Source organism: Peribacillus cavernae, from assembly GCF_003989135.1.
GTDB classification, from domain to species: domain Bacteria; phylum Bacillota; class Bacilli; order Bacillales; family DSM-1321; genus Peribacillus; species Peribacillus cavernae.
Genome location: NZ_RYZZ01000007.1, coordinates 343618 through 401288 on the forward strand (window position 1 = coordinate 343618; position 57671 = coordinate 401288).

58 protein-coding genes and 1 pseudogene (2 of these 59 only partly in view) are annotated in these 57671 nt (G+C 42.0%); 43 read left to right on the plus strand and 16 right to left on the minus strand.

The window, feature by feature from the left end:
• From ELQ35_RS07770 to ELQ35_RS22550, 10 genes and pseudogenes are all read left to right on the plus strand, one after another.
• Positions 1–1069: the 3' portion of a long-chain-fatty-acid--CoA ligase gene (locus ELQ35_RS07770; RefSeq protein WP_126864251.1), read on the plus strand. 542 nt of this gene lie to the left of the window's left edge; the window shows 1069 of its 1611 coding nt (coding positions 543–1611); its start codon lies off the left edge, out of view; it ends in the stop codon at positions 1067–1069.
• Between the two features lie 91 nt (positions 1070–1160).
• The gene (locus ELQ35_RS07775) at positions 1161–1727 is read left to right on the plus strand and encodes a TetR/AcrR family transcriptional regulator (RefSeq protein ID WP_126864252.1); all 567 of its coding nucleotides are present in this window, start codon (positions 1161–1163) and stop codon (positions 1725–1727) included.
• Positions 1728–1849: 122 nt separating this feature from the next.
• The gene (locus ELQ35_RS07780; RefSeq protein WP_126864253.1) at positions 1850–2734 is read left to right on the plus strand and encodes a 3-hydroxyacyl-CoA dehydrogenase family protein; all 885 of its coding nucleotides are present in this window, start codon (positions 1850–1852) and stop codon (positions 2732–2734) included.
• A gap of 35 nt (positions 2735–2769) precedes the next feature.
• The gene (locus tag ELQ35_RS07785; RefSeq protein ID WP_370873368.1) at positions 2770–3174 is read left to right on the plus strand and encodes an acyl-CoA thioesterase; all 405 of its coding nucleotides are present in this window, start codon (positions 2770–2772) and stop codon (positions 3172–3174) included.
• A gap of 36 nt (positions 3175–3210) precedes the next feature.
• Positions 3211–4287: a phosphotransferase family protein gene (locus tag ELQ35_RS07790; protein ID WP_126864254.1), complete on the plus strand. Its 1077-nt coding sequence runs from the start codon at positions 3211–3213 to the stop codon at positions 4285–4287.
• A complete protein-coding gene (locus ELQ35_RS07795; RefSeq protein ID WP_126864255.1) occupies positions 4284–5030 on the plus strand; it encodes a 2-phosphosulfolactate phosphatase in 747 nt (248 codons plus the stop codon). The genes ELQ35_RS07790 and ELQ35_RS07795 overlap by 4 nt, the downstream gene beginning before the upstream one ends.
• A gap of 8 nt (positions 5031–5038) precedes the next feature.
• Positions 5039–5233: pseudogene (locus tag ELQ35_RS07800) on the plus strand (SDR family oxidoreductase); the annotation flags it as partial.
• A 21-nt stretch (positions 5234–5254) separates the two neighbouring features.
• Positions 5255–6034 (plus strand): enoyl-CoA hydratase/isomerase family protein, encoded by a 780-nt coding sequence (locus tag ELQ35_RS07805; protein ID WP_126864256.1) that lies wholly within the window; start codon positions 5255–5257, stop codon positions 6032–6034.
• A gap of 282 nt (positions 6035–6316) precedes the next feature.
• Positions 6317–6475, plus strand: a complete 159-nt coding sequence (locus ELQ35_RS07810) for a hypothetical protein (RefSeq protein WP_370873390.1) — start codon at positions 6317–6319, stop codon at positions 6473–6475.
• A complete protein-coding gene (locus ELQ35_RS22550) occupies positions 6475–6621 on the plus strand; it encodes a hypothetical protein (RefSeq protein ID WP_185861698.1) in 147 nt (48 codons plus the stop codon). Before ELQ35_RS07810 ends, ELQ35_RS22550 begins: the two co-directional genes overlap by 1 nt.
• A gap of 47 nt (positions 6622–6668) precedes the next feature.
• Here ELQ35_RS22550 and ELQ35_RS07815 read toward each other — a convergent pair whose 3' ends face one another.
• Entirely contained in the window at positions 6669–8411 is a 1743-nt protein-coding gene (locus ELQ35_RS07815) for a B12-binding domain-containing radical SAM protein (protein WP_126864258.1), read from the minus strand.
• Between the two features lie 255 nt (positions 8412–8666).
• Here ELQ35_RS07815 and ELQ35_RS07820 point away from each other — a divergent pair, with 255 nt between their 5' ends.
• From ELQ35_RS07820 to ELQ35_RS07835, 4 genes are all read left to right on the plus strand, one after another.
• Positions 8667–9404: a FadR/GntR family transcriptional regulator gene (locus ELQ35_RS07820; RefSeq protein ID WP_126864637.1), complete on the plus strand. Its 738-nt coding sequence runs from the start codon at positions 8667–8669 to the stop codon at positions 9402–9404.
• A 184-nt stretch (positions 9405–9588) separates the two neighbouring features.
• Complete coding sequence (locus tag ELQ35_RS07825) at positions 9589–10305, plus strand: (Fe-S)-binding protein (protein ID WP_126864259.1); 717 nt, start codon at positions 9589–9591, stop codon at positions 10303–10305.
• 137 nt (positions 10306–10442) lie between these two features.
• Complete coding sequence (locus ELQ35_RS07830) at positions 10443–11870, plus strand: LutB/LldF family L-lactate oxidation iron-sulfur protein (RefSeq protein WP_126864260.1); 1428 nt, start codon at positions 10443–10445, stop codon at positions 11868–11870.
• A complete protein-coding gene (locus tag ELQ35_RS07835; RefSeq protein WP_126864261.1) occupies positions 11867–12586 on the plus strand; it encodes a LutC/YkgG family protein in 720 nt (239 codons plus the stop codon). The genes ELQ35_RS07830 and ELQ35_RS07835 overlap by 4 nt, the downstream gene beginning before the upstream one ends.
• A 252-nt stretch (positions 12587–12838) precedes the next feature.
• On the opposite strand, the gene ELQ35_RS07840 is transcribed toward ELQ35_RS07835, so the two are convergent.
• Positions 12839–13894: an acyltransferase family protein gene (locus tag ELQ35_RS07840; RefSeq protein WP_126864262.1), complete on the minus strand. Its 1056-nt coding sequence runs from the start codon at positions 13892–13894 to the stop codon at positions 12839–12841.
• 282 nt (positions 13895–14176) lie between these two features.
• Between ELQ35_RS07840 and ELQ35_RS07845 the strand changes: the two genes are divergently transcribed.
• Positions 14177–16360, plus strand: coding sequence for a PAS domain-containing sensor histidine kinase (locus tag ELQ35_RS07845; protein WP_126864263.1), 2184 nt, complete (start codon positions 14177–14179; stop codon positions 16358–16360).
• Positions 16361–16564: 204 nt separating this feature from the next.
• Here ELQ35_RS07845 and ELQ35_RS07850 read toward each other — a convergent pair whose 3' ends face one another.
• The 3 genes from ELQ35_RS07850 to ELQ35_RS07860 form a co-directional block, all read right to left on the minus strand.
• A complete protein-coding gene (locus ELQ35_RS07850) occupies positions 16565–16996 on the minus strand; it encodes a YkvA family protein (RefSeq protein ID WP_126864264.1) in 432 nt (143 codons plus the stop codon).
• Between the two features lie 94 nt (positions 16997–17090).
• On the minus strand, positions 17091–17819 hold the full coding sequence (locus ELQ35_RS07855) for a ZIP family metal transporter (protein ID WP_126864265.1): 729 nt from the start codon (positions 17817–17819) through the stop codon (positions 17091–17093).
• 171 nt (positions 17820–17990) lie between these two features.
• On the minus strand, positions 17991–19223 hold the full coding sequence (locus ELQ35_RS07860) for an MFS transporter (protein ID WP_126864266.1): 1233 nt from the start codon (positions 19221–19223) through the stop codon (positions 17991–17993).
• 196 nt (positions 19224–19419) lie between these two features.
• Here ELQ35_RS07860 and ELQ35_RS07865 point away from each other — a divergent pair, with 196 nt between their 5' ends.
• From ELQ35_RS07865 to ELQ35_RS07875, 3 genes are all read left to right on the plus strand, one after another.
• A complete protein-coding gene (locus ELQ35_RS07865; RefSeq protein WP_126864267.1) occupies positions 19420–19860 on the plus strand; it encodes a MarR family winged helix-turn-helix transcriptional regulator in 441 nt (146 codons plus the stop codon).
• 261 nt (positions 19861–20121) lie between these two features.
• The gene (locus ELQ35_RS07870; protein WP_126864268.1) at positions 20122–21816 is read left to right on the plus strand and encodes a M3 family oligoendopeptidase; all 1695 of its coding nucleotides are present in this window, start codon (positions 20122–20124) and stop codon (positions 21814–21816) included.
• 210 nt (positions 21817–22026) lie between these two features.
• Complete coding sequence (locus ELQ35_RS07875) at positions 22027–23058, plus strand: YkvI family membrane protein (protein ID WP_126864269.1); 1032 nt, start codon at positions 22027–22029, stop codon at positions 23056–23058.
• Positions 23059–23136: 78 nt separating this feature from the next.
• On the opposite strand, the gene ELQ35_RS07880 is transcribed toward ELQ35_RS07875, so the two are convergent.
• Together ELQ35_RS07880 and ELQ35_RS07885 are read right to left on the minus strand one after the other, a co-directional pair.
• Complete coding sequence (locus ELQ35_RS07880; protein ID WP_126864270.1) at positions 23137–23829, minus strand: hypothetical protein; 693 nt, start codon at positions 23827–23829, stop codon at positions 23137–23139.
• A 204-nt stretch (positions 23830–24033) separates the two neighbouring features.
• Positions 24034–24222, minus strand: coding sequence for a YkvS family protein (locus tag ELQ35_RS07885; RefSeq protein ID WP_126864271.1), 189 nt, complete (start codon positions 24220–24222; stop codon positions 24034–24036).
• A 330-nt stretch (positions 24223–24552) separates the two neighbouring features.
• On the opposite strand from ELQ35_RS07885, the gene ELQ35_RS07890 reads away from it, so the two are divergent.
• A complete protein-coding gene (locus tag ELQ35_RS07890; RefSeq protein ID WP_126864272.1) occupies positions 24553–24747 on the plus strand; it encodes a hypothetical protein in 195 nt (64 codons plus the stop codon).
• 171 nt (positions 24748–24918) lie between these two features.
• Entirely contained in the window at positions 24919–25659 is a 741-nt protein-coding gene (locus tag ELQ35_RS07895; protein ID WP_126864273.1) for an SDR family NAD(P)-dependent oxidoreductase, read from the plus strand.
• Between the two features lie 212 nt (positions 25660–25871).
• Here ELQ35_RS07895 and ELQ35_RS07900 read toward each other — a convergent pair whose 3' ends face one another.
• The gene (locus tag ELQ35_RS07900; RefSeq protein ID WP_185861699.1) at positions 25872–26744 is read right to left on the minus strand and encodes a thermonuclease family protein; all 873 of its coding nucleotides are present in this window, start codon (positions 26742–26744) and stop codon (positions 25872–25874) included.
• Between the two features lie 433 nt (positions 26745–27177).
• Here ELQ35_RS07900 and ELQ35_RS07905 point away from each other — a divergent pair, with 433 nt between their 5' ends.
• The 5 genes from ELQ35_RS07905 (at position 27178) to ELQ35_RS07925 (ending at position 31729) form a co-directional block, all read left to right on the plus strand.
• The gene (locus tag ELQ35_RS07905) at positions 27178–27444 is read left to right on the plus strand and encodes a phosphocarrier protein HPr (RefSeq protein ID WP_126864275.1); all 267 of its coding nucleotides are present in this window, start codon (positions 27178–27180) and stop codon (positions 27442–27444) included.
• On the plus strand, positions 27444–29159 hold the full coding sequence (gene ptsP, locus ELQ35_RS07910) for a phosphoenolpyruvate--protein phosphotransferase (RefSeq protein WP_126864276.1): 1716 nt from the start codon (positions 27444–27446) through the stop codon (positions 29157–29159). Before ELQ35_RS07905 ends, ptsP begins: the two co-directional genes overlap by 1 nt.
• Before the next feature lie 385 nt (positions 29160–29544).
• Positions 29545–30330, plus strand: a complete 786-nt coding sequence (locus ELQ35_RS07915) for an SDR family oxidoreductase (RefSeq protein ID WP_126864277.1) — start codon at positions 29545–29547, stop codon at positions 30328–30330.
• A gap of 81 nt (positions 30331–30411) precedes the next feature.
• On the plus strand, positions 30412–31290 hold the full coding sequence (locus ELQ35_RS07920) for an NAD(P)-dependent oxidoreductase (RefSeq protein WP_126864278.1): 879 nt from the start codon (positions 30412–30414) through the stop codon (positions 31288–31290).
• A 73-nt stretch (positions 31291–31363) separates the two neighbouring features.
• A complete protein-coding gene (locus ELQ35_RS07925; RefSeq protein WP_126864279.1) occupies positions 31364–31729 on the plus strand; it encodes a hypothetical protein in 366 nt (121 codons plus the stop codon).
• 158 nt (positions 31730–31887) lie between these two features.
• On the opposite strand, the gene ELQ35_RS07930 is transcribed toward ELQ35_RS07925, so the two are convergent.
• Positions 31888–33030, minus strand: a complete 1143-nt coding sequence (locus ELQ35_RS07930; RefSeq protein WP_126864280.1) for an aminotransferase A — start codon at positions 33028–33030, stop codon at positions 31888–31890.
• A gap of 182 nt (positions 33031–33212) precedes the next feature.
• On the opposite strand from ELQ35_RS07930, the gene corA reads away from it, so the two are divergent.
• The 3 genes from corA to ELQ35_RS07945 all read left to right on the plus strand — a co-directional run bounded on the left by corA (position 33213) and on the right by ELQ35_RS07945 (position 36757).
• On the plus strand, positions 33213–34193 hold the full coding sequence (corA, locus tag ELQ35_RS07935) for a magnesium/cobalt transporter CorA (protein WP_126864281.1): 981 nt from the start codon (positions 33213–33215) through the stop codon (positions 34191–34193).
• Positions 34194–34404: 211 nt separating this feature from the next.
• Complete coding sequence (locus ELQ35_RS07940) at positions 34405–35712, plus strand: ATP-binding protein (protein WP_126864282.1); 1308 nt, start codon at positions 34405–34407, stop codon at positions 35710–35712.
• Positions 35713–35851: 139 nt separating this feature from the next.
• Positions 35852–36757 carry a chemotaxis protein gene (locus tag ELQ35_RS07945; RefSeq protein ID WP_126864283.1) on the plus strand — a complete coding sequence of 302 codons (906 nt, stop codon included), beginning with the start codon at positions 35852–35854 and terminating at the stop codon, positions 36755–36757.
• Between the two features lie 91 nt (positions 36758–36848).
• Here ELQ35_RS07945 and ELQ35_RS07950 read toward each other — a convergent pair whose 3' ends face one another.
• Positions 36849–37358, minus strand: coding sequence for a YkyB family protein (locus ELQ35_RS07950; protein WP_126864284.1), 510 nt, complete (start codon positions 37356–37358; stop codon positions 36849–36851).
• Positions 37359–37588: 230 nt separating this feature from the next.
• Positions 37589–38449 (minus strand): metallophosphoesterase, encoded by an 861-nt coding sequence (locus ELQ35_RS07955; protein WP_126864285.1) that lies wholly within the window; start codon positions 38447–38449, stop codon positions 37589–37591.
• A gap of 164 nt (positions 38450–38613) precedes the next feature.
• Here ELQ35_RS07955 and ELQ35_RS07960 point away from each other — a divergent pair, with 164 nt between their 5' ends.
• Positions 38614–40470, plus strand: coding sequence for an SLC13 family permease (locus ELQ35_RS07960; RefSeq protein WP_126864286.1), 1857 nt, complete (start codon positions 38614–38616; stop codon positions 40468–40470).
• A gap of 560 nt (positions 40471–41030) precedes the next feature.
• Here ELQ35_RS07960 and ELQ35_RS07970 read toward each other — a convergent pair.
• Positions 41031–41270, minus strand: coding sequence for a glutaredoxin family protein (locus ELQ35_RS07970; RefSeq protein ID WP_126864287.1), 240 nt, complete (start codon positions 41268–41270; stop codon positions 41031–41033).
• An 83-nt stretch (positions 41271–41353) separates the two neighbouring features.
• Positions 41354–42310 carry an MBL fold metallo-hydrolase gene (locus tag ELQ35_RS07975; RefSeq protein WP_126864288.1) on the minus strand — a complete coding sequence of 319 codons (957 nt, stop codon included), beginning with the start codon at positions 42308–42310 and terminating at the stop codon, positions 41354–41356.
• A gap of 186 nt (positions 42311–42496) precedes the next feature.
• On the opposite strand from ELQ35_RS07975, the gene ELQ35_RS07980 reads away from it, so the two are divergent.
• The 10 genes from ELQ35_RS07980 to ELQ35_RS08020 all read left to right on the plus strand — a co-directional run bounded on the left by ELQ35_RS07980 (position 42497) and on the right by ELQ35_RS08020 (position 51040).
• Complete coding sequence (locus ELQ35_RS07980) at positions 42497–42736, plus strand: DUF1797 family protein (protein WP_126864289.1); 240 nt, start codon at positions 42497–42499, stop codon at positions 42734–42736.
• A gap of 542 nt (positions 42737–43278) precedes the next feature.
• Complete coding sequence (locus ELQ35_RS22555) at positions 43279–43431, plus strand: hypothetical protein (RefSeq protein WP_185861716.1); 153 nt, start codon at positions 43279–43281, stop codon at positions 43429–43431.
• Positions 43432–43574: 143 nt separating this feature from the next.
• The gene (gene cbpB, locus ELQ35_RS07985; RefSeq protein WP_126864290.1) at positions 43575–44015 is read left to right on the plus strand and encodes a cyclic-di-AMP-binding protein CbpB; all 441 of its coding nucleotides are present in this window, start codon (positions 43575–43577) and stop codon (positions 44013–44015) included.
• An 87-nt stretch (positions 44016–44102) separates the two neighbouring features.
• Positions 44103–45611, plus strand: a complete 1509-nt coding sequence (locus ELQ35_RS07990) for an MDR family MFS transporter (RefSeq protein WP_126864291.1) — start codon at positions 44103–44105, stop codon at positions 45609–45611.
• A 187-nt stretch (positions 45612–45798) separates the two neighbouring features.
• A complete protein-coding gene (locus ELQ35_RS07995) occupies positions 45799–46677 on the plus strand; it encodes a transcriptional regulator CcpC (protein WP_126864292.1) in 879 nt (292 codons plus the stop codon).
• Positions 46678–46785: 108 nt separating this feature from the next.
• Positions 46786–47496: a 2,3,4,5-tetrahydropyridine-2,6-dicarboxylate N-acetyltransferase gene (dapD, locus tag ELQ35_RS08000; protein ID WP_126864293.1), complete on the plus strand. Its 711-nt coding sequence runs from the start codon at positions 46786–46788 to the stop codon at positions 47494–47496.
• A 194-nt stretch (positions 47497–47690) separates the two neighbouring features.
• A complete protein-coding gene (locus ELQ35_RS08005; protein WP_126864294.1) occupies positions 47691–48836 on the plus strand; it encodes an N-acetyldiaminopimelate deacetylase in 1146 nt (381 codons plus the stop codon).
• Between the two features lie 300 nt (positions 48837–49136).
• On the plus strand, positions 49137–49679 hold the full coding sequence (locus ELQ35_RS08010) for a peroxiredoxin (protein ID WP_126864295.1): 543 nt from the start codon (positions 49137–49139) through the stop codon (positions 49677–49679).
• Between the two features lie 112 nt (positions 49680–49791).
• Positions 49792–50247: a TlpA family protein disulfide reductase gene (locus ELQ35_RS08015; protein ID WP_126864296.1), complete on the plus strand. Its 456-nt coding sequence runs from the start codon at positions 49792–49794 to the stop codon at positions 50245–50247.
• Positions 50248–50377: 130 nt separating this feature from the next.
• Positions 50378–51040: a potassium channel family protein gene (locus ELQ35_RS08020; protein WP_281278116.1), complete on the plus strand. Its 663-nt coding sequence runs from the start codon at positions 50378–50380 to the stop codon at positions 51038–51040.
• 124 nt (positions 51041–51164) lie between these two features.
• On the opposite strand, the gene rnjA is transcribed toward ELQ35_RS08020, so the two are convergent.
• Together rnjA and ELQ35_RS08030 are read right to left on the minus strand one after the other, a co-directional pair.
• Positions 51165–52832, minus strand: a complete 1668-nt coding sequence (gene rnjA, locus ELQ35_RS08025; RefSeq protein WP_126864298.1) for a ribonuclease J1 — start codon at positions 52830–52832, stop codon at positions 51165–51167.
• A 3-nt stretch (positions 52833–52835) separates the two neighbouring features.
• Positions 52836–53048 carry a DNA-dependent RNA polymerase subunit epsilon gene (locus ELQ35_RS08030; protein ID WP_126864299.1) on the minus strand — a complete coding sequence of 71 codons (213 nt, stop codon included), beginning with the start codon at positions 53046–53048 and terminating at the stop codon, positions 52836–52838.
• A 621-nt stretch (positions 53049–53669) separates the two neighbouring features.
• Between ELQ35_RS08030 and ELQ35_RS08035 the strand changes: the two genes are divergently transcribed.
• Entirely contained in the window at positions 53670–54440 is a 771-nt protein-coding gene (locus ELQ35_RS08035) for a Cof-type HAD-IIB family hydrolase (RefSeq protein ID WP_126864300.1), read from the plus strand.
• 42 nt (positions 54441–54482) lie between these two features.
• On the opposite strand, the gene def is transcribed toward ELQ35_RS08035, so the two are convergent.
• Positions 54483–55037 (minus strand): peptide deformylase, encoded by a 555-nt coding sequence (gene def / locus ELQ35_RS08040; protein ID WP_126864301.1) that lies wholly within the window; start codon positions 55035–55037, stop codon positions 54483–54485.
• A gap of 162 nt (positions 55038–55199) precedes the next feature.
• Between def and ELQ35_RS08045 the strand changes: the two genes are divergently transcribed.
• The 3 genes from ELQ35_RS08045 to ELQ35_RS08055 all read left to right on the plus strand — a co-directional run.
• Complete coding sequence (locus ELQ35_RS08045; protein ID WP_185861700.1) at positions 55200–55868, plus strand: YkyA family protein; 669 nt, start codon at positions 55200–55202, stop codon at positions 55866–55868.
• A gap of 547 nt (positions 55869–56415) precedes the next feature.
• A complete protein-coding gene (gene pdhA / locus ELQ35_RS08050; protein ID WP_126864303.1) occupies positions 56416–57531 on the plus strand; it encodes a pyruvate dehydrogenase (acetyl-transferring) E1 component subunit alpha in 1116 nt (371 codons plus the stop codon).
• Between the two features lie 3 nt (positions 57532–57534).
• On the plus strand, positions 57535–57671 hold the 5' portion of the coding sequence (locus ELQ35_RS08055) for an alpha-ketoacid dehydrogenase subunit beta (protein ID WP_126864304.1). 841 nt of this gene lie beyond the right edge of the window; the window shows 137 of its 978 coding nt (coding positions 1–137); its start codon is at positions 57535–57537; its stop codon lies beyond the right edge, outside the window.

Sequence of the window (57671 nt, forward strand, 5' to 3'; positions counted from 1 at the left end):
AACAGAACATGATATTGCTGTTCTGCAGTATACCGGGGGAACGACAGGGCGGTCCAAGGGAGCGATGCTGACACACAAAAACATCCTTGCAAATGTGGTCCAGACTTATGAATTCTTCAAAGATGACGTCGAGTTTGGAAAAGAGCGCTTTTTGACAATCATTCCTTTATTCCATGTTTTCGGGATGACATCGGCAATGAACTATGCCATTTATACCGCTTCCGAATCAATTATGCTTCCGCGTTTTGAAATTGAAGAGGTGCTAAATACCATTAAAAATGAGCGGCCGACCATTTTCCCTGGTGTGCCAACCATGTATGTGGCGATCACGAATCACCCTCATGCTGAAGATTATGGGATTGATTCAATCCGTTCCTGTAACAGCGGAAGCGCCCCAATGCCGCTTGAGCTGCTTCGCGAGTTCGAAAGTAAAACAGGATCACAGATTCTCGAGGGATATGGATTGTCAGAAGCATCGCCGACAACCCATTGTAACCCCCCGTTTGCTGAAAGAAAAGCTGGAAGCGTGGGAATCGGATTTCCTTCGACTGATTATAAAGTAGTTGATTTGGCTACCGGAACCGAGAAAGTACCCTTCGGCGAGCTTGGCGAGTTGGTCATCAAGGGTCCGCAAGTGATGAAGGGATACTGGAACATGCCGGAAGAAACCGCTGTTACCTTAAAGGACGGCTGGCTTTATACAGGCGATATCGCGAGGATGGACGAAGATGGCTATCTTTATATCGTAGACCGCAAGAAGGATATGATCATTGCAAGCGGCTACAATATCTATCCGCGTGATGTCGAGGAAGTGATTTATGAACATCCGTCCGTACAGGAAGCGGTTGTCATCGGGATTCCGGATGCATATCGCGGCGAGACGGTTAAAGCGATCATTGTTTTAAAAGCAGGGAAAACAGTGACTGCTGATGAAATCATTGAATTTTGCAGAAAGAATCTGGCCGCCTATAAAGTCCCGGGTACAGTAGAATTTCGTGAACAGCTTCCTAAAACGAACGTTGGCAAAATTTTGCGCCGTGCATTGAGAGAGGAAGCCGCTGCAAAGTAATCTTAGAAAAGCAGAATCCTTATAATAAGAAAAGGCGTTGGGTATGTTATAATTTCACTGACATTTTTCAACAGATTGTGAGGATACTTGGGTGAAAGCGAAAATTACAGAGCATAGCGTACGGCTATTCGAAAAAAAAGGATTCAGTGAGACATCGATCCAGGACATTGTCGATTCCATTGGCGTAACAAAAGGAACCTTTTATTATTATTTTTCCAGCAAAGAAGAATTGCTGATGGATATCCATTTTCGTTATATTGATGAACTGCTTAAACATCAGGAAAAGATTTTCCGGGATGAAACAAAAAGCTATAAACAAAAATTGTATGACATCATACTCATGCTGTTAAGCAATATCAAGAGCCAGGGAGCCAGTGCAAAGGTGTTTTTCCGTGAGATGCAAAATTTGAGCGAAGAGAGATTATCTCAAATCATCCCAAAACGTGATCAATTCCGGTTTAATATCCAGGCTATCCTTGAAGAGGGCATCAAAAAAGGGGAATTTCGGCAGGACCTGAATGCAGAGATTGTAACGTTCGGCATCCTTGGCATAGCGAACTGGAGCTACGAATGGTTCAATCCCGAAGGCAGCATGTCTGAAAAAGAAGTAACAGATATCTTCGTGGAAATGTTTTTAAAAGGAATCGAAAGAGACTGACAGGGGACGGGAGATGCAGGAGATGGCTTGCCAGATTTTCATCTTCCTTCCTTGTTCTTTCTTGATGTTTATTACATACTAACCAGTCAGTCCAGAACCAACGAATTGAAGGGGGAATATCTATGACAACCGAAAAAGTCCAATCTATCTCTGTGGTTGGGGCAGGGCAAATGGGCCATCAGATTGCCATGCTATCTGCACTGGGCGGATATGAAACCATTCTGCAGGATATGCAGGAGTCAGCATTGAAACAGGCGGAGGAAAAGCTCCATGCGATTCTGGACAAATGGGTGCAAAAAGGGAAATTAACCGAGGATGCCAAGCTTGCTGCGTTCGGACGCCTGCAATTCACCGCTGACCTGGAGGAGGCTGCATCGAAAGCCGACCTTGTCATCGAAGCAGTCGTCGAAAAACTGGATGTGAAAAGGGAGGTATTTTCCGAGCTTGAAAAATTCGCCCCTTCCCATACGATTTATGCAACAAACAGTTCGACTATCGTCAGCAGCCTGCTTGCAGACGTCACCAACCGTCCTGAAAAGGTCGTCAATATGCACTTTTTCTTTCCGCCGCTAGTAATGGATTGCGTGGAGGTAGTAATGAGTGAAGCGACCTCTGAAGAAACAGCCCAGATTGTCCTGGAAGTGTGCGAAACAATCAACAGGACAGCCGTATTATTACGAAAAGAAATTTCAGGTTTTGTTGCAAACCGTATCCTGGGAGCGATTCAACGAGAAGCGGTTTATTTATATGAAAACGGTATCGCCGATTTCAAGGATATCGATAAGATCTGCCGCAAAGCCCTGAGCCATCCGATCGGCCCCTTCGAACTGATGGATCTATCAGGAATTGATGTTGGTTATTTCGTCATGCAGCAGCGCTTCAATGAAACGGGTAATCCGGAAGATAAGCCATTTGCCTGCATTGAGGAAAAAGTAAAGCAGGGCCATCTTGGCAGAAAAACAGGAAAAGGCTGGTATGAATATCAAAAGATAAGCGTCAGGAATTGAGACCCGAATCAGCAAAGGTCAAGGGAGAGGAAAAGATGATCCTGGAAACAGAAGTAACGGTCCGTTTCTGTGAAACAGATGCCCTCGGACATATCAATAATACGAGTTATTTTATCTACCTGGAAGAATCGCGGATTAAATTTTTTGAAGCGCTTGGATACAGCATGGACACCAACGAGTGGAATTTCATCATAGCTTCGACAAAATGTGACTTTGTCAACCAGGGGTACTTTAACCAGATCTTAATGATTAAAACGTTTGTAACGAAAATTGGTACGAAAAGCTTTGAAATCAATCATGATATTGTTTGTTCCCAGACAGGCCAGCTGATTGCAAAGGGAAATGCGATCATTGTCTTTTTTGACTTTGTCGAACAAAAGAGTAAGCCAATTCCTGATTTGCTGTATGAAGGATTAAAAAGTTACATGGTGCACAGTTAAATGAACCTAAAATTCCTTAGGCGAGGAGGCAAAACCATGTCGTATAAAATCGGCGAAGATACAATATTTGTCCGGAAAGGGGAGGAACTGGATCTTTCAATATTGGAACGCTTTTTACGCCGGAAGATTGAAGACCTTCCGGAAGCTCCGCTTGAGATTTTACAATTTTCCGCAGGCCATTCCAATTTAACCTATCAATTGAAAATCGGAGGCTGGGAAGCAGTCCTGAGAAGACCGCCGCTGGGGCCTGTCGCTCCTAAAGCCCATGATATGAAAAGAGAGCACTTAGTCATTTCTGAGCTCCATCCTTACTTTGAGCCGGCACCGAGGCCCATCTTGTTCTCAGAAGACAAGACGATTGTCGGAACACCATTTTTCATTATGGAAAGAAAACATGGGCTTGTCTTTGATACGTCTTTTCCGGAGGGCTTTCAGGCAACGCCGGAAAAGTGCCGCAGGCTGTCGGAAATTATGGTCGATAAGCTTGTCGAGCTGCACTCGATTCCGTATCAGAAAACGGGGCTTTCGGAGATCAGCAAACCAGACGGCTTTATGGAACGGCAGGTTCATGGCTGGATTTCCAGATACCTCCGTGCCAAAACCGACGATATTCCCGAAGTGGAACCACTGCTTGATTGGCTGGCAAAGCATATCCCATCCAACGGAGAAGCGACGATCATTCATTATGACTATAAACTGAACAACGCAATGATTAATGAAGAGATAACCGACATGGTCGGCCTGTTTGACTGGGAAATGACGACAGTAGGAGACCCATTAGCCGATTTAGGGGTAGCGATGGGATATTGGACCGAGAATAGTGATCCGGCCCAGTTAAAATCAGGGCTTGGAAAAACTTCTGTCACAGTTCTGGAGGGATTCATGACAAGAAAACAATTTATTGAAGCCTATGCAAACAAAAGCGGCAGAGATATTTCTAATATCGATTTTTATCTTACTTTTGCCTATTTCAAGCTTGCTGTCATCATTCAGCAGATCTATTATCGCTATAAAAAAGGGCAGACCAATGACCCGCGTTTTTCGCATTTCAATACGTTTGTAAAAAGTTTGATTTTGCATGCCGGAAGCATTGCAGTCAAGGAAGCAAAATGAAAAAAATTCATCTGCTCACTAGAAAAGAAGAAATTAATGAACAAAAAATGGCCGAGGGAGAAAAAGTAGCCGTCGTGCTTGATGTCCTGCTTGCAACAACGACGATTGTTTCTGCCTTACAGGATGGCGCCACTGAAGTTATTCCTGTTCTAAACTGCGAGGAAGCACTCACTTATGAAAAACAATATGGGATCAACACCTATATTCTCGCTGGTGAACTTGATGCCAAACCGGTAGCCGGTTTTGTCTACCCGAGTCCCGCTGTCCTTGGCGAAAAAGTGAACGGCAAAGCTCTGGTCCTCTCTACGACAAACGGCACAGTTGCTTTAAGAAAATCGATAGGAGCAAAGGAAATTTATATTGCCTCTTTATTGAATAATCCGTTCATCGCTAAAGAAATCACAAACGATTGGCATGAGGAGACTGTCATGGTAATATGCTCCGGTAATTCAGGAGAAATGAGTTTAGAAGATTTCTATGGAGCAGGCCATTTTATTGATTGTCTGGTAAGTGAACAGGAGGAAGAGGTTGAAATGACGGATGCAGCTCTAGCAGCCCTTTCCTTTTACAAAGGAAACAGAGAAGGCGCACTAGAAATCTTGAAATCCTCTTTAGTCGGGCGAATGTTTGACAGACATCAATTTGATTCGGAGCTGAGATTCGCCGCCCAAAAAGGTGTTATTAACCTTGCCCCAAAATTAGAGAATGGAAGAATTGTCATCCAGGCTTCTATTAAACAATGAAACTGACATTTGTAGAAACCCCTCTAACAGAGGAAGGTCTACAGAATGAAAAGTTTCAAAAGGCAATCGAGCGCAATACTGCCCTAAGAAGAGTAGGAAAAGCAAATGAGATTGCTAATGTGATAGCGTTCGCCGCGTCACCGGAAGCTTCCTATATGACCGGAAGTGACCTGCTTGTCGATGGCGGCTGGCTGATCATGTGAATTAGAAAAGGAGGAATTCAAATGGCAAAAGAAGATTTATTAGTTGACATAAAAGACTCGATCATGAACCTTACCTTAAATCGCCCCGACAGCCTGAATGCGTTCAGCCCAGATATGATTGTGGGCCTTCAAAGTGCAATCAAAGAAGCCGAGACAAATCCTGAGGTGCGAGTGATCGTCCTCTCCGGGGCAGGAAGATCATTTACTGCTGGCGGAGATGTGAAAACAATGGGCCGGTCATCAGCGACGGCAACGTATGATCATATCGGCCGGTTGAATCAGCTTATTTTAGCGATGAAGGAAACAGAGATCCCAATCATTGCCGCCATACACGGTTTCGCGGCGGGTGCGGGCTTTAATCTGGCACTTGCCTGTGATTTAATCATTGCCGCTGAGGACAGCAAATTCGCGCTTAGCTTTTCTCAGGTAGGGCTAATTTCCGACGGCGGCGGTTCATACTTTGTCCCAAGGCTGCTTGGCCCTCATCTTGCGAAACAATTTTTCTTTAGCGCAGAACCTGTCCCTGCCCAGAGGCTGTATGAGCTGGGAGTCATCAATCACGTAGTACCTCTGGAAAAACTGGAGGAGGAAACGATTTCCCTTGCTACCAGGCTTGCACAGGGGCCGACCAAGGCATATGGGATGATGAAGAAATTGATCAGCCACTCTTTTACAGCGAGCCTCGAGGAAATATTGGAGCAGGAACGAATTACGCAGACGATGATGGTAACGACGGAGGACCATCAGGAAGGGATTGCGGCATTTAAAGAGAAAAGAAAACCGGTTTTCAAAGGAAAGTGAGGAGAACGATGAAAGCAATCCATCTAAAAGAATACGGTGGACCGGATGTTTTAGATAAGATTGAAATTGATAAACCTGTACCCAAAGGAAATTGGTTTTGGAAGTGAGACGTTAATCAGGGGCTCTTTCTTTATTATTTTCCTCCGATGATTTTAGGTGTATTTTGGCCCAATGGATATTGAAATATGCTGTATAATTGTGCGAATTTTTACCCCACTATATAAAGAGGCTTCTTTTAGAGGCCGTCCGATCTTCTAAGACATGTTGGGGAAGGTGAAGGAATTGAAAAGAAAAGCAAATGTGGATGGTGCAATAAAAGCCAGTAAAACGCCTAAACGCAATCAAGGCGTTGATGAATTTTCGAATGAATTCGCTAGCGATGAAAATGCGATGAAGGGTGCCAATCGAAATTCGAAGCATGGCAGAAAAGGTAGAGGCTAATGAAAAATAATAAAAAGCAATTGCAGGAAGAAAAACCTAATTCCAATGTACGCGAAGAATTTGGCAACGAATTTACCGGGGACATGAATGCTGCGAAAATATACGATGTTCTTCTATCTGACAAGAAAGACAAGAAGCGTAAATAACATGAAAAAAATGGCCATGAGCAATACTCATGGCCATTACTGGATTATTATTTGACGTATGAAAAGGTTTGTGAACCAGTTCCAGCAGGTTCAAAATAGGTAAGCATTATGGTAGATTTAGGATCGATCAATCCTGTTTCCAGGAAAGTCTTTAAGTTGAAAGGAAGTTCTTCGAGCATCGAATGCTTGAATAATTCTTTTTCTGTCAAATGCAGTGATTCATAGTCAGACCCAAGAGTGGAAGGATCCTCAAGAATGCTTTCATAAATCCCTGATCGGCCTGCTTTATCAAATGTTTGATTCCACCAAGGTTTACGGGGCTTGTATTTTTGGTTGTGAAAATAATCGTATTTCATTAATCCCACAGCAATATCGAGCACCGCGGGATTAACTTCTTGTAAAAATTGTTGAAGCCTTCTGAATAAATCTTCAAGCTGGTGGCCGATTCTAGACCATCCCTGTTCATCCCAATAGGTTCCAAAATCCTGGAAAAAGTCAAACGGCGATGAAAAAGCCGTAGTGACGAGGAATTCCACAGTCCGATCCATTCGGTGGTCGTTCCAGTACTTTTCCAATACATCCTCAACCTGTTTAATCTTGACGATATCATCAAACGATAACACATTGTTCCCGAGAATTTCATAGGGGGATTGGTCACTGAAAATATAGGCATGGTCTTTCGCACGGATTCTTAACCCTGTTCCACGGAGCATTTTTAAAAAACCGAGCTGGAGCTCTTCAGGGCGGAGCTCAAACACTTCATTGAACGTTTTTCGGAAAGATGGGTAATCCTCCTCAGGAAGCCCGGCAATTAAGTCAAGGTGCTGGTCAATTTTTCCTCCTTCCTTTACCATCGTCACGGTCCGTGTCAACTTTTCGAAGTTTTGTTTTCGCATTACGAGTTCATTCGTATAGTCATTCGTGGACTGTACACCGATTTCAAAACGGAATAGACCTGCAGGTGCATGGTCATTTAAAAATTGAATAACTTCCGGCCGCATGATATCTGCCGTGATTTCAAATTGAAAGACTGTACCCGGTACATGCTCGTCGATTAAAAATTGAAACATTTCCATCGCATAGCTGCGGCTGATATTGAAAGTCCGGTCGACAAATTTAATCGTCCTCGCTCCGTTTTCCATGAGATAGCGAATGTCTTCCTTCACTTTTTCACGGTCAAAATACCTGACTCCTACTTCAATGGAGGACAGGCAAAATTGACAATTAAACGGACAGCCTCTGCTTGTTTCAATATAAGTGACCCGTTTGGAAAGCTGGGAGATGTCTTCTTCAAAACGGAAAGGCGAGGAAAGCTCCTTTAAATTAAGCTTTTCTCCCTGGGGCTGAATGACATTTTTGCCTTCTTTCCGATAGGCAATGCCGCTGATTCCTGAATAATCTTTGCGGTCGTGCAACTGGGTTAAAAGCTTCTTAAAGGTTGTTTCACCTTCGCCGATAACGATAAAATCAGCTTCCGGTACTTTTTTCAGCCATTCTGTGACATCATACGTTACCTCAGGCCCCCCTAAAATAATCACGAGCTCTTGATTTATTTTTCTTAGCATTTGAATTACTTTTATCGTTTCTTCAATGTTCCAAATATAGCAGCTAAAACCGATTATATCCGGTTTTTTCGAATAAAGGTCGCCGACGATGTTCATGATCGGATCTTTAATGGTGTATTCGGCAAGCTGCACGTCAAAATCGGGGGCAGCATAAGCTTTCAAATAACGAATGGACAAACTGGTGTGAATGTATTTGGCGTTTAATGTAGCGATAACAGTTTTCATATGTATGAGCGTTTACACGCATTGCTCCTTTCAGGATAAGTATCTCGATTCCAAAAATCATATAAGTACTAACAGTATATTCTATCACAGTATGGCCATTTGAAAAGAGAAATTATCCTTCGAATGAACGGGACTTAAATGAACTACATTCTGTGCAAATATTTTAGCAGGGGATAAATTGGTTTGACGTCGAATTTGCTTTATAATACTAGCATAGAGTACTCATTGGGCAGACTGGCGGTGGAGAGTGAACGAATGGACTATAAGCGGATAAAACCTAAGAAAATATATGAAATAGTAGCTGAACAGCTCCATGAATCAATTAAAAGTGGAGAATTAAAGCCAGGGGCGAGGCTTGACTCAATTGAAAAGCTTGCCGAGAATTTCGATGTTGGCCGATCGGCGATAAGAGAAGCGCTTAGTGCGCTGCGGACGATGGGCCTCGTTGAGATGAGACAAGGAGAGGGCACTTATGTAAAACAATTCGATCCGAGTTTGATGGTGATTCCTTTGTCTAATGCCATCTTAATGAATAAGGAGGATATCGGGCATTTATTGGAGGTCCGAAAAATTCTTGAGGCCGGAGCGGTAACTGCTGCGGCGAATAATAGGACTGAAAAAGATATTGAGGATATGGAAATTGCGCTCATAGAAATGAAAAGTGCATCAGGTGATCACGAGCTTGGAGAAAAAGCCGATCTATCCTTTCATATGGCAATTGCTGTGGCTTCGAAAAATCCGTTGTTGGTTACCCTCATGAACCAAGTTTCCGATATGATGGTCGAGACAATGAGGGAAACGAGAAGAATTTTATTGTATTCCAAGGAAAAAACGATGGACACCCTTTATCAGGAGCATGTGAAAATCCTCGAGGCGATAAAAGCGAAAGATGGAGACAGCGCCCGTGAAGCAATGCGCCATCATTTAGACAATGTGGAAGAAATCCTGACAGACTTTTTTCTTGATAAAGGAAATTTTATGAAGCAGGAGTAATCCTGCTTTAAAGAATTTAGTATAATTTGAATTTTAAAAATGTTATAGTTTAATTGAGCTATATAATTTTATTGATCTAAAATATGGTAGGTGAAAAAATACTATAGAAGTTTCTTTGTTTTGGTCATCAGATGACCTGTCGATTTGAAAGTTCCAATAGTTATTTAGAATAGGAGGATGTAAGGTGAAAGTGACCCTTTTTGCTACGTGTCTGGTTGATATGTTTCAATCCAGTGTTGGTAAAGCAACCGTTGAAGTATTGGAAAGATTGGGCTGTGACATTGATTTTCCCGATTCTCAGGTTTGCTGCGGACAGCCCGCTTATAACAGCGGCTATGTAAAGGAATCAAAGGAAGCAATGAAAAAAATGATCAAGACGTTTGAAAATGCCGAATACATTGTTACTCCTTCAGGTTCCTGTGCTGCGATGTTCAAGGAATATCCCCATCTTTTCAAAGATGACGGGGTATGGGGAAATAGAGCGCAAAAACTAGCTGACAAAACGTATGAGTTAACTCAGTTCATTGTAGATGTCTTAAAGGTTGAGGAAGTAGGAGCCCGCCTTGAGGCAAAAGCAACCTATCATACATCATGTCATATGACCCGCCTCCTTGGAGTGAAGGAAGCCCCGTTTAAGCTGTTGGGTAATGTAAAAGGTCTGGACTTCACCCCGTTGCCGGGTTCTCACAATTGCTGCGGTTTTGGCGGAACGTTTTCTGTTAAAATGGGACAAATCTCCGAGCAGATGGTGGATGAAAAGGTACAGCATATCGAAGAAACGGAAGCTGAGGTAATAATCGGCGGAGACGCAGGCTGCCTGATGAACATCGGCGGGAGGATCGACCGCAAGGGAAAACCGATTAAAGTCATGCACATCGCAGAGGTTTTAAACAGCCGTTAGAAATACAAGCGCTGTGGCTATGACCCCTGACTGCCACCTTGGTTGAATTCATGCTCAATTTGGTTGAATTCGCTGTCAGTTTAGTTGAATTAATCTCAAGAATGGTTGAATTGAAACATAAAAAGGAGCTGTAACAAATGCCAATGAAATTTGGTTCTGCTGATTTTAAAGAACGTGTGGATGCACAATTGGAAAATAAATTTATGCGTTCTGCTGTTTCGAGTGCACAAGAGCGGTTGCACGGGCGTCGCCTTGATGCGATTGAAGAGCTGGGCAACTGGGAGGAATGGCGTTCCCACGGGGAAGAAATCAGACAGCATGTTCTCGAAAATCTTGATTATTATCTCCATCAGCTTACCGAAAATGTATCAAAGCAAGGTGGACACGTTTTCTTTGCCCAAACAGCAGAAGAGGCAAGCAACTATGTAAAAGAGGTCATCCAAAAGAAAAATGGAAAAAAGGTTGTTAAATCAAAATCGATGGTAACCGAAGAAATCAACCTTAACGCTGTTTTGGAAGAGGCTGGCTGTGAAGTGCTCGAAACCGATCTAGGGGAATATATCCTTCAAATCGATGATCACGACCCGCCATCTCATATTGTTGCACCGGCGCTTCATAAGAATAAAGAACAGATCCGCGATGTATTTAAGGATAAGCTGGACTATCAAAACACAGAGAATCCGAAAGAACTAACGGCGCATGTCCGGAAGATCCTCAGAAAAGGGTTTTTAACGGCGGATATCGGGATTACAGGGTGCAACTTTGCCATCGCTGACAGTGGATCCGTTGGGCTTGTAACAAATGAAGGAAACGCCAGGATGGTTACGACCGTGCCAAAAACGCAAATCACAGTAATGGGAATGGAACGGATTGTCCCATCGCATGCGGAGTTCGAGGTTCTGGTCAGCATGCTTACGAGAAGTGCTGTTGGTCAAAGGCTGACCAGCTATATCACCGCATTGACCGGTCCTAAAGCTGCAGGCGATGTCGATGGACCCGAAGAATTCCACCTCGTGATCGTCGATAATGGACGTTCAAAAATACTGGGAACCGAATTTCAATCTGTGCTTCAATGTATCCGTTGTGCTGCGTGTGTGAATGTTTGTCCGGTTTACCGCCATGTGGGCGGACATTCCTATGGTTCGATTTATTCGGGTCCCATTGGAGCTGTACTGTCACCGTTGCTGGGCGGATATGATGATTTCAAGGAATTGCCTTATGCCTCAACGTTATGCGCGGCATGTACGGATGCTTGTCCAGTTAAGATTCCGCTTCATGAGCTCCTTCATAAACATCGCCAGGTCATTGTCGAGCGCGAAGGACGGGCACCGATATCAGAAAAATTGACGATGAAAGCATTTGGATTAGGGGCAGCTTCCCCGATGCTTTACAAATTAGGTTCCAAAATAGCGCCTTCTGCAATGGGGCCATTCACAACCGGAGACAAGATTTCCAACGGGCCGGGTCCACTTAAGGCATGGACTGAAATTCGCGATTTCCCGGCGCCAAATAAAGAAAGATTCCGCGATTGGTTTAAAAACCGTGAAAAAGGAGGCAGTGAATGATGGCAGGCACTATACAAAATCGTGCATCCTTCCTGGATAATATAGCAAAGCAGCTTGGAAGGGAGCGTGTGACAGAAATCAAGCGTCCGGAATGGAAATTCCAGCCACAGCATGAAGTGCTTAAGGATGCTTCTAAGGAAGAATTGATCCTCGTTTTAAAGGATCACTGCACAAGAATCCATACCGACTTCTACCAGACAAGCTCAGGACAGCTTGCAGATACTTTGAAATTTGTTGTCGACGACCTCGGAGGCGGGCCCGTTATAATTCCTAAAGACAGCCGCTTTGATGAGTACGGATTAACTGAGCTCGTTACTCTCAAGTGGCCGTCAGCGGATATCCCCGTCCATGAATGGAATCATGAAATCGGCCGGGAAAATATCGCCTTTGCCGAACAGTCAAATGTCGGGATTACCTTCAGTGAGATTACATTGGCAGAGTCTGGCACTGTCGTCTTATTCAGCGATAAAGACCGGGGGCGCTCGGTAAGCCTGCTGCCGACAGCACATGTGACAATCATTCCAAAAAGTACAATCGTTCCCCGCATGACTCAGGCAGCACAAATAATCAGCGCTAAAGTGCAAAAAGGAGAAGTACTGCCGTCTTGCATTAATTATATCACCGGTCCAAGCAATTCCGCGGATATCGAGATGGATCTCGTCGTCGGGGTACACGGCCCGGTAAAAGCCGCCTATATTGTTGTCGATGATGAATAAATCAGAAAAAGCGTCCCGGGTTGGGACGCTTTTTGACTTATGGCCTTAGTTGAACAAGGCGTTTCCGCATTTCTTAATGGATAAGAAAGTATAATTTTTTCAATATGAACTGGTGTCTAGCTCCAGCGCCTAGCCCCGACGCACAGGACGTGCTAGTGCCGNNTAAGCCAATCATCTGATGGGGAGAAAACCGCTCCTCATACATCTGCTCGTCTTATGCTTGTCGGGGCTGAACAAGGCGCTTCCGCTTTTCTAATAAGTAGAGGATTGTTTTTGCCATCTTTTTTTAAACAGCTTGAAATAGATTCTGATGTATTGTGCTAATTTCTTTGTGCGGGAGACTTTCAGCTCAATGATCGGCTGGGCAATTGACGCGATCACTCCACTTGATAATATAATTGTAATGATGAGAGAAATCCCGGCAAGCATTACGAATTTCTCAGGGTTTGTAAAGTAATTATGAATCTCGCTTTCCCGGAAAAAACGGACGAAAAAGCCATGGAGCAAGTAAACATAGAGTGTCTGTTTCCCCCATTTTGTAAAAAAGTATTGTCCGCGTGGTATGAACGCCAAAAAACTGAAGACCATGATCATGCTTAACCCATAAAAACCAAGCCGTTTAAACATCGATATGAAACTGGTTGTTTCCAGTTCGGAGTAGGGTTTGGAACCCAGCAGCCACTTATAGTTAATGTCGGGATTTATATAGAAACCGATAAAAACGACAGTCATGATCACAAATGCGCTACTGCGAACTTTAAAGGTAAATAAATGTTTGATATGGTCCTTGGATAGATGGTAGCCAATCAAAAACATCGGGAAAAAGACAAATGTTCTGGAAAGACTCAAGTAATTTGAAACCGTGTCTACATACCCGATGAGCAAGGCTATTAAAAGCGAGAGCAAAATCCCGGCCGCAGGTTTTAGTTTGGAAAAGCCAAGCAGCATGATATTCCAGCAGAACAAACTGATCAGGAACCAGAGGGACCAGTGCGGATCAAGAAAATCGACAGTCAGTTTGGATTCGCTGTATAAATAATAATAATAAACCGTATAGATCACCTGGAAAATGATATATGGAAGTATCAATTTTTTGGTAATAGTGGCTAGATAACCTTTTTTGTAAAATCCCTTCGCAAAAAAACCGGAAACGAGGATAAAGGCTGGCATATGGAACGTATATATCGTTTTGTACAAGGAATAAATCAGTTCATTATCATTCACCAAAGTTTTCAACAAGTGCCCAAACACCACAAAGGCTATCAAGATAAACTTGGCATTATCAAAAAAATAATCTCGTTGTCTCATTATTGGCCTCCATGTAAGTGAACTTTTTTCATTTCAGGTATCTTACTTAATACCCGCCATTATAGAGAAAAACGCCTCTAATTAAACATGTAATTTCATCCAGTTCCCAAAAACCGAAAAGTTTCTGAAGAAAAGCCGTCATATATCAACTATTTCAATTGCTTCGTTCTCTGGCTAAACAGGAATCATTCTATTTACCTATTTTTAATCCCTTTATAGGAAAAGTAAGCATTTATGTAGAATATTGTGAGTAGAAAGTGGTTTCCGGAGGAATGAGGATAAATGTATACAGATTTAGAAGCCATCAGCAGCTATAAGAAAGAGATTGATAAATTAAATAGCAAAATTGAACAATTTACAGATTTAATCGATCATACATTTGAGGCTTTAATTGAAGTAAATGATAATAAAAAGATTCTTTATGCTAATTTAGAGGCATGCTTGCTGTTGAATGTTTCAAAGGAGGATATTCTTACAAGTAAACTTTCTGACTTTCTATGGAATATTCCTGAGGATGTCTTGTCTTATCAAGATAAAATGATTGTTGAGAAAGGCACCTACAAGGACGAGTGGATCGTCCAACTTTCCAGTGGGGAGAAAAAACAGGTCGAATTCATCGGCTTTTCTTACGGAAATAGAGAAAAGATCGCATATAAGTTAAGGGACGTGACTGCTGAACGGGTACATATGCAGGAGAGAATAATGACGACACAAATGTTTCTCGATGTTTTTAACAAAGCGGTTGATTGTATCGTCATCTATGACAAACAAGGCGTTATCATAGATGCAAATGATGCTTTTTGCAAAACATTGATCCTCGATAAACCTGAATTGGTCGGCAAAAAAATTCAAGATTTTATCCCGATTTCCCAACAGAATACATGGAAAAGGAGTTTGGAGAAGGTTCTTTCTTCGGGAACTTCCACAGGGGAAATCGAAATGAACCCTGCCGGTGGCAAGATTAGGTTTGAATATTCAACGAGTTCTAATATATTTAATAAACTGAATATGTCAATTTTTAGAAATGTTACGGAAAAGGAAATCATTGAAAAAAAGCTTAAAAAGAGCGAGCAAATTTTCTCTGAACTGTTTGACCAGACAATGGATGCCATTGTTTTCTGGGATGAAAACGGAGTTATTTTCCGGGTAAATGATTCAGCCTGTAAGATTTTCGAATCAAAACGGGAGCATTTGCTGGGAAGACATATCTCTACTTATGTCCATAAAAAAGATAAACGGTTCAAAGCAATGGTGAGCGCCTTCCACCAAAAGGGCGAGGTGCGGGATGAACTTCTTTATAAAATGGCGAACGGACAGATAAAGCTGCTCGAATTAACTTCAAAAATGCATTCCAGTGAAGGATATAACATCACGATTTTCAGGAATGTAAGTGAACGCTGGAGGATAGAAAAAGAGCTGAGAAAAAGCGAAAAAAAATTTCGGAAAATATTTGAGGGATCATTGGATGGGATGATTCTCTGGAATCAAACCAATTTTGCTGACATCAATGAAATCGGAGCCAACATTTTGGAATTAACAAAAGAAAAGCTTCTATCGACGACAGTGGATGAAATATTAGAAAAAATTCCGGAAAACACCAGTAAATTGAACAGTCATATCGAGAATGTCATGCAAATCGGAATGGACAAAACGATTATACCTATCACTTTTGGACATGGAAAAATAAAATATTTAGAGTTTTCGACAAGAAAAAATTTATATTCCGACTTGCATTTGACGATATTTCGTGACATTACCGAGAACCTGGAATTGCAGGAACAAATCCGCAAATCGGACACATTAAATGTAGTCGGGGAGCTTGCTGCAGGCATAGCCCATGAAATCAGGAACCCGATGACGGCGCTGAAGGGATTCATACAGCTGCTGCAGGACAGTGTAACGGAAGACTTTTCGAACTACTTTAATGTCATTACTTCCGAATTGAAGCGGATTGAGACGATTATAACGGAGTTTTTGGTTCTGGCGAAGCCGCAGGCCATGAGGTATTATAAACAAGACTTGAACGGCATCATGCGTGAAACAGTGGAGCTGCTAAAGGCCCAGGCATTGCTGCATAATATTCAATTTCAGGCTTCCTTTGAAGAAGAGGAATTTTTTCTTTATTGCGAAGGCAATCAGCTTAAACAAGTTTTCATCAATATTATTAAGAACGCTTTGGAAGTAACCGATGATGGCGGCCTTGTTTATATAAAAGTAAAACGCGAGGACGCGGAACATGTCCGGATTTCGATCAAGGATGAAGGAGTGGGGATTCCTGAAGAGAAAATCAAAAAGCTTGGTGAGCCATTTTATACAACGAAGGAACGGGGAACTGGACTTGGGTTGATGGTTAGCTATAAAATAATCGAAGAACACAAAGGATATGTAGAAGTGGAAAGCCAGGAAGGAAAGGGCACCACGTTTCATATCCTTCTTCCACTCAAATTCGATTACGAGGAACTGTAACTGTGGATTCTTTCTGCTGTCATATGTATGAAAATTCCCTCATCGGCAGATTATATATAATTGCAAATGATATCGATTAGGGAATGGTTCGGTGACAGGCTATGCCAGCAGTAAAACCAACATAAAAGAATCTTTATTAAAGCTTGAAAAAGCAATCGTACAAGAAAAAAGCGGAAGCTTTCTTCTTGTACGATTGCTTTTTTCTTATTTTGGCTGATTAACTATCACTTCAACAATATTGCTCTTATTCTCATCCCACTGTTGGAAGGCTTCCAGATCTTTATCAACCTGGGAGATGACAAAAGCAATCAAGGCTGCATCATCAAGGATACCGATCCCGAATAGAAAATCCGGGATGACATCTATCGGCGATACAAAATAAACGACTGACAACAGGATCATGAACAGTGAACGGTAAGGAATTTCCCGATAATCTCCTTTTGTCCAGGCTTTCAACATGGTAAACATCGTTTGCAAGCGTCCCCAAACGCCCCGTAATGTCAGTTCATTCTTTTTAGCTTTGCTGGTGGCCTTTGTTAACAGGCTTTTCGTTTTTTCTTTACTATTCGCATACCCTTTTGCTTCATTTTTAAAAAGAGAATAGGCTACTTTTGTAAAAAACCATTTACGTAACATACGATCTCCCCTTCGCTTTTCCCTTCTTATTTTACCACCAAAAAAGGAGGGGGAAACCTCGTAATATAATAGGCAAGGATTTTTGTGTAAATTGTTATATTTCCAGCAGCAGGATCATGAATAGCAATCCTATTATGAAAGAATAGGTGGAAGTACGTTCGTTTCCGTCCCCATGGCTTTCGGGAATGAGTTCCTTGTATACGATGAACAACATGGCACCCGCTGCAAAGGCAAGCCCATAAGAGACCAGAAAGCCGATATAAGATGTTAAATAAAAGCCGAGCAAAGATGTCACAATTTCGATTGTGCCTGTCAGAGTAGCAAGGATAAAGGCTTTAAATCTGCTGATTTTCTGATTGACTAAAAAGAGAGCAACCAATAAGCCTTCAGGTGCATTTTGCAGTCCGATTGCTAAAGCAATCAAGTTTCCTGTATCTTGTGCGGCTGATGCATAACTGACTCCGACCGAGAGCCCTTCCGGAATATTGTGCAAGGTAATGGCCATTATGATCAGCATTGCTTTTTCATCGAATTCTATCCCGCTTTTGGAATGCTCCAAATCAATGTGCGGAATGTTCTTTTCCAAAAATGTCAGTGTCAAAACGCCTAAAAATATCCCGATGACAAGCTGAAGATACCCTCCGCTTTCCATGGATTGCGGAATCAAGCTCAGTAAAGAGGCAGCCATCATGATCCCGGCTGTAAAGGCCAGAAGCGTATCCCTGAATTTGTGGGTGATTGCCCCTTTGATGAATAAGATGATTAGAGCCCCGGCACCGGTGGACATGGCAGATAAAATGCTGCCAATTACTACTTCACTCATTGCGTTCTCCTTCCATGGTCTTGATTGCCTGCTTCAAATGCCCAATCATGAAAACTTTTGTAATTATATATTACCCTGAAAGGTTCAAAAGGTTCCCTTAGAAAGCCGTGTTTGTAGATAGATCATTTATTCACATAAATTGATAGTCTGCTATCACGAGGAATTGCGCCGTCATGTTTCTTTCGGGTACCATTTTCTCAAAGTTTCATCAGAAGGCAGGAAGAAACTCATCAAGCCCAGGAGCGGCAGTAAACCGACCATCTTGATGGTACTGTTTATACCGATTAAATCGGCAAGGGAGCCTAAAGCCACCGATCCTATGGCACCCATTCCAAACGCAAGGCCTACCGTTAATCCAGCCATTGTGCCTACTTTGCCAGGCACAAGTTCCTGTGCGTATACTACGGTCACGGAAAAGCTGGTCATAATGATAAACCCGCTGACCAACAATAAAATGAAAGCTGCGGCAGGGCTGACAAACGGTAATAGAATTGTTATCGGGGCACTGCCCACCAAGGAAAGCAATATCACTTTTTTCCTGCCGAAACGGTCTGCTAGCGGACCGCCAAAGAAAGTGCCGAGCGCACCGGCAGCGAGAAAGGCAAATAAATATAATTGTGCTGTTTTGATGCTGAATGAATATTGGCCGATCAAGTAAAAGGCATAAAAGTTTGTCATACAGGAAATGTACCAGGAGCGGGCAAAAATGATAAAGAGAATGAAAAAAAGTGCCATTCCAATCTTTTTTCTGTTTGCTGTCTGGCCGTTTCTATTTGCTTTTGCCTTCTTTGGCTGGAAATATACCAGTCTGTCAGTATACCATCTGGCGATATATACCAGTAATAAAACGGCGGCAAAAGCGACCGGTGCAAACCATAATGCGCCTTTTTGTCCGAAAGGGACGAGGACAACTGCGGTTATCAACGGGGCCAGCGCCTGTCCGGTATTGCCCCCAACCTGGTAAATCGACTGGGAGAGCCCTCTTTTCGGGCCGCCCGCCATGAAAGCAACCCTTGAACCTTCCGGATGGAATACGGCAGAGCCTATTCCGATTAATAAAACGGATAAAATCACAACAGAATAGGTAGGTGATAAGGCTAGCAGCACTATGCCTGCAAGCGTGCTTGTCAGACCTAGGGGAAGTGCATAGGGAATCGGTTTTTTATCTGTATACCAGCCGACAACAGGCTGCATGATCGACGAGACGATATTCAATGCGAATGCAACCATCCCCAACTGGGTATAACTTAACGACATTGTCTTTTCTAAAATGGGGAACATTGCAGGAACTACGGACTGAAGGGTATCGTTTAACAAATGACAAATTCCGATAATAAAGAGGACATTATAGGCAGTTGTATGAGCAGCGGTCACGTTTTTAGCTGCTTGTGCTGTGCTGGCCATTAAGAAAACTCCTTACTGATTACTTTTTCTGTTGGGGATTCGAGGAAAAGTCTTTTTTCCCTAGTATAACAGATGATTGGTTAAAACAGTAGAGTGGTGAATTTCCATAGTTAAATTGACAAAACTGGATATAATCCTTATAATAACCTTGAATTCGAGATATTTTAATTTCAGATTTTAAAAGGTTGTGAATTGATTGAATCAAAGCAGTATCCAACAATCACTTAAGCTGTTTATCGTCTTGTCAAGAGCACATAGGTCGATAAATGATGTGGTCAATAAATATATTGCAGATCAAGGTTTGAACCCAACTGAATTCGCTGTTATGGAGCTGCTTTACCATAAAGGGGATCAGCCGCTTCAGCAAATCGGCGGGAAAATTCTGCTCGCCAGCGGCAGCATTACCTATGTAGTGGATAAGCTTGAACAAAAGGACTACTTAAGGCGGGTTGCCTCGAAAAATGACCGCCGTGTAACATATGCACAAATCACCGACAAGGGAAAGGCGTTTATTGAGACCGTATTCCCCGAACATGAGAAACGAATTGATGAAATCATGAGTGCATTATCCCAAGAAGAAAAAGAAACGGCCATTGAATTGATGAAAAAGATCGGATTTCATGCTGCAAATATGTGAAAACAAATGAGCAAATACCTGCCTGAAAAAGGGGGTATTTTTTACTTTGCGGAATGAAAGTAAAGAAGACACTGAATAGCCCCACCTTACAGTCATTTGTACTTTCATATTACGATTTCTCTGCTTTGCATGAAAATATAACTCTTTATCTCAATATATAGTAAACGGCAATTGGACAGGTGTTTTATAAAGCAATTACACAAAAGTTGGAAAAAAGTTCTGGAAATAAAATATAATAAGCTATAGAAAGGAAGTGGTTTTATGAAATTTGATCAATTTGAATATAAGCGTCCCGAGATGGATCTTGTGAAGAAGGGATTTGCAGAAGCGCTGGGGAAGTTCTCAGAAGCGGAAAATGTAGAAAAACAGAGCGAGGCAATGAGTGAGATTAATAAGATAAGAAATAACGTCAGCACGATGTTTAATATTTGCTACATACGGCATTCGATCGATACAAACGACGAATTTTATAAGGCGGAAAATGATTATCTCGATGAAATAGCTCCAGAAATGGAAGAGCTCGTCTCCGATTATTATCAGGAGCTTGTGAACTCAAAATTTCGCGCTGACCTGGAAGCGAAATGGGGAAAACAGCTATTTGCACTGGCTGATGCTCAGTTGAAGACCTTTTCCCCGGTACTTATCCCGCTCCTTCAAAAAGAGAATAAGCTGTCAACGGAGTATACACAGTTGATTGCTTCAGCGAAAATCCTGTTTGAAGGGGAAGAGCGCACCCTTCCTCAGCTTCAGCCCTTTGCCGAATCCCCTGACCGGGAAATGCGAAAGAAGGCAGAAGAAGCAAAAAATGGATTTCTTGCGGGCCATGAACAGAAATTGGATGAAATCTATGATCAACTGGTGAAAGTCCGGCATGAGATTGCGAAGACGCTTGGCTACAAGAATTTCGTCGAACTAGGATATTACCGGATGGCCAGAACCGACTACAATGCCGAAATGGTCGCGAATTTCCGTAAACAGGTGGAAGAATACATCGTCCCGCTGGCAAGCAAGCTAAAAGAGCGCCAGCGCCATAGGATAGGTCTCGATAAGTTGAAGTTCTATGATGAGGGATTCGAGTACAAATCAGGAAATGCTGTTCCGAAGGGCGATCCAGAATGGATTATCGAAAACGGGAAAAAAATGTATGAAGAACTTTCTCTGGAAACAAAGATGTTTTTCGAATATATGACTGAAAATAAGCTTTTGGATCTTGTTTCTAAAAAAGGAAAAGCAGGAGGAGGCTATTGCAGTTTCATCGAAGATTACAAGGCGCCGTTTATTTTCTCCAATTTTAACGGCACTTCTGGAGATATTGATGTATTAACTCATGAAGCGGGGCATGCATTTCAGGTATACAGCAGCAGAGAATCTCAGATTCCGGAATACATCTGGCCGACTTATGAGGCAGCAGAAATCCATTCGATGAGCATGGAATTTTTCACCTGGCCATGGATGGAATTGTTTTTCAAGGAAGACACAGACAAGTATAAATTTTCTCATTTAAGCAGCGGCCTTTTGTTTCTGCCATATGGTGTCGCAGTCGATGAATTTCAGCATTTTGTTTATGAAAATCCTGAAGCGAGTCCCAAGGAAAGAAAGAGCGCGTGGCGTGAGATTGAGAAAAAATATTTACCGCACCGTGATTATGACGGCAATGAATATCTCGAAAACGGTGGTTTCTGGCAGCGTCAAGGCCATATATACAATTCCCCATTTTATTATATCGATTATACCCTGGCACAGATTTGCGCCTTTCAGTTCTGGAAACGTTCCCGAGAGGATCAGCAATCAGCCTGGGGGGATTACTTGAAGCTTTGCCAGCTTGGCGGAAGCAAATCATTCCTTGAACTTGTGGAAGCAGCGCATTTGCAGTCGCCGTTTGAGGATGGGACGGTAGAGTCTGTCGTCGATGTGATTGATGAATGGCTGAGATCCGTGGATGATATAGTATTGTAGCATATTGATTTTATAAATTATCTAAGGCTAGCCCGAATTCAACTTTTCTTGTTTTCGGGTTAGCTTTTTTTCCATTTGTTTGATGCCTGCTGGGCGGGATAATACACTTATTTCAAAAAGATATTGAAAGAAGACCCCTTACCTCCATTATAATTTGGCTTGTCTAAAAAAGTCCCTTCCTTCATATAAATGGAGGGAGGAGGGGAAAACATGCTGTCTAGGTGGTCGGGTTCGTTTCAGGTTGCCGCGGTTTATGTCGGGACCATCGTTGGTGCTGGCTTTGCAACGGGAAAAGAAATTCTGGAGTTTTTTACTCAATACGGATTTTATGGATTTCTAGGGATATTGATCGCAGGATATATATTTATTTTTACCGGTACAAAGATGATGCTGCTTTCATCGAGAGCAGGTGCTGCAACCTATGAAGATTTTAATCGATACTTATTTGGGAAGAGAATTGCCGCAATCGTGAACGTTATTTTTCTTTTGATGCTGCTGGGAGTATCGTCGGTGATGATTTCAGGTGCCGGGGCTGTTTTTGAAGAGCAGCTTGGATTTTCGAAGGATACCGGCATCCTGATCACAATTGGGCTGGCTTCCGTTATTCTGGCCCTTGGCATGAAAGGGTTATTTGCCGTTAATTCATTTGTGGTCCCGGTCATGGTCTTCTTCAGTCTTATGCTTTGTTTTATCTCTATCAAGGGAGGAGGCTTTCTTGAGTCTTTTGTAAAGTTGCCCGAAGAGGGGTTGACATGGAAGGCACTCATTTCCCCGTTTGCCTACGCAGCCTTCAATCTAGGGCTTTCCCAGGCTGTTTTAGTGCCGGTTGCAAATGAGATAGGCGATGAGAAGATCATTAAGAATGGAGGGATATTGGGAGGAGTATTCCTGACAGCGATTTTGTTATCAGGACATTTAGCGCTTGTCTCTCTGCCAGATGCGTCTATTTATGAAATACCTTCCGCTGAATTGATGAGGAGCGGGGCGTCAAGTTTTTACTGGATTTTCATTTTAGTGATTTATGGTGAAATTTTTACATCTGTAATCGGGAATATATTCGGATTGCAAAGGCAGATCAGTCATACATTTGCCAATATTCCGGGAACAGTCATTGTTTTTTTCATTTTTATGATTACATATATAATCAGTAAAATCGAATATGGCAGTCTTCTCAGCTATCTATATCCTTTGTTTGGATATATTTGCATGATTTTTTTATTCCTTGTCTGGAAAAAGAAATGAAAAACGATCCCTCATAGAGAATGTGGAACCGGCCCGGTCGGCGGATTCCACTTTTCAATCTTCAGGGTAGCAGATGGGTTAGTTCGTTTTTAAAATGGTTTTGCCCATTTCAATAAAGACCTGACGATGATCAGCGTCTATCGTCGTATAAATCGTCAACCTTACTGGGGTTTTTTTGTCCTTAATTAGGACGGCAGTAACTCTTTCATTTCCGCTGATCACTTCTTGGACAGTACCATTGTCGACTGTTAGACCCGATTTAGTAATGGCAGTAACGCTATCTGAAATTGCTTTGAGCTGGGCTTTTGTATTTTCTTCAGTAGCAGTCCAGTCCACATCATCAGGAAGCAGTTCTATTCTCATAGAGACACCTTTTTCGCCTTTATGTGTAAGGATGTCCTTCCCTGGTTCTTCGCCGTTTAATTCGTATTCCGGTAGAACATATAAGCTAAACTTCTGGTTGTTGCTGTTTGTTAGAAAAGCGGTTTCTTCCTTCGCTTCGCCGTTTACTTCATACTGAAGGTTTTGTTCCATAATCCTGATCGTTCCTGAATTACCCTCATCTTTCGTTTGCTCGCCGTTTTCTTTACCAGATTCATCTGTATTATTTTCATTCGTATCACCTCGATTATGCTTGACGGTTTCTTCATTCTGCTTCGCGTTGCCTTCCTTTTTGTCTTCGCCGGCATTATCATCTGCCTTCGTTCCGCATCCGCTCAAAAGAATACCGATAATAGAAAATCCAATGAAGAAAACGTTTAATCGACCCATATTATTGCCTCCTTACTTTGTGTTTATCTCTTTGACAATTTCCAGGACAGATGCTTGAGAAAGATGTTGATATGAAAATAGACGAGTCCCCAACTAAAAAAGTTACAAATAAAAACCTTTCCTGAAAGTTTTCCACCCGGGCCGCTAAATGGCTGATAATTAGGGGGGTGCTTTGTCGGAAAGGTCCTTATTAGATACTCAAGCTTAGCGATAAGGCAAGTCAATAATTTTATAGTTTTTGTGGTTTACAACGGTTTTCTGTTCAAGCTCTAAATCCCGGTAATTATCCATATAGGTAACATCAACGATCACCGAGTTTTCATTCACTTTTTCTACGATCCCTCTTAATCCTTCGCGAAATTCAATTAAGTTTCCGATTTCAGCTTTTTTCATGCAACCATCCCCGATTCTATTTTTCGTGTTTTAGATAAGTGCAGCGTCTACTATTCTTGCAAACTCCAATGATAACGCTCTCATTTGCCTTGTATAAAGCGTTAAAAAACTTAAATTATTATTTTACTTTACAGTTTGCACTATTTTTTTCTATTCGTAAAGGAATTTCATGCAATAAAAATACATTTTTTCCCTCTGGAGAACTAAATCAAGAAAAGGGAGCATGTAAACTTTCCAGTTGTATTTTTGTTTTCTTCATGTGAAACTAAATAGCGGTAAGCAGATAAATGAAACGAATTTCAATTGTGCCTTTTTAAGGGGGTAGAAGTCTTGCAGGAACAGGAAGCGAATGAAATCCTTGAAAAGCTTGCTAACAGGGAATTGGAGGAACACAGGATTACAAAGGAGGAGTTTCCTTCATTCCGTTATTTCCTTGTACAGAGAAAAGATTTTAAGCATTTCAGAGGAATTGCGCAGCATGGCGGTGAGGTCGTCTATCGTTATACGGACAAGCCAAGAAGCTGACTACAGGCGAGCATATATAAAAGTGGCAATGCCAAAGCTATCCCATGGTATTTCCCAGCTTGTTTTAGCGGTTATATATCAAGCGATGGCTTTTCAAAAAAAGGTATTTGGTTTTCCTGTTTACTATTGTGGTACATAATAAGCATCGAATATGAACAAGGAGATGAAAGGATGAGCTTTTCAACGAAAACAGTGATCGTTACTGGAGCGGGAAGTGGAATTGGAAAGGCAGTCGCCCTCGATTTTGGAAAGGAAGGGGCCAATGTCCTCATCGCTGAACTGGATGAGAAAACCGGTTCTGAAACAGCTGAACAAATACATGCATTAGGGGGCCGGTCCCTTTTTGTAAGGACAGACGTTAGGAGTGAAGTCGAAATCAAGCATGCCATCGATGAGGCGGTACGTCATTTTGGCAGCCTGGATATACTAATCAACAATGCGGGCGTCTCCAAATTTAAGCCACTGTTTGATTTGAGTGTAAGTGATTTTGACGACATTTTAGCGATAAATCTACGCAGTGTTTTCATTGCTTCCAAGGAAGCTGCAAAAGTTATGAAACCTGGGTCAGCGATTGTTAATATGTCGTCTACAAGAGCTTTTATGTCCGAAGGGGGTTCAGAGGCTTATGCAGCCTCAAAAGGCGGCATTATATCGCTAACACATGCCTTGGCTGCCTCGTTAAGTGAATCAAGAATACGTGTTAATTCCATCAGTCCAGGATGGATTGAGACTGGAGACTATGGGGAATTAACGGAAGGGGATCATAAGCAGCACTGGTCGAAGCGGGTAGGGAAGCCTTCCGATATTGCTAGAGCATGCCTCTATTTATGTGACGAAGAAAACGACTTTGTGAATGGTGAAAACGTAACGATTGATGGCGGAATGACAAGAAAAATGATTTATAAGGAATAGCACATGTAAAATATCCGCGGTGGATTTGTAATGGTAAGTATGCCGCGGATTTTTGCTAAACTTCATACCTCAGTCTAAAAATTAGCTTTTCGCTTAATTAAGAACAGTTTTCGCTCGATTATCTATTTTTTCGCTTGAATAAAGGTTTTTTTTTGAAGTAGCTTAAATTGTATGTTTAATATTGATTTTATAAAGATTTTAGTGAGATGTTATTATCTCTGCGACTTGCGGAAACCGTCCTGTTCCGCTACTGTCTCTGTGCAGAACATCTCTTCAGGTTTTGTAATGCTGTAATACTGCCCTGAAGGGATATGATATACCTTCTCTCCGCGTAAATTGACATTTCCCTTGATTTGAGGGTTTTTACATGAGTCGTCTTTTTGGAGCTCTTCTGTATTTACATAAGAACTTGCAGCCGGCCGATCTATCGAGTCATCGAACCCCTGTGATGTGGCATAGTTTTCAATCGACCAAATACCAATCTCCTTTTGCCTCGCCTGCTCCTGAAGCTCGCGGAATTGATCGATATATTTCGTGTTGGGCGCGTATACATAAGCGACTCTTGCAAGGCCTTTTTCAATCAGCTTTTGATTGACACTTTCCCCGTTCACGTAGAAATAAGCAAGCAATCTTCCGTATTTATCCCGCTCGTTGATTCCTGGCTCGACTTCTATAGCTGTACCAGGGGGCATCATTTTCTTTGAAAGTTGGCTTGCTTCTAGTCCAAACGGCTGCACCGGCTTTGAGGGATGCACCGTTTCGGGTGTATCGATTAACAAAAGCCTTACCGTTTCCTCGTGGCCATTCTTCATTTTTATTTTCACTGTGTCTCCGTCAATGACTTTGACCACAGTAGCGGGCAGTGTTTTTCCTTTTGTTTCTTCTGGTTGTTCTTGTCTTGGAATCGTTTGATTGCCGCTACCCTGTGGTTGTTCATCCTCGTTCTCTATCATTGTGGTTCGGCTTTGTTCGGTATCCTGGTTTTGACCGGATTTTTCCTGAGATGGCTGCTGACACGCGGTCAGCAAACTTAAAATAAGGACCAGCCAAACAGCAGGCTTAAATATAGCTAAGGCTTTCTGCATTTCCATGACTCCATTCTGTAATGATTCTCAATGCTGCGGGTAGCAAATAGCTAGTAAAAGCATGTAAGATTATAATACCTTACCCTTAGAAGGAAAGAAATGAGAAAATGGCTTCGGAATGCCGGGAAAGGAGCAGGAATGTTTTTTTTTTGAAGGATGTCAGTTATAAAAATATCATTCGACTGAAAGGGTATGAACAAAATGTGAGGTTAAGAGGGAGACATCCTCTTTACAGACACGGATTCTTTTATTTGATTTGAAAACATTTATTCGGTAAATTGTAATAGTGAAATGTGATACGTTTCCAAAGACTGTTTTTCTTTTTTTAAAAAATAGAATTTTCCCAAGCAGGGAATAATGAACATATTAAAAATTCTATAAATAAAAGGTAAGACAAAGCTTCATCAAATTATTGGTAAGGAGAATGACTAACATGGCAGAAAAGTCTTTTAAAGTAATCGCAGAAACAGGAATCCATGCACGCCCGGCCACTTTGCTTGTACAGGCTGCAGGAAAGTTCGATTCTGAAATCAATCTTGAGTACAAAGGGAAAAAAGTTAATCTTAAATCCATCATGGGCGTCATGTCACTTGGTGTCGGCAAAGATGCAGAGATTACGATCTCAGCTCAGGGAAGCGACGAGCAGGACGCGTTGAATACGCTTGAAGAAACTTTGAAAAAAGAAGGTTTAGCTGAATAATGTCTACATTATTAAACGGCATTGCCGCGTCAAACGGATATGCGATTGCAAAAGCTTACCGGTTAATTGAACCGGATTTATCGGTGTCGAAGCAAACGATTGAATCACCTGAAGAAGAAGCGTCCAGATTTCAAAAAGCGGTGGAAACTTCAAAATCCGAATTGCAGATTATCCGGGATAAAGCAGAAAAAGATTTGGGGGCCGATAAAGCGGCTATTTTTGATGCTCACCTATTAGTTGTTAGTGACCCCGAATTGCTGGGACCAATCGAGGAAAAGATCAAATCTGAAAGCATAAATGCGGAGTTTGCCCTGAAAGATACGGCGGATATGTTTGTCGCCATGTTTGAACAAATGGATAATGAATATATGAGAGAACGTGCTGCCGACATTCGTGACGTAACAAAACGTATTCTTTCCCATCTTCTTGGCGTCCAGATTCCCAACCCCAACATGATTCAGGAAGAAGTAGTCATCGTTGCCGAGGATTTAACGCCATCAGATACCGCGCAATTAAACCGCGAGTATGTCAGAGGCTTTACGACTGATGTGGGCGGGCGTACTTCCCATTCCGCAATCATGGCCCGTTCTATGGAAATTCCTGCGGTCGTAGGAACAAAAGAAGCGACTTCCACGATTCAAAATGGAGATATGGTAATCGTGGACGGTCTAAATGGTGAAGTCCATATTAACCCGACTCCTGAGCTAATTCAAAAATATAAAGAGCAAGCGGCTGCCCATGAACTGCAAAAGGCTGAATGGAGTAAGCTTGTTAACGAAAAAACAGTTTCAGCTGACGGACATCATGTTGAACTTGCGGCCAACATTGGCACGCCAAAGGATTTAGAAGGTGTTGTTAACAATGGCGGAGAAGGGATTGGCCTTTACCGTACAGAGTTCCTGTACATGGGAAGAGACCAGCTGCCGACCGAGGACGAGCAGTTTGAAGCATACAAAGCGGTCCTTGAAGGCATGGAAGGAAAACCGGTTGTCGTCCGCACCCTGGATATCGGCGGAGACAAGGAGCTTCCTTATTTAAATCTTCCTAAAGAAATGAATCCGTTCCTCGGGTTCCGTGCGATTCGACTATGCCTTGAAGAACAGGATATATTTCGGACCCAGTTACGCGCATTACTTCGTGCCAGCAAGTCAGGAAACCTGAAAATCATGTTCCCGATGATTGCGACACTTGGGGAATTCCGTCAGGCCAAAGAGATTCTAGAAGAAGAAAAGCAGAAACTCGTTGCAGAGGGAACCCAGGTATCGGATCAGATAGAAGTCGGCATTATGGTTGAAATTCCTTCTACGGCCGTTATGGCAGATACGTTTGCGAAAGAAGTCGATTTTTTCAGTATCGGGACCAATGATTTGATTCAATACACCATGGCCGCAGACCGGATGAACGAACGGGTTTCTTATTTGTACCAGCCGTATAATCCAGCAATCCTGCGCCTTGTTAAAATGGTCATTGTTGCCGCTCATAAACAAGGAAAATGGGCAGGTATGTGCGGTGAGATGGCCGGTGATGAAACAGCCATTCCTGTCTTGTTAGGCCTTGGTTTAGATGAATTTTCGATGAGTGCAACTTCAATCCTAAAGGCACGCTCGCTCATCAGTAAATTGTCGAAAGCCGATATGGAAAGCCTGGCTGAATCTGTTTTGGCCATGGATACAAATGAGGCTGTTAGAGAAGCTGTAAATAAAGCTATAAAATAAAAAAATGGCTGAATTACTACATTGGTAATTCAGCCGTTTTTTAACGTGTTTTGTCGGATGTCATCAAGTATAAGAATGTGGAACCAGATACAACACATTAGATAATTAATTAGAAAAGGACTTTTTAGTTTTTTTCAAAAGAGGTTTTGTGATCTTTACGAGGGGGTATATCTAGAATATGCACAGTTGTTTTGCCCAGTTAAAGCAGCTGACATTCTTATTTCCCCCTTTTTTTTAGCCGGCTTGAGTTCTCTCAGCCGGTTTTTTTGCTGTTCCCCGTTAATAAACGATTAATCTACACATTTTCATATGAAAAGGTATAATGATACTATTAAGGCAATTTTCTAAAAACAATGTGAAACTAGAAACGAAGGGAGTATGGAAAATGGATTATCAATTACAAGGGAAAAATGCGATCGTTGTAGCATCCAGCCAGGGTTTGGGAAAGGCAATCGCAGCTGAATTACTGAAAGAGGGAGCTAATGTCCTGATTGTAAGCCGTGATGAAGACAAATTAGCCACCGTTCAAGCAGAGCTTTCAGAGATCGCTAAAGGCCGTATTATGTACTCCCGTGCAGATGTTAAGAACCCTGCAGATATTAAAGCAATGGTTGAGAAAGCGGCAGCTGAATTTGGCGGGATTGATATCCTTGTCAATAATGCCGGCGGGCCTCCAGCAGGGTCATTTGAACAAATGACGGATGATGACTGGCAGAGTTCTTTTGAACTGAATCTCTTAAGCTATATTCGGACTATCCGTGAATGTCTGCCTCATCTAAAGCAGCATGGCGGCAAAATTATTAATATTGCTTCTTCTTCTATAAAAGAACCAATCCCTGGTTTGATTTTATCAAACACATTTCGGACAGCAATTGTTGGGTTATCAAAAACGCTGGCTGATGAGCTTGCCGAATATGGAATCCTCATCAATACCGTGGCACCTGGCCGGATTGCGACTGATCGTGTCCGCCATCTAGATGGAGTAAATGCAGAGAAAAAAGGCGTTTCCATCGAGAAAGTGGAAGAAGGGATGAAGGAAAGAATCCCCCTTGGCCGTTATGGAAAGCCAGAGGAATTTGCGAGGGTGGTTACCTTTCTTGTCTCTAATGCCAATACGTATATGACAGGCAGCGCCTTTCTTGTTGACGGCGGGATGGTAAAATCGATCTAAACGATCCAGGCTTCACCGAAGATATGCTGAACACGCCTGTTCTTGCTTACTTGTGAAAAATCTGCAATAGGAGTGAACAAGATGGATTTAAATAAAGAGAATACAACTATCGGTTTTATTGGTACAGGCGTCATGGGGAAAAGCATGGCAGGCCATCTGCTTGACGCGAGGTACAGAATGGTTGTTTACAACCGGTCAAAGGAGAAAGCGCAAGAACTGCTGAATAAAGGAGCGCAGTGGGCGGATTCTCCGAGGGAAATGGCTCAGAAAGCTAATGTGATCTTTTCGATTGTTGGAGATCAGCGTGATGTGGAGGGCATTTACTTTGGCAGCGAAGGCATCATCCAGAACGGCAACGAAGATACATATTTAATTGACATGACCACATCGACTCCATCCCTTGCCGAAAGGATTTTCACTGAGGCGAAGAATAAAGGCATGCATTCAATCGATGCCCCTGTTTCAGGAGGCGATATAGGCGCAAGAGAGGCAAGATTGGCGATCATGGCTGGAGGTGCTGAGGCTGATTTTGAAGCCGTTACACCGCTATTGGAAATTATCGGAAGTAACATTGTTTACCAGGGGCCTGCCGGCGCAGGTCAGCATACAAAAATGTGCAACCAAATTGCGATTGCATCTAATATGATTGGGGTCAGCGAAGCGGTTGTTTACGCAAAGAAAGCAGGTTTGGATCCTGAAAAAGTATTGCAAACAATATCATCCGGGGCAGCAGGTAGCTGGTCGTTATCGAATCTTGCACCAAGAATGGTGAAGGGTGATTTTGAACCGGGCTTTTTTATTAAGCATTTTATTAAAGATATGAATATCGCCCTCGAAGAAGCGGAAAAAATGGGCATGGACGCACCTGGGCTTTCGCTTGCAAAATCTTTGTATGAACAGCTTGCTGAAGCAGGGGAAGCATACAGTGGCACACAGGCTCTATACAAACACTGGAAGTAATCAAGGATATTAGGGTATAAGCTCCCTCTTTTATGAATAGGTTTTACTAAACCTTTCGTAAGGGGGACGGTGTATGGACTTATTTGATGATATAAACGAGAAATTTCAGGAGCTGGAGGATGGCAAATATATCGTCAGGATTGAAAGTTTCCGCCGCGAAAAGACGGGCCATAATATGAAACCGATCAGGTGGGAACTTAAATTAATGAACGAAAGTCCACTTATATTGCCATCTAAATTCAGCCATATTGAAACAGATGGCGGATTTCAAATTCTGATGAGAGAGCTTAAGAATTTAGGATATTCCAAGCCGTGCTCAGCAAGGGAGTTTGAAGAAATCCTTACTTCTTTAAAAGGTTCCATTGTCGAAGTAAGTGTAACGACTACCAATAAGGATGAAGGGTACCGCGAAGTCCGTTTTTTGCGGAAGCTGTATTGATGTAGGTGGCAGATATATAGTGATGCGGTATTATTCTAGAAAAAATAAATTTGTACGTAAAAAACGCCTGGATAATTATCCAGGCGTTTTTCAGTGTTCTAGAAAATCCGTTGCTTTAAGAGACGGTCCTTTTAAAGGGACGCTTGCGCTTTTCTAAATTACACTAAAAAAGCTTCGATCCGGTCCATCGCGGTTTTCAGTGTATCCATAGAGTAAGCATAAGAAATCCGGAAGTATCCTTCGCCAAGCGGTGAAAACGCATCGCCGGGCACGACGGCAACCTTTGCTTTTTCGACGAGCTCCAGGCAGAATTGCAGCGAGCTGTTAAAGCCATCCGGAAGTTTTACGAAGAAATAAAAGGCCCCGTCCGGTTTAACGACCTGTACGTTCATTTCAGTCAATCTTTGGAATACGTATTCCCGTCTCTTTATATACTCTTCTTTCATACCTATCGCATCATCGAACCCCGTTGTCAAGGCGGCAAGCGCTGCTTTCTGGGACACTGAGGCAGCACATGTTACGTTATACTGGTGGACTTTAAGGATATGTTTGCAAATTGCCGCCGGGGCCAAAATAAACCCAATTCTCCAGCCAGTCATCGAATGGGATTTCGAGAGCCCGTTAATCACGATCGTCTGCTCCCTGATATAAGAAGCAATCGAGGTATGTTTTTGGTCGTATACCAATTCACTGTAAATTTCATCGGCGAGAACAAATATATCCTTATCCTTAATCAATTCAGCGATAGCTTTGAGTTCTTCCGCCGACAGGGTCACACCAGTCGGATTCGAAGGGTAGGGCAGCACAATGCATCTTGTTTTTTCTGTTATGTATCGTTTGAGAATGTCAGCGGTAAGCTTGAATCCGCTGCCGGTTGTGTCCGCGAATACAGGTTTCGCACCGCATAGCTTGATGATCGGTTCGTAACCGGGATACACAGGTCCCGGGAGAATGACTTCTGCATCAGCCGTTAAAATCGTGCGAAAGATAATATCAATCGCTTCACTGGCTCCGGCGGTGACGATAATTTCATCTCCAGCATTGTAACTGAGACGATACTTTTTGCTGAAATAACGCGACGCTGCTTCTCTAAGCTCGATAAAGCCGGCATTGTGCGTATAGACGGTAAAGTTTTCATCGATCGCTCGTTTGGCGGCTATTTTTATATGATCGGGTGTGGGAAAATCAGGTTGGCCAATTGTCAAGGAAATCACATCTTCTATGTGGGCAACCATATTGTAAAATTTTCTGATTCCTGATATTTCAATGTCTTTAACACGTGGATTGAGCAAATGTTCCATTCCTTCTTCCTCCTTCTTTCTTTCGTCTATTTTACACTACATCAGAAGTCCATGAAAAAAATAACCATGAAATTCCCTCTCAAATTAGAGTGTTATTTTCATTGCCTGCCATTAGCGGGTATAATGTCATAATAGAGCAAAGGAACGTGTAAAAAGAATATCAATCAGCGGGGTAATTAATCGTGATAAGGACATGTGTCATAAACAATCAGGGAGAAATTTTTTATAATGTGCCCTTAGAAGATCTAAGGCAGGAAGATGTCAAGTGGTTTTGGACAGATTTTTACCAGCCTGATCCCGATGAGGTTAGGTTGTTGTCAAGTTTTTTTGAATTTCATCCGCTTGCCATTGAGGACTGTATGGATGATTTCAATCAACGTCCGAAAATCGATTTTTATAAAAATTATCAATTTTTGGTCGTGCACGCGCTTCAGCAGGGAAAACACCAGGCAGTGGAGCTTGATATGTTCGTGAATGAAGAGTTTATCGTGACCTTTCATAAACAGCCGTTAACAGAACTTGAAAATACATGGGAGCGAATAGAACAGCTAGCTTCCTCTATTAAAGGGCCTTTTTTCTTAATGCATACACTAATTGACAAAATGGTCGATGAATATTTTCCGCTTATTTATCAAATAGAAGGCGAATTGAACACAATTGAAGATAATACAAAGGATGAATCGATTGGCCAACTGATGGATCGGCTTTTTGATTTAAGGGCGGAGCTATCGAAAATGCGTCGGACCATCCTGCCGATGAGGGATTTGTTATATCGGATGATTAATTCTGAGAGGCTCGGGCAGTTAATGGAGCAGCATCTTTATTTCAATGATGTGCATGATCATTTATTAAAGCTCGTGGAAATGATCGAATCCTATCGCGACTTTTCTTCAGATATCAGGGACAGCTATTTATCGCTGAATTCGAATAATATGAACACAATCATGATGACGTTGACAGTGATCACGACCATATTCATGCCGCTTACTTTTGTGGCCGGAGTATACGGGATGAACTTTGAAAATATGCCAGAGCTTCATTGGAAATATGGCTATTATGGGGTTCTCTCAGTAATGCTAGGAATCGGAGTTTGCATGTTCCTTTATTTTGTCAAAAAAGGCTGGCTCCGTATGGGGAAGGGAAGACGGAAAAATAGGAGGTAAATCGAAAGGGCTTTCGGAGTTTATCGAAAAGTCTCTGGCGCTGGTACATTAGTTGTCAGAAAGTAAAGAAGAGCTCGGAAGTAAAACGGGATTTTTTTGTAAAGAACTCCGGTTTTCTGGTTAAACATTAAGTTTTTTACAGTTTCATCAATATTTTGTGATAAAGGAGTTGTATAATTATCTTAAATATCATTTTTTGAGGAATGGTAAAATGTTAAATTTGGAGAATTTATTCCTGCATTTTTTAATCATTATAATGCCGGTATTCCTTTATCACGGCTTCTTTGGGAAATTGAATCATTTCCCGAATAACCGGCAAAATCAATTTCATAGGTTTTTGCTTCTGGCTGTTGCTGCAATCCTGAGCATGACTTTCCCAGTTGCGAGTGTGGATGGAGTCTCGTATGATTTTCGTTCTTTAGTGATTATATTTGCTTTTTTGTATTGTGGAAGGAACTATGCTTTTCTGCTGGTACTGCTGACTTGTACCGTCCGTTTGTTGTTGGGGGGGAAGGTCTTGCAGCTTTCCTTAATTATCGTGCCTTTTTACTATATGCTTCCGTTCCTCCTTTCCTACTTTTGGAGCAGCTTTTCAAAAAAGAAAAAATACTTCTCTGCCATTCTGATCGGCTCGGTTTCCATGGCATTCTTTTATCTAGTCACCTTTATTTTCAATTTTAACAGAGATAATGGCACAGTCTTACCTGAACCTCCGTTTTCAAATCTTCTGATCGGCGTGCTTTGTTACATAGTGATTTTGTTGGTTATGATTTTTTATGAAGAATATATGGTAGAGAATACATTAATGAGGATTCAAATCGAAAATTCGGAAAAGATGAACGTTGTCAGTGAATTAGCTGCTAGTGTGGCCCATGAGGTCCGAAACCCGTTAACTGTCGTACGGGGATTTATTCAACTGATTGAAAAAGACGATAAATCGACGACGAGCAAGGAATATATGCAGCTCGTTTTATCAGAATTATCAAGGGCAGAGGCAATCATCTCTGATTATTTAAATCTGGCGAGACAAAATACCGAGAAGAGGGAGACCTTTTTGGTTTCAAATCTCATGAAAGATGTAATGAACGTGATGAAATCATTTTCCAATATGAATAGTGTCGATCTTACTTATTCCATCGTGCGGGAATGTGAACTGAACGGGGATGTAAGCAAGCTGAAACAGGTTTTCTATAATCTAATAAAAAATGCAGTAGAATCGATAGATCATTCGAACGGATTGGTGATGATCATCGTCTCGCAGACCAGGGGTAACGCCTTGATTGAAATAGCCGACAACGGGATAGGAATGGACACGCAACAGCTTGACAGGATTGGAGAGCCTTTTTATACACAAAAGGAAACGGGGACGGGTTTAGGGGTAATGGTTACGAGATCAATCATCCAAAGTCACCATGGGAGCATTGAATATGAAAGTGAGCCTGGAAAGGGAACAAAGGTACTCATCACTTTCCCGCTTCATAGAACTGAAACGAACGAGACAGCAGGCTCATTAAATTAGAGCCTGTTTATTCATTTAGTATAAAAAAATCCTGTAAATTGCCGAAAAATACTATAGGGATATTTATTCTGATAAAAAAATGAAATCCCTGAAAAAAGGACATCGATCCAAGTATGCAAGGCAGAGGAAGGCGTATAAAATGGAGAATACTAGAGAGATATTGCTTGAAAGCGGCACAAATGAATTAGAAATTGTTGAGTTTGCAATTGGAGCTAACAAATTTGGTATTAATGTCATAAAGGTCAAGGAAATCATCAATCCAGTACCGGTGACTTTAGTGCCGCACGCCCATCATACGATCGAAGGTATTATTGAATTACGGGGAGAAGTATTGCCGGTAGTCAACATGGCAGAAGCCCTCAAATTCCCTCCTTCTGAAAATCCTTCAGAGGACAAGTTCATCGTTACGGAATTTAACAAACAAAAAGTTGTCTTCCATGTCCATTATGTAACCCAGATACGACGGATTTCCTGGAGCCAGATCGAAAAACCCTCGGGAATGTATCAAGGAATCGATAACCAGATCATTGGTGTGATAAAATGGGATGGCGAAATGATTTTGTTGTTGGATTTCGAAAAAATGATTGTTGAAATCAATCCCGAATCGGGGATCAATATTCAGCAGGTAAAGAAACTGGGGAAGCGTGAACGTTCAAATAAACGCATTGTAGTTGCTGAAGATTCACCGCTTTTAAGAAAGCTGTTGCACGATACACTGGAAGAAGCCGGCTTTCAGAACCTTGAATTCTTCGAAAATGGCCGGGACACCTTGCAGTATTTGGAAGGTCTGCTTGCTATCGGGAAAGATATTGCCTCAGAGGTTCAGCTGGTCATCACGGATGTGGAAATGCCGCAAATGGATGGCCATTATCTTACTCGGAAAGTTAAGGCACATGCAGGCCTGGGAAGACTGCCAGTGATTATCTTCTCTTCTTTAATTACCGAGGATCTCCGCCATAAGGGACAGGTTGTTGGAGCAGATGCACAGGTCAGCAAACCTGAGATTGCTGATTTGATCAAGGAAATCGACCGATATATCCTATAAACCAAAGAACTGGCTCTCAAGCAGCTGATGCTAAGAGAACCAGTTTTTTGAAATCTGTTATATTTTTTGACCGATAATAATGCTCTTCGTGTTAATATTTGAAGCCTTTACCCAGGAAAGTAGAGGGGAAAGGATTTTGGATAGTATGTTTCTGACGTGTACCGTACGCATGGTTTTTCTTTAGTGCAGGAGTCCTGTCCCCTTTTAAATCATCCGCTTTTCCTACGTATTCCTGCAGGATTTGTTTAGCTTTGGATAATGATAATGCTGCTTTTGGATTTCGAACCTGTGCTGTGCGGCTTCCTAAGTGAGGCAAAGTCTTTAAGTCATCCCTGGTTGGAGGCAAATGAAAAATAAAATCACCGCATTGAATAATGACATCTGACTGCTGGGCCGAAAATCTGGGGTTGTCGGAAAAATGTAACCCTTTTTTTTGGGCTTTGCCTTCCTTGAGCATTTTGTCCAGGGAGATCCGCTTTAAATTGTAGAGGTATTTTGGTTCCGGGGCAGTTTTTGCATGTTTATTGACAATGAAGATCGCCTGTGCAAGAAAATTTACGGAATATTTCCCGCTGGAACTTTGCCCTTCTGTTTGACGCATATGGTAACTCCTTTCGTAAATTTGTTCGTCTCTTCATATTATACCATTTTTTCATCTTTTTAAAGCAATAGGGAAAGTGCCGTCCTGCCTTCATCAAATTGCGCCCGCCTTAGTAAGGTAAATAATGAAAGAAGTTTTTTCCTTTCCTCGCTAATGCTATAATTTAAGAAGAAGCAGAAACGACTTTAAAGGTATGAAAATTCCGCGATAAAAAATTCAGCAGCAGTTTTTCACAGTGAATGTAACTCATAGACGGTGATTTCAGGCCTGGATAAAAAACGATAAGGAAGGCGGGTCGTACCCAATCCCCTGTTTACATGCAGTTTTAATTTACCTATTTCGAAAGTTCCTTCTTTGTATTTTTCTGCAAAGGGCGGTGTTATTAGGGCGCCGGCAAACGGTATCTGTACTTGGCCGCCATGGCTGTGTCCGCTAAGCTGCAGATGAATTTCATACTTCGTTGACGTATCTGCAAGATCGGGAGCATGCGAAAGCAGGATGGTATAGGTTTTTTTCGGAATATCCTTAAGGGTTGATTCAAAGTCGTAATGGCCCAGCATCGGGTCATCAATGCCTGCCACGTATATGCTCTCTCCATTTAATAAAGAGATGTTGGCATTTGAATTGCGCAGTACCTGAAAGTCGGCTTTTTGCATGATGCTGCTGTAAATTTCCGAACCGTAACCTCCATGGTCATGGTTGCCATAAATGCAGAACTTTCCGAGAGGGGCCTGCAGCTGTTTCATGACAGGGATAATTTCTTTTTGAAAGCGATATTGATTGGGTTCGTCCATCAGGTCTCCGGTAAAAAAAATAACATCAGGGTTCAGTGCATTGATTTTTCTTGTTACATACTCCAAGTCTGATAATTGGAATTGGAATCCAAGGTGGGTATCGCTGAACTGAACGATTCTGAGCCCGTTGAATCCTTTCGGAATTAAGGGGTTACTGATGGAAATAGTAGCAATATCGAGCCATTTTGGTTCAATTTCGTGGCAATAATACCGGCTGCCAAAGCTGATGCCGGATACAGCAAGGATTGCTCCGAAAGCTCTTTTTATAAACGCTCTGCGTGATATATTTTTTTCCAAGATTATCAACCTATCTAAAAAAATGTTACTTCCTCATACTAACAAACAATATACATAAAAAGAAGAATATATTATACTTTTCTTCATTACTTTTATTAGACAGGGATATTAAAATATAGAGACAAAATATCCTATGAGATTGAACATCTACCTGGGGGTACAGAATGACGCAGTCAATGCTTTTTACATTTATCATCATTGTCGTGACAACGGCAATGTTTATACAGGGTAAATTCAGGTCTGATTTTATTGCCCTGACTGCCTTAATGGCACTGGCTATAACGGGGATACTCACTGTGGATGAGGCCCTTTCAGGCTTTTCCAATCCAATCGTAATCATGATTGCCGGATTGTATGTTGTAAGCGCCGGGATATTCAATAGCGGACTCGCCGAAAGGCTTGGCAGTTATTTTCTCGGCTTAAGCGGCGGAAGTGAGCGCAAGCTTTTCGTTATTGTCATGCTTACAGCCGGTTTGTTCAGCGGGTTTCTCAGCGGAACGGGGACTGTTGCCTTGCTGCTTCCTTTAGTGACGAGCATGGCTCTTAAACAGAGGACGAGCCCATCGAGGTTTCTGCTTCCGCTCGCCTATGCGAGCAGTCTTGGCGGAGTGCTTACTTTGGTATCTACATCACCAAACATGATCGTCAACGATGTTTTAGGAAGGAATGGGTTTGACAGCTTTGATGTTTTCGATTTTACACCGATTGGTCTCGTTGTCCTTGCAGCCGGACTTCTATTTATGCTGACGGCTGGCAGGAAACTGCTTCCGAATGAAACTGTGGCCGCTAATAAGGGCGGAAAAGATATATCTGCTTCAGAGCTGGCCGGTATGTATAAAGTGTATGACCGCTTATGCTATCTTCATATTCCTGCGGATTCGGATATAGTCGGGGAAAGACTTTCCGACCTTATTCTGCCGGTAAAATATGAAATCACGGTCATCGAAATCACCAGGAAGATGAAAGATATACAAATTCCGCTGTTGCAAAAAAACCAGCCCTTCTCAGTCAATGCTGATGAAGTTCTCCATCCAGACGATTTCATTCTCGTTTTCGGTGAGGACGCATCGGTAAAACGGCTGGCTCAGGATTACGAACTGGAGCTGAAAAGGTTTAATGCTGAGGCGATTAAAAAACATTTCGTTGGCAGCAAATTTGGCCTGACGGAAATTCTCATTGTCCCCCATTCAGACTATGAAAACCAGACGCTCAGGGATGTTCATTTCCGTGAGAAATACCAGTGCAGCGTGCTCGCAATCAATCGCAAAGGGGAATATATTCAGGCAGATGTGGGTACAGAACAGCTGAAACCGGGAGATGCCCTTTTAATTCATGGGGAATGGGACAATATTAACCGAATTTCTGCAGACCTGCAGGATGTCATTGTCATCGGCAGTGAACCAGAAGAAAAAGATCAATCTTATCCACTGGGGAAAGCACTGATTGCAGGCGGTATTATGGCTTTTATGCTTATAATGCTTGCTATCGATGTCATGCCTCCGGTAATTTCCGTATTAACCGCAGCTTTCCTGATGGTCGTAACCGGCTGTATCAGGTCCATTGAAGAGGCCTACCAACACATAAACTGGGAATCCGTTTTCCTGCTCGCTGCCATGATGGCAATGGCCGCTGCCCTTGAAAAGACTGGGGGAGCCATGCTTATTAGCAACGGTCTTAACAATATTCTTGGAGGGTTGGGACCATATGCGATGCTCGCGGGATTTTACTTGCTGACCATGATACTGAGCCAATTCATTTCCAATGCCGCTTCTGCCGTCCTGATAGCACCGATTGCATTCTTAAGTGCGGTTACATTGCATTATAGTCCCTATCCGTTTTTATTATGTGTCGCTATTGCTGCATCCATGGCATTCTCGACACCAGGTGCCTCACCTACTAATGCACTAGTTATGACAGCCGGGGAATATAAGTATAAGGATTTTGCACTGATTGGGGTTTTATTGCAAATATTAATCGGCATACTTATGATTTTTGCCATTCCGCTGTTTTTCCCGTTTTAAAATTTGCTTAAAAGGCATAAAAACATTCTGCTTGAGTTACTCTAAGCAAAAAAGAGCTTGGAGGAATTGAACTTGAGCATGTTTATCTGGATATTAACAGTCCTTGTTATAGGAGTCATTCTTGTTTCTCTGATATACACAGTTAGCGTTGGAAGAACACAAAAGGCGTTGAAGGGTGAGTATGATACACAGATTAATGAAAACGTTCAAAATCATCCTTATTTACGAAACCCCATTTTCCTGGCCATTGCTATCTTTTTTATATTTGTTTTGGGATACATTTTATATTGGTCATTAAAATAGCCGCCGTTTTTTTGCGAGGTTCCGAATCAGGAATCTCTTTTTTTTATATAAGACGAAACCAGCCGATGTTTTATATGAGAGTGAGAGAGCAAAGGGCGAAACTGTCCAAAATTAAGGGTCGGAAACGTCCGGCTTGTCTGCTGCAGTTACTATGACATCCACTGATGCAATACATCCCACTCGCAGTTTGATTATTGCCGGGCATTTCCGAAGAAAAAAGAGGCCTTCTATTGATCAATAGAAGGCCTCTTTTTTATTTAGCCGCTAATTTGTAGCTTCTTTTTCAATTTTTCCTGATCGAAACCGATGATAGCTTCGCCGTCGATTACTACGGTCGGAGTTGAGTATGAACCGAACTGATTCGTTAACTCGTGGCGGGCTTGTTTGTCGGCCTTGATATCCTTCTCAGTAAAATTCAAATTGTATTCCTGCAAGAACATTTTCACGATTTTGCAGGGAGGGCAGTCGGGTTGTGTATATACGGTAATATTGTGCATACGGACCTCCAGATTGATTCATCATTTCCCATTCATTATAAACCAAAATGTCATTTTGATAGGTGAATCCGCTTATAAATCGATTATTTCTGATCCTGTTTCATTAGATAATCAATCAACCCCATTGAGCAAACGCGTATATCAAGAGTTAAAATTTCATAAACAGGGTGGTTATCGGGAACCCCCTTCTGCGTCAAATAATCCTGGATTGGCTTAAACAGGGCTGAGGAAAGAGCAGAAAGTTTCTCGTCAAATTCCGTGTGGGATGCATGGGCATATTTGGCGGTTTCTATAAAAATAGGCAGCCAGTATTTTAAGTGTTTATATACCTGTTTTGGATGATGCGAAACACCAAAATGGCCAAAATAAATCTTTTCGACTCCCAGGTTTTCGTAAAATTCTGCAGCCGCAATCATTGCCTCTGGATTAAATTGATTCGGAGAAGTGGTAGGCAGATAGAATTCAATCCCATTCTGATCCAATTCCCGATAATATATGCCGACTGTATCACCTGAAAACATTCCGTTCGAGGCGTGATCGTGAATGCTTAGGTGATGGTTAGCGTGGCCGGGTGTATCGTAAAAGGTAAGTGTTGATTCCTTTGAAATGGAGAGTGTCTCCAGATGTTCCTTTATGATGATCCTCTCAGCAGGAATGGGAATGATCGGATCGAACAGCGCCTCAAAATCATCACCGTAAACGGCCTTCGCTCCCGCAATAAGTCTGGATGGATCCGTAAGATGACGGGCCCCTTTTTTATGTACAATTACTTTGGCATTTGGGCATTTTTGCAGAAACAGACCTGCCCCGCCTGCGTGGTCTAGGTGGATATGTGTTAAAATAATGTACTTAATATCTTCCGGTTGAATTCCAGCTTCAGACAGTCCCTCAAGCACATATGGAACCGAAGGGCTTGCTGATGTTTCGACTATCGTTAGCTCTTTCTCCTTTATTACATAAGTTCCTGTCCGAAGTTTTCGATTTAAATCATTTCCGTCTATTAGCAAAATTCTTTCGTCAATTTCGTTGATTTTCCCCAAAAAACTACACCCCCGCTTAGCTTCATTTCGTGTACAAATTATAATCAATATTTTATTCTGTAATCATTGCTGTGTAAAGGAAACGAGTTAAATTATTCTGAATTTAATTCGATATGGTTATTGGATAGAAATATATGATATAGTGAAACCTATCGAATAAGGTTTTAATTAGAAAGGAGAGGTAGTGTGTCTCAGTTACAAGGCATCCTTACCAGATTGAAAAATCTTCAAGAACAATCAAAAGAAACTGAATCAGCCCAGCGTTTTTTTGAAATAGATGGAATGAAGAAATGCCAGGTTACATACTTTAGCAAAACAGAAATGTTCGAATTGGAAGTATTCAATGAAAAAACCAAATCTTCTAAATATCAATTCGATAATGTCGATATGATTTCAATTGAAATCTTTGATCTGCTTCAATCCTAATAAGAAAAGCGGAAGCGCCCTTCTAAAGGAACGTCGACTAATAGCCGCCACGTCCTGTGGCGAACGTCGACGTCAGCGCATCCTGCGGCAAGTCCGACAAGCATAAGACAGATCCCGAAAGAAGGCGCTCTTTGCCTTCTGTAGGGAGATGGCTTATGACTCGAGGGGCTAGGCGCTGGAGCTGAACAATAAGAAAAGCGGAAGCGCCTTGTAAAAAGGAACGTCTAGACATTTTCAGAGTTAAAAAGGTTATACTTCTTTCAAAAAAGCCGTCCGCCATTAATTGGTTGGACGGTTTTTTCACTGAATGGGAAGGGCGATGGAAATGCCGAACTTTTTTTGAGCGTTTTGCTTTTCGCTTGAAAGACTATACTTTTCGCTTAATTACCGATTTTTTCGCTTGATTCCGGGTACTTTTCGCTTGATTATCGATTTTTTCGCTTAATTCCAGGATATTTTCGCTTGCAATACCGTGCTTTTCGCTCATGGTTGTCGGTATGAAATGGTGACACATACATACCCTATGCATGGAGGGATGTATAATGAATATGGAAACACCTGTTGTGATATGTCCTAAATGCAAAGCTGAACATGAATTGAACTCAGTGCTTACATCACAATCAAATCAAAATGTTATATACGATTGCCCCGATTGCGGTTTTGAGCAAAGAAATATTGAAACAAGTAAGGGATGAGCACGAATCTGTATCTGCTTCGGATGCTTATCGACATTTAATTTTTGTTTCCCATATGTTATCCCAAACAAGAAAGTTTTCCCTTCCTGTGATAAACTAGAAGGGTACAAAAATATGCGTAACATATGGTAAGGGGTTTTGAAATGATCGGTATACAAGATGGGGACCTGCTTGAGGCATGCGTGAAGGATCTTATAATACCATCGGAAAGAGTTGCACACGTGCAGGTTGCCAACAATTTAGAGCACGCGCTTCTGGTTTTGACAAAGAGCGGTTACACCGCGATTCCTGTACTGGATCCGATGTATAAACTTCATGGATTGATCAGTACACCGGTAATCCTTGATTCTATTTTAGGATTACAGAGAATAGAATTCGAAGAACTTGAAAATAAAAAGGTTTCTGAGATTATGAATATAAATATCCCGAGGCTCCATACAGAAGATAAAATGAAAAAGGGACTTGAACTCTTGATTGATCATCCGTTTGTCTGTGTGGAAAACGAAGAGGGCGTTTTTGAAGGCATCTTGACCAGAAGAGCCATCCTGAAAAGAGTATACAGCACAGAAGGAAAAGTGAAATAAAGCAGTATGATCTGATAATTTTACGTTTTACCATAAGCCTCCGTTTCGGAGGCTGGTTTATTTTTTAGCGAAAAGCGGGGAGTGTGGATGGGACAAGCGACTGGTGAATACATAGATGAAAGCAGAAAATCGAAGCGCCCTTTTATCCTGGCGGCAATTATGCTGGCGATGTTTATGGGTGCGATAGAAGGAACGATTGTTTCAACGGCCATGCCCGCAATTGTAAGTGAATTGGGGGGCTTTTCCCTCTACAGCTGGGTGTTTTCAGGCTATTTATTAATGAATGCAGTTACGGTTTTGATTTATGGGAAACTGTCGGACATATTTGGCAGGAAGCCGATTTTAATATTCGGAATTATCATATTTTTAATAGGATCGGTCCTGTGCGGCTTTGCCGGCTCAATGAAGGAGCTTATCATTTACCGCTTTATTCAGGGATTCGGTGCCGGGGCTGTGGCTCCGGTCGCTTCAACGATTGTCGGCGATATTTATGAGGAGCATGAACGGGGGCCGGTGCAGGGTTATTTGTCTAGCGTGTGGGGGATTTCTGCGGTAATGGGACCGGTCCTCGGCGGCATTCTCGTGCAGTCCATTTCCTGGCGGCTTGTATTCTGGATCAACATCCCCCTTGGGCTGCTGTCGATGGCAGGACTGTGGTTTTTTCTCCACGAAAATATTGAAAAGAAAAAACGGGATATAGATTATCAAGGTGCTGTGCTGCTGACGCTTGCGATCTCTTCCATCATGCTTATCCTCGTCGAAGGCGGGGTCCACCTGCCGTGGACATCTGTGCAAATTATCGGGATGGCATTGTTTGCGGCATTGGCGTTAATCCTTTTCGTAAGGCAAGAAAAGAAAACGATTGAACCAATGATGCCTTTTGAAATTTGGAAGGATCGGTCGATATTGATTGCAAACATCGTTTCATTGACGACAGGCGTTATGATTATTGGGATTTCTAGCTTTCTGCCAACCTTCGTCCAGGGAGTGATGGGAAGGTCTCCGACTGTTGCGGGTTTCACATTGACGGCAATGTCTATCGGCTGGCCGATCGCTTCTACAATTGCGGGGCGTCTGTTAATGAAAATCGGTTTTAAAGCCACTTCTGTTTTGGGTGGATTCTCCCTAATTGTCGGCAGCCTTGTGCTGGTGTTTATGCCACAGGATGCAGGTCCCTTTGCTGCAGGGTTAGGTTCGTTTTTTGTTGGTGTTGGAATGGGACTTACCTCTACGTCGTTCATTGTGCTGATCCAAAATACAGTAAGCTGGGAGCGAAGAGGTATCGCCACAGCATCCAATATGTTCATGAGAAACCTAGGGACTACCGTAGGGGCTGCCCTTCTTGGCGGAATCATGAATATGGGGCTTCAGGGCTACCTGGATAAACATAATAACTCTGGGGAAAGGCTAACCATTGATTCAGCCAATCAATTATTAAACAGTGAAGAACGGGCCAAGCTGCCGGACAAGGCGGTAGAGGTTCTGCAGGAAGGACTTACCCAGTCGCTGAATAATATTTATTTGATCATTCTTCTTTTTGCTATTGTAAGCTTGTTGCTGTTGTTCTTTCTTCCGAAAAAGGATAAGACGGCTTGATTAGCCGCTAATGGATAAAAAAGCGGATGTTTTCTTTCACTGCCCGGTAGTGCAGCTGAAGGATTAACACAACGGTGACGGTGTGCAAAATATATTTTAACTGTTTCATACGAACAAATTGTTGATAATTAAATTAGTAAATAATTAATTTTTATGATAAGAAATAATTATCAAGGCAGTGATGTATATGTCGTTTTCCGAATATCAGCTTTTATCAGTGCTCGCCCAGGAAATGAATATGAGAAAGGCAGCAGAAAGGCTGTTTGTTTCACAGCCAGCCCTGTCACAAAGGCTGCAATCGATTGAAAAGGAATGGGGGACCAAGCTGTTCCTCCGTTCGCAAAAAGGGCTTTCTCTGACCTCGGCGGGAGAAGCGGTGATACGCTTTGCCAATGAAATGATCCAGAAGGAAGAAAAGGTAAGAGAAAGCATCCGGGCGATGGAGCATGAAGTATATGGAACACTGAAGATTGCCTGCGCTTCAATCGTAGGACAGAACTGGCTGCCGCAGGTATTGAAAAAGTTCGTGCAAAAATATCCTTATGCGAAAATCTCCCTGATAACAGGCTGGAGCAGTGAGATTTTGAAGTCGCTTTATGATGGCCAGGTCCATATCGGAATCATCAGAGGTACGCCTGACTGGAAAGGGGTTAAGAAGCATCTGTTTAAAGATACACTTTATCTTGTCGATACAGAAATGGACCAGTTAGCACAGGTATTGGAAACAGACCGACCGTTTATCCAGTTTAAGAGCGACTCCAACTATTATCAGGAAATTCAGGATTGGTGGTTCCGCCAGTTTCAGACCTCGCCAAAGAATACGATTGTCGTCGATCAGATTGAAACCTGCAAGCAGATGGTATTCAACGGAATCGGCTATGCTATTTTACCGGCGATCACGCTCCATGACAAAGATCAGAATATCTTTAAGATTCCCTTGCATGATGGACAGAACCATTCCCTCGAAAGGGATACATGGCTGTGCGGCTATGAATCTTCTTTTCAATTAAAGCAGGTACAAGCGTTCACCGAGGTGGTTCAGGAACATATCCATAAGAAGGGATAAATCACTATTAGAAATTTTGCAGGAAGAAAAAGCGATTCTCACTTGATTTTACATCCTTTAGTCTGGTAACTTAAAGAATAGCAATTATACATAGCAGGGGGAATATTCATGAAAATGATGGATGCAAATGAGATCATCTCATTTATTCAGAACAGTAAAAAGTCTACACCGGTAAAGGTTTATCTGAAAGGCCAGCTTGAAGGAATCAACTTTGGCGAAAATGCAAAAACCTTCTTTACCGGCAATACCGGAGTGGTGTTTGGTGAATGGGCTGAAATCAGCGAGGCACTCACTGCCAACGAATCAAGCATTGAAGAGTATGTCGTAGAAAACGATCGCAGAAATTCCGCGATTCCATTGCTTGACTTAAAAGGGATAAAAGCGAGAATTGAGCCGGGTGCGATAATCCGTGATCAAGTGGATATCGGTGAAAATGCCGTTATTATGATGGGGGCCTCTATCAATATTGGTGCTGTTATCGGTGAAGGTACAATGATCGACATGAACGCGGTTCTGGGCGGAAGAGCGACAGTAGGCAAGAACTGCCATATTGGGGCCGGAGCAGTCCTGGCAGGCGTAATTGAGCCGCCATCCGCTAAACCTGTCATCGTTGAAGATGAAGTATTGGTCGGCGCAAATGCCGTTGTCCTTGAAGGAGTAACGATCGGTAAAGGGGCAGTGGTGGCAGCTGGGGCAATCGTAATTGAAGATGTGCCGCCGTACACTGTGGTAGCGGGTACACCTGCAAGAGTAATTAAAGAAATCGATGAGAAAACCAAATCGAAAACAGAAATTAAACAGGAGCTTCGCCAGTTATAAGAAAAATGCACGCGCCTTGTTTTAAGGAACGTTGACGTCAACACGTGTTATCCATGTGCGTCGGAGCTAGACATTTTTCAAAAAATAACTGATTCGTAGTATACGTAAGGATAAGGAAATAGGAAATACATTTTGATAATCTTTGGACAAGGCGTGGATTCGTATCCACGCCTTATCTATAGGAGGAACAAAAAATGGCAAAGGTTTATCCTTTCTCAAGCATAAGACGGGAATTACATGAAATTCCTGAACCTGGTTTTAAGGAATTTAAAACACAGAAATATATTTTAGATTACTTAAACCGTTTTCCGGGTAAGCGTCTGGAAATTAAGACATGGAAGACGGGGATTTTCGTAAGAATTCCTGGGGAAAATCCAACAATAACGATTGGATATCGCACGGATATTGATGGTCTTCCTATACAAGAAGAAACTGGGCTGCCGTTTACATCAAAGCATAAGCCGTTTATGCATGCGTGTGGCCATGATTTTCACATGAGCATAGCTCTCGGGGTATTGACCCATTTTATTGATCATCCTATCGACGACCACTTGTTATTTATTTTCCAACCAGCTGAAGAAGGGCCCGGGGGAGCGGAGCCGATGCTCAAAACCGATATTATGAAAGAATGGAAGCCCGATATCATCACAGCCCTGCATATAGCTCCCGAGTATCCTGTCGGCACGATAGCGCTTAAAGAAGGATTGCTGTTTGCTAACACTTCGGAGCTGTTCATTGATTTAAAAGGGAAAGGCGGACATGCGGCATATCCGCATGAAACGAACGACATGGTTGTTGCAGCCTGTTCCCTCGTAAGCCAGTTGCAGACGGTCGTTTCGCGCAATATAAACCCTCTCGACTCAGGCGTGATAACAATTGGGAAAATCACCGGTGGCACAGTACAAAATATCATTGCGGAAACGGCCAGACTAGAAGGGACGATCCGTACTTTATCGGTTTCTTCCATGGAAAAGGTAAAGCAGCGGATCGAACAGCTCGTGGAGGGAATCAGGGCCGGATATCAATGTGAGGCTGTAATCGATTACGGCAGCATGTATCATGAAGTTTATAACGAACAGAAGCTGACACGCGAATTCATGGATTATGCCGCAGCCAAACCTGGTGTAACCGTCCATGAATGCACCGAGGCAATGACTGGGGAAGACTTTGGTTATATGCTGAAAGAAATACCCGGTTTTATGTTCTGGCTGGGAGTGAATTCAGAGCATGGCCTGCATCATTCAATGCTATCCCCGGACGAAAAGGCCATCGAAGTGGCCATTTCCCTTATAACGGACTATTTTACATTCAAAAGCTCATCAACTGACCTTTCCCTATAGAAAAAGTGCGAAATTACAGGCATTTTGTTTTATTCAGTCGAAAATTAGTGATAGACTTTCAATGTAACAGGTAAGATAAATCAGTATTATTTAATACTTTTTCTGATTAGGGAATACAGGAAAAGGGAAAACTATTAAAGCCAGGCCACCTAATTAATAATAAGTCTTTTATTACATTAATTTTAATTAAAAGTTGACTTAAATGGCAGTCGTGTCTATAATAGAAATTGCATTGAAAAAATAATTGAGAATATAGTATATGAATTCTCAATTAAATTATTTATTTGGAGGGATCACATCATGCCAGAACGTATGGTAGGGAAACAAGCACCTCGTTTTGAATTAGAGGCTGTAATGGCCAACAAAGAGTTTGGCAAAGTTAGCTTAGAAGAAAATATGAAAAACGATAAATGGACCGTATTATTCTTCTATCCAATGGATTTCACATTTGTATGTCCAACAGAAATTATTGCATTGAGCGACCGTTATGATGAATTTGAAGATCTTGATGCAGAAGTAATCGGTGTTTCAACCGATACTATTCATACACACTTAGCTTGGATCAACACGGACCGCAAGGATAATGGCCTTGGGGATCTTAAATATCCGCTAGCTGCAGATCACAACCACGCAATTTCCCGTGAATACGGCGTGTTAATTGAAGAAGAAGGCGTTGCGCTTCGCGGTTTATTCATCATCAGTCCAGAAGGTGAATTACAATATTCTGTTGTTAACCATAACAACATCGGCCGTGATGTAGACGAAACTCTTCGCGTGCTTCAAGCTCTTCAAACTGGAGGACTTTGCCCTGCAAACTGGAGACCTGGACAAGCTACTCTTTAATCTGCAGGTAAGATGAAGCGTATAAAAGGCCTAACTCCGTGTTAGGCCTTTTTTAGCTAATAACTGATGGAAAATCTAAAAAACTCAGGGAAACACTTTGGAGGTGCCCGTTTTGAAATTACGTGAATTAATGCCGGAATTAACTGGTGCAACTGCTTGGCTAAACGGAGAAGTGACAAAAGACGAATTGGTCGGCGAAAAGCCTACGCTAATTCATTTCTGGTCCGTAAGCTGCCATTTATGTAAAGAAGCGATGCCACAAGTCAACGAGTTCAGGGATACTTACAAAGATAAATTGAACGTTGTTGCTGTTCATATGCCGCGTTCTGAAGACGATTTGAACCTGGATGATATCAAACAGGTTGCTGAAGAACATGGAATTTCTCAGCCGATTTTCGTCGACAGCGAGTTAAAGTTAAACGATGCATTCCAAAACCAATACGTACCAGCTTATTTTGTATTTGATAAAGAAGGAAAGCTTCGACATTCGCAAGCTGGCGGCAGTGGCATGAAAATGCTTGAAAAGCGGGTAAACCGCGTACTGGACGAAAATGAAAAAGCGGAATAATTTAAGGAGCTGATGAATTTTTCATCAGCTCCTTTTTCGTAAGTCTTTAAAGTAATGAATAACACTGAAAGTGGAGTCAGTTTATGATAAAATATGAACATATTTTAAGTAGACGCATTTTGGGGGAATCATAGTGAAAAAAGAATTTGCCGTTATTGGATTGGGCCGTTTCGGAGGGAGCATTTGCAGGACCCTTGCTGAAGAGGGAATGGAAGTTCTGGCAATCGATATGGATGAAGACAGGGTAAATGAATTTGCCATGATTGCCTCACATGCAGTAGTGGGCGATACGACGGATGAGACCGTTCTAAGAAGTCTTGGAATCCGCAATTTTGATCACGTCATTGTCGCAATTGGTGAGAATATTCAAGCAAGCATCTTAACCACACTCATGTTGAAGGAATTAGGTGTTGATAATATTACTGTGAAAGCGCAAAATGATTATCACGAAAAAGTGCTTCGAAAAATCGGTGCTGATCATGTCGTCCACCCTGAGCGGGATATGGGGCGGCGTATTGCCCATAATATCGTCTCCAATAATGTCCTGGATTATCTAGAGCTTTCAGATGAGCATTCGATTGTGGAAATTGTCGCAAGCGATAAAATGGATGGGCGCTCCATCATCGACATGGATGTGCGTGCCCGTTATGGCATTAACATTGTCGCAATCAAAAGCGGAAATGAAATCATCGTATCCCCGCAGGCCAATGACTTAATCAAAAAAGGCGACATCTTAATCGTGATCGGGGCAGATACTGATATTAACCGCTTTGAGAAAAAAGTTCTGCAATAAAGAAAAGCGGAAGCGCCTTGGAAAAAGGAACGTCGACTATTGGCTTTAAATATAAAAAAGCTAGGATTAATATAAAATATTAATCCTAGCTTTTTTGATGTTGTGTATTGGTGTTTCCGCTTTTCTATACTTCCATGATAATGGGAAGGATCATCGGACGGCGTTTTGTTTTTTCGTAAAGGAAAGGTGCCAGTGTATCTGTAATTTCGTTTTTGATTTCGGACCACTGTGTAGTTTTTCTTTCCATCACTTTATTCAAGTGTTTTGTAATCAATCCTTGAGCATCATTGATAAGGTCTCCAGACTCTCTCATATACACAAAACCGCGCGAGATTAGATCAGGACCTGCAGAAATCTTGAATTCCTTCATATTGATGCTGACAACGACAACAACAAGTCCTTCTTCGGAAAGAATCCGGCGGTCGCGCAAAACGATATTCCCGATATCGCCAATCCCGCTGCCGTCAATATAAACGGAGCCTGAAGGGATTTTTCCGGCTACCTGGGCAGAGTCTTCGCTGAGGGCAAGAACCTCTCCATTATCCATGATGAAGCAGTTTTCTTCTGGGACTCCGGTAGCGATGGCATGCTTTGTATGTGTTTTCTGCATCCGGTATTCACCGTGGATCGGCATGAAGAATTTTGGCTTGATCAAGCGAAGCATCAGCTTTTGCTCTTCCTGTCCGCCATGTCCGGAAGTATGGATGTTGCTTAATGGACCAGAGATGACTTCTGCACCGGCACGGTACAGCATATTTATCGATCTGGATACGCTGATCGTATTCCCCGGAATTGGCGATGATGAGAAGACAACCGTGTCTCCAGGAATGATCTGGATTTGTCTGTGTGTGCCATTAGCAATCCTAGAGAGAGCTGCCATTGGTTCACCTTGGCTGCCTGTGCATAGAATCGTGACCCTACCCGCAGGCAGGCGGTTGATTTGCTGTGCATCGATGAAAGTGTCCTTTGGGGCACTGATGTATCCTAAATCGATACCAATATTGATTGCAGCTTCCATGCTTCGGCCAAAAACAGCTACTTTGCGCCCGTTCAGGACCGCTGCTTCGACGACCTGCTGAAGCCTATGGATGTTTGATGCAAAAGTCGCAAAGATGATTCTTCCATCAACCTTGCCAAAAATGTCATCAATGGTTTCACCTACACGCCTTTCTGACATTGTAAAATGCGGGACTTCACTGTTTGTGCTATCGGACAGAAGACAAAGCACACCTTCTTTGCCGATTTCCGCCATTTTCGTTAGGTTAGCCGGTTCACCGACAGGAGTGAAGTCGAATTTGAAATCCCCCGTATGGACAATTTGGCCAGGAGGTGTTTTTACAACAATTCCATATGAATCCGGAATACTATGGGTTGTCCTGAAAAAGGAAACCGAAGTTTTTCGGAATTTGATCACATCATCTTCCTGAATTTCGATCATTTTCGTTTGGCGAAGAAGGCCATGCTCTTCCAGTTTGTTTCTTAATAGACCCAAAGCAAGTTTCCCGCCGTAAACAGGGATGTTCACTTCTCTCAAAAGGTAGGGAATTCCGCCGATATGGTCTTCATGGCCGTGGGTAATGAACAAGCCTTTGATTTTTTCGACATTTTTTGCTAAATAACTGTAATCCGGGATGACATAATCGATGCCGAGAAGCTCGTCCTCAGGAAATTTAATGCCCGCATCGATGACAATGATTTCATCCTGGAATTGTACAGCGTAGGTATTTTTTCCGATTTCGCCTAGACCGCCCAAAGCGAAAACGGCTGTTTGATCGTTTTTGACAAATTTCATATATTATAGCTCCAATACTTTATAGTCTTCATTTTGTTTTTTTTCATATTCTAAAAAAGCCCCTTTTACCGGTTGGATATATTCAATGTTAAAAGGCTCGTGTTTAATTTTCAAACGGACATCCCGCTCGGTTTCCCCCTCTATATACATGGTTTTAGTATGTTCACGAACAGGCACTTCTGATGCATCGCCCTGGTAGTAAACTTTGAAAATCATTCTAATCTCTCCTATCGTCTCTTTAATCGCTTTTTTCATTATATATAAAAACAACAATTATTTCATGTTTTACAACAACATTCTAAATGAAGTATGTATTTATCATCAACGGAAAAAGATGGACACTAAAGACTTTACAACAAGGAAGAAGCCCTTCGCAAGTTTTGAAGGGCCGTATTATCAAAATTCATGCGATTGTTTTCTTTCTTAATAGTCCATTCCACTGTTTTTGCAGCTTTCTACGCAGCTTTTTTAACATGGTGGATCACGCTCCCCTTATCTTTATTTTAAAGGAATATTAAATAAAGTAAATACGTCTTTCTGGACATAAGCCCATTTTTCAATAAAAATTTCACTTTTTTACAAAAATGACTTTTCAATATGGTTAAAAAACCTAATGCGGCGGCCGGTTTCCTCTTTTCGGTTAATTGTATTACAAGTATATGTAATTTTCAGGCATTCCTTTCGTTACTAATAATGGAAATTAGTTTCGAATCTATCATCGTCCGACAGAGGTATTATCTTGACAGAAACCAGGGCGAGGGGTTAAATGGGTACATATTTTGTATGCTTTTGGCAAACAAAATAATAACAGTATTGTAAAGTGAGGATGTGGAATGATTGAAGATTGTTTTTTTTGATATAGATGGAACATTGCTCGATGATGAAAAAAAGCTTCCTGCATCAACAAAAGCGGCAATAAAAGAATTGCAGGAAAATGGAACCTTCGTTGCGATTGCGACCGGAAGAGCCCCATTTATGTTTGATTATATCCGGGAAGAATTAGATATTGATACATTCGTCAGCTATAATGGACAATATGTTGTTTTTGAGAATCAAGTCATTTATAGAAACCCGCTTTCCGAAAGCCAACTCGGACAATTGCATAAAGAAGCAGCAAACCATAATAACACACCGATGGTATTTATGACCGAAAAGACGATGAAGGCCAGTGTACAGCATCATGAGAGAATAGAGACAGCAATGGGAAGCCTTCATTTTCCCCATCCAGAAAAAGATGAGACGTTTTATCTTGGCAGGGAGATCTATCAGTCATTGTTATTTTGCAAGGAAGAGGAGCAAAAACTGTATGATGGGCAATACGATAAGTTTCGCTTTATCCGCTGGCATGATGATTGTATTGATGTTTTGCCTAAAGGAGGATCAAAGGCGGAGGGAATTAGAGTGTTAATGGATAAGGCAGGTTTTAAACTGGAAGATGTTTACGCATTTGGTGACGGACTGAATGATGTGGAAATGCTTGAAACGGCCGGACATGGCATTGCGATGGGAAACGCCGTGGACGAAGTGAAGAAGTATGCTGATTATGTAACCGACCATGTTGCCGCGGACGGAATCTATAACGGATTAAAGTATTTTGAATTAATATAAAAACAGGAGCCTGGTGTTAACACCAGGCTCCTGTTTGTTTTTTTACCGTTCAACCGCAATAGCGTCCTCGGAAATTTCGAATGGACTATCTTCACGAATATGGTCATAAAACATGACACCATTTAAATGATCGATTTCATGCTGAAACACGATTGCGAGAAGGCCTCTAAGCCGTATTGTGATTTTTTCTCCTTCCAATGTCGTTCCGGTTACTGTAACTCTTGCATGGCGCGGGACATAACCGGGGACAGGACGATCGACGGAAAGGCAACCTTCACCGGCAGTCAAATACGATTTTTGGACGGAGTGGCTGGTTATTTTAGGGTTGAACAATGCGTAGCTGACCAGGTTTCCGTCTCCTTCTTTTAGGTGGACAGCGAGCATCCGTTTCGAAACATCGATTTGCGGGGCTGCGAGGCCAATCCCTGGTCTCAATCCATATTGTTCGACCATTTCCGGTTCCTGACTGTTTTTGACGTATTCAAGCAAGCTTGAAAGGATTTCTTTATCTTCCTCTGAGGCAGGAAGCGGAACTTCTTTTGCTGTCTGGCGGAGCGCAGGGTGCCCCTCTTTAATGATATCTTTCATTGTGATCATGACTGCACCTCTATTTACTTTCAAGGATCTTTATATAATATGTAGTTTACCAAAACATGCAGTAAAAGTTAATCTTTGTGATTAGACAAGATGTCACCTATTGTCAAAAGCTTCAACTATCCTTTATAGTAGAGAAGGTGATCAATTGGGGGGGAGAAATCAGTGGGAAAGCAGATACGTTTAATTGCCGTCATTTTACTATCAGCAGTTTTGGTTTCCGGGTGTAATGGTTCGCCAGAAGAACAAATCCATTCCATCCTTGAAGAAACCGTTCAACAAGAAAAGGGATTTGAGGATCAACAAACTCCCATAGCAAAATCAGAGACTAAGGAAAAGCAATTATATGATCAAATTATCAAACTGGGGATGAAGGAATTCGACCAGATTGTCAAACTATCTGATGATGCGTTGAAAAACATTCAAAATCGTGAAAAGCTAATCGAAAAGGAACACAAAAGCATACAGAAATCAGAGGAAGAATTCAATAAAATCGATACTGAAATGAAAGACATTGATGATAAAAAGGTTCAGCAGCAGGCAGAGGATCTTAAGAAAACAATGGAAAGCCGTTATGCAGCCCATGATAGGTTGTACAAGTCCTACAAAGAGAGCCTATCCCTGGATAAGCAGCTGTATGAGCTCTTTAAAAATGAAGATTTAAAGATGGAAGAACTTCAGGCGCAGATTGATAAAATCAACACATCCTACCAAAAGGTGTTACTCGCTAACGAACAATTCAATAAAGAAACAGAACTGTACAATCAGGAAAAAAAGGCATTTTATAAAAGTGCAGATATTAAAATTGCGAATAACGAAACGGATAATAAGTAAAGAAGCAAGCAGGCTCAATAGAGCTTGTTTTTTTTGAGAGCCTGAAAAAAGTAAAAGTCTGGGAACGATTTCTTGTCTTCGAAAATATTAAATCCCGTTAAAGATAATGACTAAAGGAAATTCTGGTTGGATACCCTTTGTCACAAGAGGTAAAAAAGATCTAAATTTCATTCATTGGATTCTCTGATAGAAGAAAAACCAGATTTTATGTGATACAGAGAAGAGTATTATTGTATAACAGTTTTCAAAATAGTGAATGTGTAATATGTCATATGAAGCGCTGTCAATATTGTTGAATGATTGTTCTAACTAATTGACGAATGATCATTAATTAGGTAAACTAAGAGACGGAATAAAGCATTGTACCATTTTGTTTGTGAACTTCATTGATACAGGATATCGTTGAAATTAGAAAATAAACATGTATGTTTCACTAAAGATTATTGTGGAAAATAAACACTGATATGGACACTGGCGCGAGACGCATTGGAAAAAATGCTTTATCGAAAATATAAAACCTTTTACATGGAAGGATGAGGTGGCTTAAATGGTTTCTAAAACAAAAAAAGCACAATTTGATGTCAAAAAACAGCTTGAGACTGTTGCAGACCAGTATCAAACATTACAGGTTTTAAATGAAGAAGGTGAAGTCGTTAACGAAGCGGCGATGCCTGAATTAAGCGATGAACAATTGCAGGAACTGATGAGGAGGATGGTGTATACTCGTATCCTCGATCAGCGCTCCATTTCGTTAAACCGCCAAGGTAGACTCGGTTTCTATGCTCCGACTGCTGGGCAGGAAGCTTCCCAATTAGCTTCCCAATTTGCCCTCGAGAAGGAAGACTTTATCCTTCCCGGATACCGTGACGTACCGCAATTGATCTGGCACGGCCTTCCTTTATCCCAGGCATTCTTATTCTCAAGAGGCCATTTTAAAGGAAACCAAATGCCAGAAGGTGTGAATGTTATTTCTCCACAAATCATCATTGGCGCACAATATGTCCAAGCTGCTGGTGTTGCGCTGGGAATGAAGAAAAAGGGCGCCAAGTCTGTCGCGATTACATACACTGGTGACGGCGGAGCATCCCAGGGTGACTTCTATGAAGGAATCAACTTCGCAGGAGCGTTCAAGGCACCGGCTATCTTTATCGTTCAAAACAACCGTTTCGCAATTTCAACACCTGTTGAAAAGCAATCTGCTGCAGGGACAATTGCTCAAAAAGCAGCCGCTGCTGGTATTCCCGGAATCCAGGTTGACGGAATGGATCCACTCGCTGTTTATAGTGCTGTTAAAGATGCACGTGAGCGGGCTATTAATGGCGAAGGCCCTACGCTCATTGAAACGTTAACCTACCGTTATGGACCGCATACAATGGCAGGTGATGATCCGACACGTTACCGTACAACTGATCTTGATAACGAGTGGGAACAGAAGGATCCGCTCGTCCGTTTCCGTAAATTCCTTGAAAAGAAAGGAATCTGGAACGAAGAGAAGGAAAACGAAACAATCGAAAAAGCGAAAGAAGACATAAAGGAAGCGATTAAAATCGCCGATGAAACGCCAAAACAGAAAGTCACTGATTTGATGGAGATTATGTATGAGGAAATGCCACATAATTTGAAAGAACAATATGAAATTTACAAAGAAAAGGAGTCGAAGTAAGCCATGGCTCAAATGACAATGATACAAGCAATCACCGATGCATTGCGTACAGAACTCCGCAATGATGAACAAATGCTGTTGTTCGGTGAAGACATTGGTGCGAACGGCGGTGTTTTCCGCGCTACAGAAGGATTGCAGAA

Bases quoted from the DNA above. Each gene is read 5' to 3' on its own strand.
- ELQ35_RS07905 (WP_126864275.1), top strand. From the start codon at position 27,178: ATGGCAGAAAAGTCTTTTAAAGTAATCGCAGAAACAGGAATCCATGCA.
- ELQ35_RS07790 (WP_126864254.1), top strand. From the start codon at position 3,211: ATGTCGTATAAAATCGGCGAAGATACAATATTTGTCCGGAAAGGGGAG.
- ELQ35_RS07920 (WP_126864278.1), top strand. From the start codon at position 30,412: ATGGATTTAAATAAAGAGAATACAACTATCGGTTTTATTGGTACAGGC.
- ELQ35_RS07940 (WP_126864282.1), top strand. From the start codon at position 34,405: ATGTTAAATTTGGAGAATTTATTCCTGCATTTTTTAATCATTATAATG.
- ELQ35_RS07845 (WP_126864263.1), top strand. From the start codon at position 14,177: ATGTATACAGATTTAGAAGCCATCAGCAGCTATAAGAAAGAGATTGAT.
- ELQ35_RS08030 (WP_126864299.1), bottom strand. From the start codon at position 53,048: ATGATTTTCAAAGTTTACTACCAGGGCGATGCATCAGAAGTGCCTGTT.
- ELQ35_RS07885 (WP_126864271.1), bottom strand. From the start codon at position 24,222: ATGAAAAAAGCTGAAATCGGAAACTTAATTGAATTTCGCGAAGGATTA.
- ELQ35_RS07880 (WP_126864270.1), bottom strand. From the start codon at position 23,829: ATGGGTCGATTAAACGTTTTCTTCATTGGATTTTCTATTATCGGTATT.
- ELQ35_RS07780 (WP_126864253.1), top strand. From the start codon at position 1,850: ATGACAACCGAAAAAGTCCAATCTATCTCTGTGGTTGGGGCAGGGCAA.
- ELQ35_RS07930 (WP_126864280.1), bottom strand. From the start codon at position 33,030: ATGGAACATTTGCTCAATCCACGTGTTAAAGACATTGAAATATCAGGA.
- ELQ35_RS07960 (WP_126864286.1), top strand. From the start codon at position 38,614: ATGACGCAGTCAATGCTTTTTACATTTATCATCATTGTCGTGACAACG.
- ELQ35_RS07950 (WP_126864284.1), bottom strand. From the start codon at position 37,358: ATGCGTCAAACAGAAGGGCAAAGTTCCAGCGGGAAATATTCCGTAAAT.
- ELQ35_RS07835 (WP_126864261.1), top strand. From the start codon at position 11,867: ATGATGGCAGGCACTATACAAAATCGTGCATCCTTCCTGGATAATATA.
- ELQ35_RS07915 (WP_126864277.1), top strand. From the start codon at position 29,545: ATGGATTATCAATTACAAGGGAAAAATGCGATCGTTGTAGCATCCAGC.
- ELQ35_RS07805 (WP_126864256.1), top strand. From the start codon at position 5,255: ATGGCAAAAGAAGATTTATTAGTTGACATAAAAGACTCGATCATGAAC.
- ELQ35_RS07925 (WP_126864279.1), top strand. From the start codon at position 31,364: ATGGACTTATTTGATGATATAAACGAGAAATTTCAGGAGCTGGAGGAT.
- ELQ35_RS07875 (WP_126864269.1), top strand. From the start codon at position 22,027: ATGCTGTCTAGGTGGTCGGGTTCGTTTCAGGTTGCCGCGGTTTATGTC.
- ELQ35_RS07785 (WP_370873368.1), top strand. From the start codon at position 2,770: ATGATCCTGGAAACAGAAGTAACGGTCCGTTTCTGTGAAACAGATGCC.
- ELQ35_RS08010 (WP_126864295.1), top strand. From the start codon at position 49,137: ATGCCAGAACGTATGGTAGGGAAACAAGCACCTCGTTTTGAATTAGAG.
- ELQ35_RS07830 (WP_126864260.1), top strand. From the start codon at position 10,443: ATGCCAATGAAATTTGGTTCTGCTGATTTTAAAGAACGTGTGGATGCA.
- ptsP (WP_126864276.1), top strand. From the start codon at position 27,444: ATGTCTACATTATTAAACGGCATTGCCGCGTCAAACGGATATGCGATT.
- ELQ35_RS07860 (WP_126864266.1), bottom strand. From the start codon at position 19,223: ATGGCCAGCACAGCACAAGCAGCTAAAAACGTGACCGCTGCTCATACA.
- ELQ35_RS07850 (WP_126864264.1), bottom strand. From the start codon at position 16,996: ATGTTACGTAAATGGTTTTTTACAAAAGTAGCCTATTCTCTTTTTAAA.
- cbpB (WP_126864290.1), top strand. From the start codon at position 43,575: ATGATCGGTATACAAGATGGGGACCTGCTTGAGGCATGCGTGAAGGAT.
- dapD (WP_126864293.1), top strand. From the start codon at position 46,786: ATGAAAATGATGGATGCAAATGAGATCATCTCATTTATTCAGAACAGT.
- ELQ35_RS07795 (WP_126864255.1), top strand. From the start codon at position 4,284: ATGAAAAAAATTCATCTGCTCACTAGAAAAGAAGAAATTAATGAACAA.
- ELQ35_RS07855 (WP_126864265.1), bottom strand. From the start codon at position 17,819: ATGAGTGAAGTAGTAATTGGCAGCATTTTATCTGCCATGTCCACCGGT.
- ELQ35_RS07900 (WP_185861699.1), bottom strand. From the start codon at position 26,744: ATGCAGAAAGCCTTAGCTATATTTAAGCCTGCTGTTTGGCTGGTCCTT.
- ELQ35_RS07945 (WP_126864283.1), top strand. From the start codon at position 35,852: ATGGAGAATACTAGAGAGATATTGCTTGAAAGCGGCACAAATGAATTA.
- rnjA (WP_126864298.1), bottom strand. From the start codon at position 52,832: ATGAAATTTGTCAAAAACGATCAAACAGCCGTTTTCGCTTTGGGCGGT.
- ELQ35_RS22550 (WP_185861698.1), top strand. From the start codon at position 6,475: ATGAAAAATAATAAAAAGCAATTGCAGGAAGAAAAACCTAATTCCAAT.
- ELQ35_RS07990 (WP_126864291.1), top strand. From the start codon at position 44,103: ATGGGACAAGCGACTGGTGAATACATAGATGAAAGCAGAAAATCGAAG.
- def (WP_126864301.1), bottom strand. From the start codon at position 55,037: ATGATCACAATGAAAGATATCATTAAAGAGGGGCACCCTGCGCTCCGC.
- pdhA (WP_126864303.1), top strand. From the start codon at position 56,416: ATGGTTTCTAAAACAAAAAAAGCACAATTTGATGTCAAAAAACAGCTT.
- ELQ35_RS07815 (WP_126864258.1), bottom strand. From the start codon at position 8,411: ATGAAAACTGTTATCGCTACATTAAACGCCAAATACATTCACACCAGT.
- ELQ35_RS07995 (WP_126864292.1), top strand. From the start codon at position 45,799: ATGTCGTTTTCCGAATATCAGCTTTTATCAGTGCTCGCCCAGGAAATG.
- ELQ35_RS08005 (WP_126864294.1), top strand. From the start codon at position 47,691: ATGGCAAAGGTTTATCCTTTCTCAAGCATAAGACGGGAATTACATGAA.
- ELQ35_RS07895 (WP_126864273.1), top strand. From the start codon at position 24,919: ATGAGCTTTTCAACGAAAACAGTGATCGTTACTGGAGCGGGAAGTGGA.
- ELQ35_RS07820 (WP_126864637.1), top strand. From the start codon at position 8,667: ATGGACTATAAGCGGATAAAACCTAAGAAAATATATGAAATAGTAGCT.
- ELQ35_RS07970 (WP_126864287.1), bottom strand. From the start codon at position 41,270: ATGCACAATATTACCGTATATACACAACCCGACTGCCCTCCCTGCAAA.
- ELQ35_RS07840 (WP_126864262.1), bottom strand. From the start codon at position 13,894: ATGAGACAACGAGATTATTTTTTTGATAATGCCAAGTTTATCTTGATA.
- ELQ35_RS22555 (WP_185861716.1), top strand. From the start codon at position 43,279: ATGAATATGGAAACACCTGTTGTGATATGTCCTAAATGCAAAGCTGAA.
- ELQ35_RS07870 (WP_126864268.1), top strand. From the start codon at position 20,122: ATGAAATTTGATCAATTTGAATATAAGCGTCCCGAGATGGATCTTGTG.